The sequence below is a fragment of the Anaerostipes faecis genome (genome assembly GCF_910574135.1).
Classification (GTDB): domain Bacteria; phylum Bacillota; class Clostridia; order Lachnospirales; family Lachnospiraceae; genus Anaerostipes; species Anaerostipes hominis.
On sequence record NZ_CAJSYK010000008.1, the window covers coordinates 5001 to 62671 of the forward strand.

The 57671-nt window shown below is 45.3% G+C and carries 50 protein-coding genes, 1 pseudogene and 1 other annotated feature (2 of these 52 cut by a window edge); of the genes and pseudogenes, 15 read left to right on the forward strand and 36 right to left on the reverse strand.

The window, feature by feature from the left end; genetic code table 11:
- From QGT46_RS07025 to QGT46_RS07035, 3 genes and pseudogenes are all read left to right on the forward strand, one after another.
- Positions 1 to 179, forward strand: the 3' end of a protein-coding gene (locus tag QGT46_RS07025; protein WP_148459925.1) for an ArsB/NhaD family transporter. 1090 nt of this gene lie to the left of the window's left edge; the window shows 179 of its 1269 coding nt (coding positions 1091–1269); its start codon lies off the left edge, out of view; its stop codon occupies positions 177 to 179.
- Positions 180 to 399: 220 nt separating this feature from the next.
- Positions 400 to 1068, forward strand: a pseudogene (locus tag QGT46_RS07030) (SLC13 family permease).
- A 42-nt stretch (positions 1069 to 1110) separates the two neighbouring features.
- Positions 1111 to 1584, forward strand: a complete 474-nt coding sequence (locus QGT46_RS07035; protein ID WP_024727958.1) for a hypothetical protein — start codon at positions 1111 to 1113, stop codon at positions 1582 to 1584.
- Between the two features lie 47 nt (positions 1585 to 1631).
- Here QGT46_RS07035 and QGT46_RS07040 read toward each other — a convergent pair whose 3' ends face one another.
- From QGT46_RS07040 to ylxM, 6 genes are all read right to left on the reverse strand, one after another.
- Positions 1632 to 2681 carry an endonuclease/exonuclease/phosphatase family protein gene (locus QGT46_RS07040; protein ID WP_148459926.1) on the reverse strand — a complete coding sequence of 350 codons (1050 nt, stop codon included), beginning with the start codon at positions 2679 to 2681 and terminating at the stop codon, positions 1632 to 1634.
- Positions 2682 to 2699: 18 nt separating this feature from the next.
- The gene (locus QGT46_RS07045) at positions 2700 to 3455 is read right to left on the reverse strand and encodes an exodeoxyribonuclease III (protein WP_024727960.1); all 756 of its coding nucleotides are present in this window, start codon (positions 3453 to 3455) and stop codon (positions 2700 to 2702) included.
- A gap of 93 nt (positions 3456 to 3548) precedes the next feature.
- Positions 3549 to 3776, reverse strand: coding sequence for a KH domain-containing protein (locus tag QGT46_RS07050; RefSeq protein ID WP_006568928.1), 228 nt, complete (start codon positions 3774 to 3776; stop codon positions 3549 to 3551).
- A 16-nt stretch (positions 3777 to 3792) separates the two neighbouring features.
- Positions 3793 to 4038, reverse strand: coding sequence for a 30S ribosomal protein S16 (rpsP, locus tag QGT46_RS07055; protein WP_024727961.1), 246 nt, complete (start codon positions 4036 to 4038; stop codon positions 3793 to 3795).
- 50 nt (positions 4039 to 4088) lie between these two features.
- Positions 4089 to 5429: a signal recognition particle protein gene (gene ffh, locus QGT46_RS07060; protein ID WP_024727962.1), complete on the reverse strand. Its 1341-nt coding sequence runs from the start codon at positions 5427 to 5429 to the stop codon at positions 4089 to 4091.
- Positions 5430 to 5467: 38 nt separating this feature from the next.
- Positions 5468 to 5824, reverse strand: coding sequence for a YlxM family DNA-binding protein (gene ylxM / locus QGT46_RS07065; protein ID WP_301590124.1), 357 nt, complete (start codon positions 5822 to 5824; stop codon positions 5468 to 5470).
- Positions 5825 to 6012: 188 nt separating this feature from the next.
- Here ylxM and QGT46_RS07070 point away from each other — a divergent pair, with 188 nt between their 5' ends.
- Positions 6013 to 7638, forward strand: a complete 1626-nt coding sequence (locus QGT46_RS07070; protein WP_024727964.1) for an ABC-F family ATP-binding cassette domain-containing protein — start codon at positions 6013 to 6015, stop codon at positions 7636 to 7638.
- Between the two features lie 46 nt (positions 7639 to 7684).
- Here the strand turns inward: QGT46_RS07070 and QGT46_RS07075 are convergent, their stop codons facing one another.
- The 17 genes from QGT46_RS07075 to QGT46_RS07155 form a co-directional block, all read right to left on the reverse strand.
- Positions 7685 to 8482, reverse strand: coding sequence for an SDR family NAD(P)-dependent oxidoreductase (locus QGT46_RS07075; protein WP_024727965.1), 798 nt, complete (start codon positions 8480 to 8482; stop codon positions 7685 to 7687).
- 104 nt (positions 8483 to 8586) lie between these two features.
- The gene (locus tag QGT46_RS07080) at positions 8587 to 9180 is read right to left on the reverse strand and encodes a zinc dependent phospholipase C family protein (RefSeq protein WP_148459928.1); all 594 of its coding nucleotides are present in this window, start codon (positions 9178 to 9180) and stop codon (positions 8587 to 8589) included.
- A 78-nt stretch (positions 9181 to 9258) separates the two neighbouring features.
- Positions 9259 to 9858: a regulatory protein RecX gene (locus QGT46_RS07085; protein WP_148459929.1), complete on the reverse strand. Its 600-nt coding sequence runs from the start codon at positions 9856 to 9858 to the stop codon at positions 9259 to 9261.
- 9 nt (positions 9859 to 9867) lie between these two features.
- Positions 9868 to 10917 (reverse strand): recombinase RecA, encoded by a 1050-nt coding sequence (recA, locus tag QGT46_RS07090; RefSeq protein WP_148459930.1) that lies wholly within the window; start codon positions 10915 to 10917, stop codon positions 9868 to 9870.
- Between the two features lie 135 nt (positions 10918 to 11052).
- Positions 11053 to 12291 (reverse strand): competence/damage-inducible protein A, encoded by a 1239-nt coding sequence (locus tag QGT46_RS07095; protein ID WP_148459931.1) that lies wholly within the window; start codon positions 12289 to 12291, stop codon positions 11053 to 11055.
- A 12-nt stretch (positions 12292 to 12303) separates the two neighbouring features.
- Positions 12304 to 12837, reverse strand: a complete 534-nt coding sequence (gene pgsA, locus QGT46_RS07100) for a CDP-diacylglycerol--glycerol-3-phosphate 3-phosphatidyltransferase (RefSeq protein WP_148459932.1) — start codon at positions 12835 to 12837, stop codon at positions 12304 to 12306.
- Positions 12821 to 14158: a 30S ribosomal protein S12 methylthiotransferase RimO gene (gene rimO, locus QGT46_RS07105; protein ID WP_148459933.1), complete on the reverse strand. Its 1338-nt coding sequence runs from the start codon at positions 14156 to 14158 to the stop codon at positions 12821 to 12823. The genes pgsA and rimO overlap by 17 nt, the downstream gene beginning before the upstream one ends.
- Positions 14159 to 14161: 3 nt before the next feature.
- Positions 14162 to 15010, reverse strand: a complete 849-nt coding sequence (folD, locus tag QGT46_RS07110; RefSeq protein WP_006568916.1) for a bifunctional methylenetetrahydrofolate dehydrogenase/methenyltetrahydrofolate cyclohydrolase FolD — start codon at positions 15008 to 15010, stop codon at positions 14162 to 14164.
- A gap of 23 nt (positions 15011 to 15033) precedes the next feature.
- Positions 15034 to 16707: a formate--tetrahydrofolate ligase gene (locus tag QGT46_RS07115; RefSeq protein WP_148459934.1), complete on the reverse strand. Its 1674-nt coding sequence runs from the start codon at positions 16705 to 16707 to the stop codon at positions 15034 to 15036.
- Between the two features lie 18 nt (positions 16708 to 16725).
- Positions 16726 to 19086, reverse strand: a complete 2361-nt coding sequence (locus tag QGT46_RS07120; RefSeq protein WP_148459935.1) for a DNA translocase FtsK — start codon at positions 19084 to 19086, stop codon at positions 16726 to 16728.
- A 160-nt stretch (positions 19087 to 19246) separates the two neighbouring features.
- Positions 19247 to 20734 carry a 4Fe-4S dicluster domain-containing protein gene (locus QGT46_RS07125; protein WP_024727972.1) on the reverse strand — a complete coding sequence of 496 codons (1488 nt, stop codon included), beginning with the start codon at positions 20732 to 20734 and terminating at the stop codon, positions 19247 to 19249.
- Positions 20735 to 20863: 129 nt separating this feature from the next.
- A complete protein-coding gene (locus QGT46_RS07130) occupies positions 20864 to 21514 on the reverse strand; it encodes a ClpP family protease (RefSeq protein ID WP_024727973.1) in 651 nt (216 codons plus the stop codon).
- 82 nt (positions 21515 to 21596) lie between these two features.
- Positions 21597 to 25058, reverse strand: a complete 3462-nt coding sequence (locus tag QGT46_RS07135) for a pyruvate carboxylase (RefSeq protein WP_148459936.1) — start codon at positions 25056 to 25058, stop codon at positions 21597 to 21599.
- Positions 25059 to 25238: 180 nt separating this feature from the next.
- A complete protein-coding gene (locus tag QGT46_RS07140) occupies positions 25239 to 27140 on the reverse strand; it encodes a bifunctional 4-hydroxy-3-methylbut-2-enyl diphosphate reductase/30S ribosomal protein S1 (RefSeq protein ID WP_148459937.1) in 1902 nt (633 codons plus the stop codon).
- Between the two features lie 3 nt (positions 27141 to 27143).
- Complete coding sequence (gene cmk, locus QGT46_RS07145; RefSeq protein ID WP_148459938.1) at positions 27144 to 27806, reverse strand: (d)CMP kinase; 663 nt, start codon at positions 27804 to 27806, stop codon at positions 27144 to 27146.
- Between the two features lie 13 nt (positions 27807 to 27819).
- Entirely contained in the window at positions 27820 to 29040 is a 1221-nt protein-coding gene (locus QGT46_RS07150) for an NAD(P)/FAD-dependent oxidoreductase (RefSeq protein ID WP_148459939.1), read from the reverse strand.
- A gap of 17 nt (positions 29041 to 29057) precedes the next feature.
- Positions 29058 to 30407, reverse strand: a complete 1350-nt coding sequence (locus QGT46_RS07155) for an MATE family efflux transporter (RefSeq protein WP_301590137.1) — start codon at positions 30405 to 30407, stop codon at positions 29058 to 29060.
- A gap of 251 nt (positions 30408 to 30658) precedes the next feature.
- Between QGT46_RS07155 and queA the strand changes: the two genes are divergently transcribed.
- Positions 30659 to 31684 (forward strand): tRNA preQ1(34) S-adenosylmethionine ribosyltransferase-isomerase QueA, encoded by a 1026-nt coding sequence (gene queA / locus QGT46_RS07160; RefSeq protein ID WP_148459941.1) that lies wholly within the window; start codon positions 30659 to 30661, stop codon positions 31682 to 31684.
- A 66-nt stretch (positions 31685 to 31750) separates the two neighbouring features.
- On the opposite strand, the gene QGT46_RS07165 is transcribed toward queA, so the two are convergent.
- Positions 31751 to 32965, reverse strand: a complete 1215-nt coding sequence (locus QGT46_RS07165; protein ID WP_024727980.1) for an ATP-binding protein — start codon at positions 32963 to 32965, stop codon at positions 31751 to 31753.
- A 201-nt stretch (positions 32966 to 33166) separates the two neighbouring features.
- Between QGT46_RS07165 and QGT46_RS07170 the strand changes: the two genes are divergently transcribed.
- Positions 33167 to 33520 (forward strand): hypothetical protein, encoded by a 354-nt coding sequence (locus QGT46_RS07170; RefSeq protein WP_024727981.1) that lies wholly within the window; start codon positions 33167 to 33169, stop codon positions 33518 to 33520.
- 101 nt (positions 33521 to 33621) lie between these two features.
- Here the strand turns inward: QGT46_RS07170 and QGT46_RS07175 are convergent, their stop codons facing one another.
- The 4 genes from QGT46_RS07175 to QGT46_RS07190 form a co-directional block, all read right to left on the reverse strand.
- A complete protein-coding gene (locus tag QGT46_RS07175; RefSeq protein WP_148459942.1) occupies positions 33622 to 35319 on the reverse strand; it encodes an aryl-sulfate sulfotransferase in 1698 nt (565 codons plus the stop codon).
- Positions 35320 to 35481: 162 nt separating this feature from the next.
- Complete coding sequence (gene pheT / locus QGT46_RS07180; protein WP_148459943.1) at positions 35482 to 37902, reverse strand: phenylalanine--tRNA ligase subunit beta; 2421 nt, start codon at positions 37900 to 37902, stop codon at positions 35482 to 35484.
- A gap of 242 nt (positions 37903 to 38144) precedes the next feature.
- Positions 38145 to 39164, reverse strand: coding sequence for a phenylalanine--tRNA ligase subunit alpha (gene pheS, locus QGT46_RS07185; protein WP_024727983.1), 1020 nt, complete (start codon positions 39162 to 39164; stop codon positions 38145 to 38147).
- A gap of 242 nt (positions 39165 to 39406) precedes the next feature.
- Positions 39407 to 39580, reverse strand: a binding site (T-box leader).
- Positions 39581 to 39645: 65 nt separating this feature from the next.
- Positions 39646 to 41979, reverse strand: coding sequence for a hypothetical protein (locus tag QGT46_RS07190; RefSeq protein ID WP_301590143.1), 2334 nt, complete (start codon positions 41977 to 41979; stop codon positions 39646 to 39648).
- Between the two features lie 261 nt (positions 41980 to 42240).
- Here QGT46_RS07190 and QGT46_RS07195 point away from each other — a divergent pair, with 261 nt between their 5' ends.
- The 7 genes from QGT46_RS07195 to QGT46_RS07225 are packed head-to-tail and all read left to right on the forward strand — an operon-like array spanning position 42241 to position 47123.
- Entirely contained in the window at positions 42241 to 42654 is a 414-nt protein-coding gene (locus QGT46_RS07195) for a PTS sugar transporter subunit IIA (protein ID WP_148459944.1), read from the forward strand.
- On the forward strand, positions 42651 to 43127 hold the full coding sequence (locus QGT46_RS07200) for a PTS sugar transporter subunit IIB (RefSeq protein WP_301590146.1): 477 nt from the start codon (positions 42651 to 42653) through the stop codon (positions 43125 to 43127). The genes QGT46_RS07195 and QGT46_RS07200 overlap by 4 nt, the downstream gene beginning before the upstream one ends.
- Before the next feature lie 14 nt (positions 43128 to 43141).
- Positions 43142 to 43906, forward strand: coding sequence for a PTS mannose/fructose/sorbose/N-acetylgalactosamine transporter subunit IIC (locus tag QGT46_RS07205; RefSeq protein ID WP_006568889.1), 765 nt, complete (start codon positions 43142 to 43144; stop codon positions 43904 to 43906).
- 12 nt (positions 43907 to 43918) lie between these two features.
- On the forward strand, positions 43919 to 44743 hold the full coding sequence (locus QGT46_RS07210; RefSeq protein WP_148459946.1) for a PTS system mannose/fructose/sorbose family transporter subunit IID: 825 nt from the start codon (positions 43919 to 43921) through the stop codon (positions 44741 to 44743).
- A gap of 10 nt (positions 44744 to 44753) precedes the next feature.
- On the forward strand, positions 44754 to 45518 hold the full coding sequence (locus tag QGT46_RS07215; protein ID WP_148459947.1) for a ChbG/HpnK family deacetylase: 765 nt from the start codon (positions 44754 to 44756) through the stop codon (positions 45516 to 45518).
- A gap of 17 nt (positions 45519 to 45535) precedes the next feature.
- Complete coding sequence (locus QGT46_RS07220) at positions 45536 to 46168, forward strand: ketohydroxyglutarate aldolase (protein WP_148459948.1); 633 nt, start codon at positions 45536 to 45538, stop codon at positions 46166 to 46168.
- Positions 46169 to 46172: 4 nt separating this feature from the next.
- Entirely contained in the window at positions 46173 to 47123 is a 951-nt protein-coding gene (locus QGT46_RS07225; RefSeq protein WP_148459949.1) for a phosphoglycerate dehydrogenase, read from the forward strand.
- A gap of 67 nt (positions 47124 to 47190) precedes the next feature.
- On the opposite strand, the gene QGT46_RS07230 is transcribed toward QGT46_RS07225, so the two are convergent.
- From QGT46_RS07230 to licT, 7 genes are all read right to left on the reverse strand, one after another.
- A complete protein-coding gene (locus tag QGT46_RS07230) occupies positions 47191 to 49296 on the reverse strand; it encodes a PTS transporter subunit IIABC (RefSeq protein WP_148459950.1) in 2106 nt (701 codons plus the stop codon).
- Positions 49297 to 49359: 63 nt separating this feature from the next.
- Positions 49360 to 50295 (reverse strand): type I phosphomannose isomerase catalytic subunit, encoded by a 936-nt coding sequence (locus tag QGT46_RS07235; protein WP_148459951.1) that lies wholly within the window; start codon positions 50293 to 50295, stop codon positions 49360 to 49362.
- A 20-nt stretch (positions 50296 to 50315) separates the two neighbouring features.
- Positions 50316 to 50687, reverse strand: coding sequence for a DUF956 family protein (locus QGT46_RS07240; RefSeq protein ID WP_024727993.1), 372 nt, complete (start codon positions 50685 to 50687; stop codon positions 50316 to 50318).
- Positions 50688 to 50823: 136 nt separating this feature from the next.
- Entirely contained in the window at positions 50824 to 51735 is a 912-nt protein-coding gene (locus QGT46_RS07245; RefSeq protein ID WP_024727994.1) for a PTS system mannose/fructose/sorbose family transporter subunit IID, read from the reverse strand.
- An 18-nt stretch (positions 51736 to 51753) separates the two neighbouring features.
- On the reverse strand, positions 51754 to 52554 hold the full coding sequence (locus QGT46_RS07250; protein ID WP_024727995.1) for a PTS mannose/fructose/sorbose transporter subunit IIC: 801 nt from the start codon (positions 52552 to 52554) through the stop codon (positions 51754 to 51756).
- Positions 52555 to 52589: 35 nt separating this feature from the next.
- Positions 52590 to 53576, reverse strand: coding sequence for a mannose/fructose/sorbose PTS transporter subunit IIB (locus QGT46_RS07255; RefSeq protein ID WP_148459952.1), 987 nt, complete (start codon positions 53574 to 53576; stop codon positions 52590 to 52592).
- 271 nt (positions 53577 to 53847) lie between these two features.
- Positions 53848 to 54678, reverse strand: a complete 831-nt coding sequence (gene licT, locus QGT46_RS07260; protein ID WP_148459855.1) for a BglG family transcription antiterminator LicT — start codon at positions 54676 to 54678, stop codon at positions 53848 to 53850.
- A gap of 365 nt (positions 54679 to 55043) precedes the next feature.
- Here licT and QGT46_RS07265 point away from each other — a divergent pair, with 365 nt between their 5' ends.
- Positions 55044 to 55859: a YihY/virulence factor BrkB family protein gene (locus QGT46_RS07265; protein WP_148459854.1), complete on the forward strand. Its 816-nt coding sequence runs from the start codon at positions 55044 to 55046 to the stop codon at positions 55857 to 55859.
- A 253-nt stretch (positions 55860 to 56112) separates the two neighbouring features.
- Here the strand turns inward: QGT46_RS07265 and QGT46_RS07270 are convergent, their stop codons facing one another.
- Positions 56113 to 57333: a 6-phosphofructokinase gene (locus QGT46_RS07270; protein WP_148459853.1), complete on the reverse strand. Its 1221-nt coding sequence runs from the start codon at positions 57331 to 57333 to the stop codon at positions 56113 to 56115.
- 112 nt (positions 57334 to 57445) lie between these two features.
- Between QGT46_RS07270 and QGT46_RS07275 the strand changes: the two genes are divergently transcribed.
- A protein-coding gene (locus QGT46_RS07275; RefSeq protein WP_148459852.1) for an aminopeptidase P family protein crosses the window boundary here: on the forward strand, positions 57446 to 57671 show its 5' portion. Its footprint extends 1556 nt past the window's final position; the window shows 226 of its 1782 coding nt (coding positions 1–226); it begins with the start codon at positions 57446 to 57448; its stop codon lies off the right edge, out of view.

Below are 57671 nucleotides of genomic sequence, written 5' to 3' on the forward strand. Positions count from 1 at the left end.
GAGCCTGCCTTGGCGGCAACGGTACACTGGTCGGAGCCTCAGCCAATGTAGTTCTTTCAGGCATCAGTAAAAATGCAGGATATCCGATTACTTTCGGAAAATACTTTAAAATTGGTTTTCCTATGATGATACTGTCAGTATTTATATGCTCTGTTTTTCTGCTGATCCGGTTTTCATAATTATTTAACTACTGTTTTTATAGGAGGGGTTTTATATCTGCAGATCAAATAGCTGCAATCATTATTTTTGTTGTTACAATGGCTGCCATTATCACGAACAGGGTAAACAATACGCTGGCCGCTTTGGGATGATGCTTATGGTATCTGTCATCAAGACGTCCGCTATTATTGAATACATAGCGATCAAATCTGACAAGCTCGCCAAAGTCCGTGGCCCATCATGGTTGTTTTTATCATCATCACAGTAGTACTGTCCGGCCTGCTTGACAATGTCACTACAATTCTCCTTGTAGGACCTATGACTCTGGCTATTACAAATATATTGTAAGTTGATCCGGTGCCTTACATGCTCACACAAATCATGGCATCCAATGCCGGAGGTACAGCTACTTTGATCGGTTACCCGCCCAATATTATGATCGGTACGGCCACAAATCTAAACTTTATGGATTTTATCCGGAATACCGGGGCAGCGGTTGTTCTTAGCATGATCGTTTCAATTATCTGTTACCGGTTTATTTATAAAAAAAGCCTCACTGTGGATGAAAAGAATGTACAGAAAGTGATGCAGCCGGATGAACACAAATCCATCAAAGATAAACGCCTGATGAATTTAAACGGCGGAAATATGATCTTTACCATGCAGGCCAGTGGGGTCCATGCTGAACCTCTCTGGTGGATGGGCGCCTGTCTCGGAGGAAACAGCACTCTGATCGGTGCCTCTGCAAATGTGGTGCTGGCAGGCATCAGCAAAAATGCAGGCTATCCCATCTCCTTCGGGAAATATTTTATAGTGGGATTTCCAATTATGCTGATCTCCATTGCAGTTTGTTCCGTCTTTTTACTGATCAAATTCACATATTTTTTTAAATTAATTCCGCCGCGCTAAGAAATGCGCTTCACAGTATGTACTTTTTAAGGAGGATTTTTTATGAATGAAAACACAGTAACCAGCGATTTTATTAACATTAATCTGCGTCAGCTGGGCGCCACGTCAATCAAAGAATATAACAGCATAATGCACATAGCAGAATTTGACTTGGGAGACGGTCTGATCGTGTCCTATGTCTTTAATATCACCCGCCACAACAAATACTTTCTGCAGCGTGTTCAGCCCTATGCGATGATCCACGGAAAATTTGCCAGCGATCGTGAGATCCTCGAATTTATCCAGAGTGACTTAAAGCGTTTTGTGAACGCAAAGAACAGCAAGAACTTTGATACCTTCCTGATCATTTCGCATTTGGGACATCATGTCACAGAAAACATAGAAAAACTGTTTTTAAATTACAATGTAGACCCCGATAAACTTGAGGGAATACAGGAAAAAATGGAAGAGTCTTTGACAGATATTATTAACCTGTATCAGGCTTCGAAAAAAATCGACCTGAAAGAAGACGATTAAAAAGGAGGCTCCCTGTATTGTTAAGATACAGGAGAGCCCCTTCTTTTTTATTTGAGTCTTACTTTCAGCCTGACCGGCTGATGGTCCGTATAATGAAAATCATGATCCAAGACTTTCACCTGCTCCACCTGCACATTCGGCGAGACGATAAAGCCATCAATCACATAGACCTGTGAATCTTTCTCATAGGCTTTGTTCAGGAGACGGCATGTAGGGTATGAATCATCTACTGCAAATTTAAAGCCCTCCGGAAGAATCTCATTTCCGATAGCTCCGGGAGACCAGTCTTCTTTATTGCGGATCGGATACTTGGTGATCCCCTCAAAAGTCTGGTTAAAATCTCCTCCTGCGATCACATAGTTCCCTTTCTTATATTCTTCTTCCAATACGTTCAGAAGCATTTTGCTCTGGGCTTCTTTTCCTTCTCCGGAATCATAGGCTTCCAGATGCAGATTGATCAGCACAAGCTCCGCCCCTGATCCTTTGACCGGCAGCCTGGTCTTTAAAAGGCACCGTTTCAGATTGCATGTTTTAAGAGGCCATGAAAAAGATTCCGGCAAAGCAATCCTTTCGGCTTTGTTGACCCTGGTGTCCGTCAGCGTCAGAAGACCACTCTCCACATGTCCGATGGTTGGCCATGGATACGGAGCGTAAGCCACTTTAAAGTTATAGGCAAACATTCCGCCCAGTCCCAGCATAGCCTCATAATACTTTTTCTGGTCAGTGGAATAAGAGCGTTTGGAATCCAGATCCACTTCCTGCAGAAAATAAGCGTCCGCTTTGTGTTCCTTCAGCATGCCCACGATCCCTGCAAGATTTTCCTCCACCTGAATCTTGCTGTCCGGTCTCACTTTTGTACCTCCGTCCATAAAGAAGTCTTCGTCCTTTCCGAGGCCGGCGTATCCGGTATTCAGGCTGACCACGGTAAATGGATCTTCTCTGGAAATCTCTCTGGTTCCCTCTGATTTCTTTATACTTTCTGTCTTTTGGGGCCGGTATTCCATGACCGTGACAAAGATCAGCAATCCTGTAAACACAAAAACGACTGCAGTGATCACCACTGCCATGATTTTAGCTGCTTTTTTCAGCATCTTCATAAGCCTCAGTCCTTTCTATTATTCCAGGTACAGTCCAACCGGGCAGTGGTCAGAACCATAAATATCTGTATGAATGACTGCCTCTGCCAGGCGTTCTTCAAGGTCCCCGGAAACACAGAAGTAATCAATGCGCCATCCCGCATTCTTCTCCCTTGCTCTGAACCGATATGACCACCAGCTGTATGCCTCGGTCACATCCGGGTAAAAATAGCGGAATGTATCAATAAATCCGGCTTCTAAGAGTTTGGTGAATTTTTCCCTCTCTTCATCTGTAAATCCCGCATTTCTCCTGTTTGTCTTTGGATTTTTCAGATCAATCTCCGTGTGCGCCACATTCAGGTCGCCGCAGAGGATAACCGGCTTGTCCTCTTCAAGTTTGAGCAGATACTCTCTGAAATTTTCTTCCCAGTCCATCCGGTATGATAATCTGGCAAGCTCACTCTGGGAATTCGGGGTATAGCAGGTCACCAGGAAATAATCATCGAACTCCAAAGTGATCACTCGCCCCTCGTGGTCAAACCCGTCGACACCGATTCCATTTTTTACAGACAAAGGCCTGATCTTTGTAAATACTGCCGTCCCCGAATATCCTTTTTTTTCTGCGTAATTCCAATATTGGTAATAATCCGGAAGTTCCAGATCGATCTGGCCCTCCTGGAGCTTCGTCTCCTGGATGCAGAAGATATCTGCATCCAACTGCCCCATTACATCTAAAAATCCTTTCTTCACGCAGGCTCTCAGCCCGTTTACATTCCAAGATACCAACTGGATCATAGTCTTTCTCCTTCTGTTACAATATACTGGGATTTATGACACAAAAAAATCCTGTAACCTCAGTATAACACCTTGATTACAGGATTTTAACCTTTATTGTATATCTACAACAATCTTTTTGTCGCCTTTATCAACGGAAGCCTTGACCACAGTCCGGATCGCCTTTGCAATCCTTCCCTGCTTGCCAATGACTTTTCCCATATCACCTGGGGCAACATGTAATTCCAAGATTAAAGCATCTTCAGTCTCACGCTCGATTACTGTTACTTCGTCCGGTTGATCTACGAGGGCTTTTGCAATCACTTCTAACAAATGTTTCATGCGTTTTGCCTCCTAACTATTTTTCAATTCCAGCAACTTTAAGTAATCTTGCAACAGTATCTGTCGGCTGTGCACCCTGAGATAACCATTTCTTTGCAGCGTCTTCGTCGAATTTGATCACACTTGGATCCTGATTCGGATCGTAAGTACCGATTTCTTCGATGAATTTTCCGTCTCTCGGAGATCTGGAATCTGCTACAACCACTCTATAAAAAGGAGACTTTTTCTGTCCCATTCTTTTTAATCTCATCTTTACTGCCATCTGTTTCACCTCCATAAATTTTAATTGTTAAAAATATCTATAACAAAGCGTTAAAAAGGAAATTTAAATCTGCCTTTTTTTCCGCTCTTGCCACCAAACATACCAGACATCTGCTTCATCATCTTCTTCTGGTTCTGGAACTGTTTGCAAAGCTTGTTGACTTCTGAGATCGGCACCCCGGCACCGTCGGCAATCCTTTTCCTTCTGGAAGGATTGATGATCTCCGGCGTGGCCCGCTCTTCCTTCGTCATCGAATAAATGATCGATGCGGTCCGGTCCATCATACTGTCATCCAGGTCTGCACCCTTTAACTGATTCCCAAGTCCCGGGATCATGGACAGCATGTCGGCAAGTCCTCCCATCTTCTTTACCTGCTCCATCTGTTCTAAAAAGTCGTCAAAGGTAAAGGAAGCTTTTCTGAGCTTTTGCTGCATCTCCAGCGCCTTTTCCTCATCCACGGTAGCTTCAGCCTTCTCGATCAGAGTCAGCACATCTCCCATGCCAAGAATCCGGCTCGTCATGCGGTCGGGATAGAACTGCTGAAGATCATCCAGCTTCTCTCCCATACCAATATATAAAATCGGTTTCCCTGTGACAGAACGGATCGATAATGCCGCTCCTCCTCTGGTATCGCCGTCCATCTTTGTAAGGATGACACCGTCGACTCCGACTTTTTCATTGAAATCTTTTGCCACATTGACCGCATCCTGTCCGGTCATGGCATCTACTACGAGAATGGTCTGATGCACATCGACGGCCTGTTTGATGGCAATCAGTTCTGTCATCATGTCCTCATCGATATGTAAGCGGCCCGCTGTATCCAGAATGACAATGTTGTTGCCATTCTTCGCCGCGTGCTCAATGGATGCCTTTGCGATATCCACAGGGTTCATCTTATCTCCCATGGAAAATACCGGGACACCTTGTTTTTCTCCATTGACTTGAAGCTGTTTGATCGCTGCCGGACGGTAGACATCACAGGCCACCAGTAACGGACGTTTTCCCTTCTGCTTATACTTTCCGGCGATCTTAGCCGTGGTAGTCGTTTTACCCGCACCCTGGAGACCTGCCATCAGAATAACTGTGATTTCATTGCCGGGTTTCAACTGAATCTCTGTGGTCGTGGACCCCATCAGGGCCTCCATCTCTTCTTTTACTATCTTAATGACCATCTGTCCCGGATTCAGTCCGTTTAGTACGTCCTGCCCAACAGCACGGTCCTGAACAGCTTTAATAAATGTTTTAACAACTTTAAAGTTGACATCAGCCTCTAAAAGCGCCCGCTTGACTTCTTTCATCGCTGCCTTTACATCGTTCTCTGTCAGTCGTCCCTTGCTTCTCAAATTTTTAAATACGTTTTGAAGTTTCTCAGATAAACTTTCAAATGCCATAACATCCTCCTGAATCCGACGCAGACACCGGCGATCTGTTACAAATCTTCCAGAATCCCGTTGGATACCTGCTCTATCTTTCTGATCTCTGTTTTCATCTGCTGCTGATCCTCTGCATCTAAAATGCTCTTGGCCAGAAGATGAATCTCACTTACTTTTTCTTTCGTCCTCAAAAACTTTTCCACAAGGTGCAGCTTTCTCTCATATCCGGCGAGAATCTTATTGCAGCGCCTGATCATATCATAGGCAGCCTGTCTCGTAATTCCGTGTTCTCCCGCAATCTCGCTGGGAGACAAATCGTTCAGTACATGGTCTTCGTATATTTCCTTTTGATGTTCTGTCAGAAGCTCTCCATAAAAATCGTATAAGAGTGTCTGTTCTACAATCCGTTCCATGCTGCCTCTCCTGTAAAGTGTTTTTCCTTTACCGAGATATAGTGTATCGGATATCTTTCTGTTTGTCAAGTATTTTTCCTTGCACATTTTACTGTTCTGTGGAAATATCACTTGAAAAAGTTTCACTTTCCTGTAAAATAGAAAAAAGACGATCCCAAACGAATTTTAAATAAGAAAGGTTTATTTCTATGATACAAGCAATCAATGTGACACTGCGCCTTGGAAAACGCGCATTATTTGAAGATGTAAACATTAAATTTACAGAGGGCAACTGTTATGGCCTGATCGGAGCCAACGGAGCGGGCAAATCAACTTTTTTAAAAATCCTGTCCGGTGAACTGGAGCCGTCTCAGGGTGAAGTAGCCATCACAGACGGCCAGAGGCTGTCCGTATTAAAACAGGATCACTACCAGTATGATGAATACACGGTGCTGGATGCTGTGATGCTGGGGAATACGCGGCTTTATGAGATTATGAAAGAAAAAGATGCGATCTATGCCAAAGAGGATTTTACAGAGGAAGACGGCATCAAGGCCAGCGAACTGGAAGCTGAATTTGCCGATATGAACGGCTGGGAAGCCGAATCCGATGCTGCAACGCTCCTGAACGGACTCGGTATTGACAATGATCTCCACTATGCAAAGATGTCTGAGTTAAACGGTTCTCAGAAGGTTAAAGTACTCTTGGCCCAGGCTTTGTTCGGCAATCCGGACATCCTGCTGCTGGATGAGCCCACCAACCATTTGGATCTGGAAGCCATCCGCTGGCTGGAAGATTTCCTCATCGACTTTGACAACACCGTTATCGTTGTATCCCATGACCGCTACTTTTTAAATAAGGTATGTACCCATATCGCTGATATCGACTATGCAAAGATCCAGCTCTACACTGGAAACTATGATTTTTGGTATGAGTCCAGCCAGCTGATCTCCAAACAGATGAAAGATGCCAACAAGAAAAAAGAAGAAAAGATCAAAGAACTGCAGGATTTCATTGCAAGATTCAGTGCTAACGCTTCCAAATCCAAGCAGGCCACATCCAGAAAGAAAGCACTGGATAAGATCCAGCTGGACGAGATCAAGCCATCCAGCAGAAAATACCCTTATATCAATTTCAAACCAATCCGCGATATCGGAAACGATGCCCTCTCTGTAGAAGGACTTTCCAAGACAATCGATGGTGTGAAAGTCCTTGATAATGTCTCTTTCACTATGAATCCAGAGGATAAGATCGCTTTTGTAGGCCCGAATACACTGGCTACCACAACCTTCTTCCGTATTATTGCCGGGGAACTGGAGCCAGATAAGGGGACATATAAATGGGGTGTCACGACTTCCCAGTCCTATTTTCCTAAGGACAACACAAAGGATTTCAGTGAAGATATGTCCATCGCAGAGTGGCTCAGCCAGTACTCTGAGGACAAGGATGTCACCTTTGTCCGCGGTTTCCTCGGGCGTATGCTTTTCTCGGGTGAAGAAGCCTTAAAGAAAGTTTCTGTTTTATCCGGAGGAGAAAAGGTCCGCTGTATGCTGTCTAAACTCATGATCAGCGGAGCCAACATCCTCATTTTAGATGAGCCGACCAACCACCTGGATATGGAATCCATTACTGCCCTGAATGAAGGGCTCCACAAGTTTACCGGAGGGCTGTTGTTCAGTTCACAGGATCATCAGTTTGTACAGACCACGGCCAACCGTATCATTGAGTTCACGGACAGCGGCATGATCGACTTCCTCGGAACCTATGATGAATATCTGGAAAATGATGAGTCTGCAAGAAAACGCCAGGTCGCAAACTACGACGAAGAAAACTAAATAAATTCAGAAAGAGCAGGCATCCTTTATTGGTGCCTGCTCTTTTTCAGCGTTTCTGCTTCATCTCGGCCATGTCTCCGAAGATAGGTGTCGCTTTTCCGAATCCGCCGGATATATCCATGATCTGCCCGGTAGTGTAGGCAGACTCATCACCGGCAAAATACACAACTGCCGCAGCGATCTCCTCCGGTTTTCCCATTCTCCGGATCGGCGTGTGTTTTAAGAAGAATTCTCTGAACTCATCGCTCAGATGATCCTGCACTGCATCAGTCGCCGTCATGCCGGGCAGAACAGCATTGCAACGAATATTGTGCCTTGCCTCCTGGACCGCAATCAATTTGGTGAGATAATTGATCGCCGCTTTGCTGGTTCCATAGGCAACCTGAGAGATATCCGGTACCAATCCGCCTACGGAAGAAATATTGATGATACTGCCTCTCCCCTGTGCTTCCATGTGTTTTATGGCTGCCTGGGAAGCCGCAAACACACTGGTCAGATTCGTATTGACGATCTGAAGGAAGTCTATGCAGTCCGTATGGCCGATATCCATGTCTTTCTTCGGATCTGAAGTGCCGAAATTGTTTACAAGCACATCGATACGCCCTTCCTTATTGACCACTTCCTCAATCATACTGTCGTAAGTCTCCGGTTCATAGGCATCATTATACACATACCTTACTCGAAAGCCCTTCTGATTCAGCTCATCCGCTCTCTGCCCCGCTCGTTCCAGGTTTCTGGCCCCCATATATACAATGGCACCTTCTTCGGCACACGCTTTCGTTATCGCCAGACCAATCCCCCTCGTTGAAGCTGTAATCAAGATTACTTTATCTTTTAATCTCATACCTCTGATCTCCTTTCTTATTTATTAATTATTTCCTTCTTCCACAAAAAAATGCCGCAGGATAACTTTTCATAAAAGCTAGCCTGCGGTATAAATTCTTCTGCTTATGCGTACTGTACTTTCAGAGCAACATTCTCGTAGCTGATCTTAATAATATTTAATATGCTCATCACTACTGTGGTGCACACATCCACAATGTACTTGATATCATCTGCCACGCTGTGTTCACCGCGCATATATTCTGCATGGATGTTCTGAATGAATTCAGACAAACCTTTTGTAGAACTCAACGGAACAATCTTGTCTTTGCGCTCCATAGCTTCTTCTGTGGAGAGATACTCTTTGAGTCCGTGTTTTAAATCCCTCTCATAAATACAGTGGTCCTTTACATTGCCCTCGTAGGTGCTGTTGTGGGGATACGTAAAGTAATCAGCAATATAATGAATAATCACTCCCAACTTTGCGCAGCGGCGCATGTTCATCCCCTTCAGTGTATCATAGTCTGATACAAAGTCATCAAGTTGATTCTCTATTTTATCATATGTTATGTCAAAAGTATGCGGTGTTGTCAAAAAGGATGGTCTGCAGTCCGGCCAGATACTCCCGACATAAAACGGTAACTTATAGTCAAAAACTTCTTCCAGTCTCAGTGAATCCATAATTTGTCCAGCCAATGAAATATGTGATTTTTTTCTCATTCGATCTCCTTAAAGAACTTGACATGTAACTCTGATTCTAATCTTATTATATCCAGTTTTCTAGAAAAATCAACTGAATTACTCTTTATATTCCTTAAGAATTTCTAAAATGTCATGAATTGAAAATCCTCTTCTGGCAAAGAAAGCCAGATTCTTCTGGAAATTTTCCTCTGTTACCGGTCCTTTCTGCCGAATCCTTTTTTTAATCTGTGTTCTCAGAACATCTGACTCTGAGGCAGCAGACTCTTCCCAGATCTGTTCAAACAATTCCGGCCTTATGCCCTTCTTGGACAATTCCTGTCTGAGCTTCAGACGGCTCTTTGAAGATCCCCGGTACTCGATATAATTTCTCACATAGGCTTCGTCGTCTATATAGCGGTATCCTTCCACATAGGAGATCGCTCCTTCTATACAGGAATCAGGCAGTTCCAGACGCCTAAGTCGCATCCTGATCTCCTCCTTTGTCCGGTCAGAGACCTTTAAAAGATTTATCGCCTTTAATTTGGCCCGGCTTAGGAGCATGCTGTCCAGTTCATTCTTCTGTACATCGGACAGTTCCATGTCTTCTTTCAGACCAAGTCGCCTGACTTCCCCTGCATACAAAAGACAATATCGTTCATCCTCCAGATAGAGTCTGATCTGCTTTTTCCCTACCGGCTCCAGCATCGTCACTCTCATATCTGATGCTTACTGATGATTTGTCTCCGACTTTTCTTCTGCCGGTGCGTCGTCCTCTGTTCCCGCTTCCAGTCCGTATTCCCTGCGGACTGCCGCCTCCACTTCCTGGGCTACTTCCGGATGTTCTTTTAAGTATGTCTTGGCATTCTCTCTTCCCTGTCCGATCTTTTCTCCCTGATATGCATACCATGCACCGCTCTTTTTGATCACATCTACGCCGGCCGCCAGATCCAGGATATCTCCTTCTTTAGAGATTCCTTCACCGAACATGATATCGAACTCCGCCTGCTTAAACGGCGGTGCAACTTTATTCTTTACGACTTTGATACGGGTGCGGTTTCCGACCATGTCCCCGGCCTGCTTCAGTGTCTCGATACGCCGCACGTCCATACGGATAGAAGAATAAAACTTCAGAGCACGCCCTCCGGTAGTTGTCTCAGGATTCCCGAACATGACTCCTACTTTTTCTCTCAGCTGGTTGATGAAAATAACGGTACAGTTGGACTTGCTGATGATAGCCGTCAGTTTTCTCAAAGCCTGTGACATGAGCCTTGCCTGGAGACCCACATGGGAATCTCCCATATCTCCGTCGATCTCTGCCTTTGGCACCAGTGCTGCGACAGAATCGACGATAATGATATCCACGGCACCGGAACGAACCATGGTCTCGGCGATCTCAAGTCCCTGCTCCCCGGTATCCGGCTGAGAAATATAGAGGTTGTCCACATCCACTCCAATGTTCTGAGCATAGACCGGGTCCAGAGCATGCTCTGCATCTATAAACCCGGCAATGCCTCCTCTCTTCTGTACTTCTGCAACCATATGTAATGCGACCGTTGTCTTACCGCTTGACTCCGGACCATAAATCTCGATCACCCTTCCCTTCGGAATTCCTCCGACTCCGAGAGCGATATCCAGGCTCAGAGATCCTGTCGGTGTAGTCTCGATGCTCATATCCGCCTGGTATTCTCCAAGTTTCATCACGGCTCCTTTGCCGTAATCTTTCTCTATCTTCGTGAGAGCTGCATCCAATGCTTTTAACTTCTCTGTCTGTTGCATCTGTATTCTCCTTTTATCTTATTATGAACTGTTTTTGATTATATCATAGCACAAAGAGAAAAACAAGTGTTCGTCGAATATTTGTTCGTACTTGTTTTTCTCCTTTATTTTAACATATTTTTATATATTTTACAATCACTCTGACAGTGCTTTCCGGATCATTGTCAGTGCCCGGCACACAGAAACTTCTCTGATCTTGGCGCGGTTTCCTCTCAGATCATACTTCTTCACAACTGTGTTGCCGCGTCTGCTGACTCCGATATAGACCAGCCCCGGTTTTTTCGTTTCTGTCTCTCCCCCGGGACCTGCAAGTCCGGTGATCCCCACACCAATATCTGCGCCTGAAGTCTTTAAAACACCTTCTGCCATCTCTCTTGCCGTTTCCTCTGAGACAGCGCCGCAGGCCTTCAAAGTTTCTTCTTTTACACCAAGGTACTTCATTTTAGCCTCATTGGAGTAGGTGATAAAGCTCTCATCCAATACATTTGACGCCCCCGGAACATTGATCAGCCTTCCGGCAAGCAGGCCGCCGGTACAGGACTCGGCACAGGCGATCTTATCACCCTTGCGCTCAAGCATCTTTACGACCACTTCCTCCAGTGTTTCGTCTTCCTCAATGGTATAAATTTTGTTTCCAAATCTTGATTTCAGTTCTTCCACCATAGGCATGACAAGCTCTTTTGCCTCATCCTCAGAGTCAGCCTTGGCCGTCACCCTTAAATGCACTTCCCCTAACTTTGCATACGGTGCCACCGTTGGATTGCTCTGTTCATCAATCAGGTCCATGATCTGGGTTTCCACATAACTTTCTCCCAGACAGTCGATCTTGACAACCTTGGAATATAAAATACCAGGCTGAAGTTCAGAAAGAATCGGTTCTACCTGCTCATGAAACATCGGGATCAGCTCGCTTGGAGGTCCCGGAAGCAGGATGATCTTCTTATCTTCTGGTCCGTTGATCACCATACCGGGCGCAGTACCGTTTTTGTTGTATAAAACAGTACAGTCTTCCGGCACCATGGCCTGTTTTAAATTGTTTTCCGTCATCGGACGTTTGATGCTCGTAAAGTAGGAAGTGAGGCGTTCCTTCGCCTCTGCGTCTTCCACAAGCTCCTGACCGCAGGCTTTTGCCGCGATCTCTTTTGTCAGGTCATCCTTCGTAGGCCCGAGTCCGCCTGACAAGATCAGGATATCCGACCGTTTCATTCCTGTCTGAATCACTTCTTCCACCCGCTTTGGATTGTCACCCACAGTGGTCTCAAAAAAAACGCTTGTCCCAAGGGCGGCTAAGCGTTCTGACAGATAGGCAGCATTGGTGTTGACAATGTTGCCTAATAATATTTCTGTTCCCACACAAATAATTTCTGCTGTCATAATTGTCTCCTTCTATTTCAAGACATTCTTGTTTTTTAATAAATAATCCAATAATGATATAATGGTCAACACAAGCGAAATGTATACTAAAATATTTTCAATAAGCACCGCTGTGCCTGTTCCCAGGTCGATGATCAGCATAATGATCATAAACATCTGAAAATTGGTCTTGAACTTACCCCAATAGCTGGCTGCGATCACCACACCGTTGTCTGATGCGATCAGCCGGAAACCGCTGATAATAAATTCTCTGGCGATAATAATGATCGCGATCCATGATGCCAGGCGGTTCATGCCCACGAGAGCGATCATGGCAGAGCAGACTAGAAGCTTATCTGCCAAAGGGTCCATAAATTTTCCAAAATTAGTCACAAGATTGTACTTCCTCGCGATATGTCCGTCCAGAAAGTCAGTGAGGCTTGCAATGATAAAAATGGCCACGGCAATCCACTTGCTGATCTCACCAAACGGTTCCGACAGCAGTACAAAAATAAAAATCGGTATCATCAATACTCTCAATATCGTTAGTTTATTGGGTAAATTCATAGTCCATCTCTCCTATCAAATCGTACTCATTTCCTTTGGTAATTTTCACATAAACATAGTCTCCGGTCAGCAGTTCTTCCGGTGAAGTCACAAAGACACATCCGTCCACTTTTGGTGCATCCATATAGCTGCGGCCCACATACACATCGTCCTCAAACAGATATCCTTCGATCAGTACCCTGATAGTTTTTCCAACCATCCCTTGAGTATGTTCGCAGGAAATCTGCTGCTGAAGGGCCATCAGTTCATCCCTTCTGGCTTCCTTCACCTCTTCTTCTATCTGCCCTTCAAATTCTGCTGCCTTTGTATCCTCCTCCGGAGAATAAGTAAAGACTCCCAGGCGCTCAAAGCGCTGCTGCCTCACAAACCCCTTCAGTTCTTCGTGCTGTTCTTCTGTCTCGCCCGGAAAACCGGTGATAAGCGTTGTACGAATCGCAATGTCCGGTATTTCATTCCTAAGCTTCTCGATGATCGTTTCGATGTCCTTCTTAGATGTCCTGCGGCCCATCCGCTTTAAAATCCCGTCACTGCAGTGCTGAATCGGCATATCGATATAGTTTGCAATCTTTTCTTCTTCCTTTATCGTCCGGATCAGCTCATCGGTGATCTCCTCGGGATAACAGTACAGCAGGCGTATCCATTTTATTCCCTCGATCTTACAAAGTTCTCTCAGCAGAACGGGAAGCTCCTTTTTACCGGTAAGATCGTTTCCGTACAGCGTCGTCTCCTGAGCTACCAGGACCAGCTCTGTCACACCGGATGCTGCCAGCTCCCGAGCGCTCTTTAACAGTTCCTTCATCGGAACACTCCGAAACCTCCCCCGGATCTTCGGAATGATACAGTAGCTGCACCTCTTGTCACATCCCTCGGCAATCTTTAAATAAGCCATATGACTTCCGGTCGTGACCAGACGCCGGTGTCCGGAATTATCCGGAAGATAATTGATGCTCTCATAATGTACATAGCCATTGCCCGCAAGAGCCTCATCCACTGCCTCGACAATAGAATCGTAACTGGTAGTCCCGAGCACCGCATCGATTTCCGGAATCTCCTCCAGGATTTCGTCTTTATAGCGCTCAGACAGACATCCTGTGACCACGAGTGCTTTCAGATTCCGTTCTTTATAAGCTGCCATCTCAAGGATCGTATTAATGCTCTCTTCTTTGGCGTCATGAATGAAACAGCATGTGTTGATGACGATCACATCCGCCTCTTCCTCGTCGTTCGTTAAAGTGTGTCCTCTCTCTGTGAGCAGTCCCAGCATCACCTCACTGTCTACAAGATTTTTATCACATCCAAGAGAAATAAAAAGTATTTTCATTTGTTATTCTCCAAACAATTTTTTTGACTGTACGCAGTTTTTCATCAGCATAGCGATCGTCATCGGTCCCACGCCTCCCGGCACCGGAGTGATCGCAGATGTCTTTTCCTTCACTGCGTCAAAATCCACGTCCCCGCACAGCTTGTTATTTTCATTTCTGTGGATACCCACATCGATGATGACAGCCCCTTCTTTGACATAGGATGCATCAATGAATTTAGGCCTTCCGACAGCTACTACCAGGATATCCGCGCGGCTGCATACTTCCCGCAGATTCCTCGTCCTGGAATGGCAGACGGTCACTGTGCCGTTTTCTCTGAGCAGAAGCATAGACATAGGTTTTCCCACAATATTGCTCCTGCCCACGACGACACATTCTTTTCCGCCGATCTCCACACCAGAGCGTTTTAAAAGTTCAATGATCCCGGCCGGAGTGCACGGAAGGAATCCGTCATTGCCGATCACCATGTTTCCCACGCTGACCGGATGGAATCCGTCTACATCCTTCTTCGGATCAATGGCATGGATCACCGCATCTTCATCCATATGCGGCGGCAGAGGGAGCTGGACTAAAATTCCGTTGATCTTTGGATCTTTGTTGCACTTTTCCACCAGATCAAGCAATTCCTGCTGGGTGGAATCTTCCGGTATCTCGTAGGATACAGAAGTAATCCCAATATATTCGCATGCTTTTTTCTTATTCCTCACATAGACAGAGGATGCAGGATCTTCTCCTACCTGGATCACCGCCAGGGCAATCTCTTTTCCCTCTGCTTTCATGGCAGCCACTTCCTGCTTTAATTCGTCTTTGATCTCCGCTGAGATCTTTTTTCCATCTATTATCTGTGTCATGTATGTTCTCCCTCTCGTCATTTCTAGAATAAACCGGTGATGGCACCGTCTTCGTTTACGTCAATGCCTTCCGCCGCCGGCTTTTTCGGAAGCCCCGGCATGGTCATGATATCTCCGGTCAGCGCTACAACAAATCCGGCTCCTGCGTTTACATAGATTTCGCGGATCGTAATATCAAAATTCTCCGGACGGCCAAGCTTCTTCGGATCATCAGATAAAGAATACTGGTTTTTCGCCATGCAGACCGGAAGATTTCCGTAGCCAAGTTCCGTAAGCTGCTTTTTCTGTCTGACTGCCGCCGGTGCATAGACGACATGATCCGCGCCGTAAATCTTTGTGGCGATGGTCTCGATCTTTTCTTCGATGGTCGTATCCTCGTATGAATACAGCGGGTGGTACTCGCTTTTTTTCGTCTCTAACGTCCTGAGGACTGCCTTTCCAAGCTCGATGCCGCCGTCTCCGCCTTTTTCCCACACCTCTGACAGGGCAAAATCACAGTCTCTCTCCTGGCAGAAATGTTTGATAAAGTCCAGCTCAGCCTCAGTGTCCGTGACAAACCGGTTCAGTGTGACAACCACAGGGACCCCGTACTGCTTCAGGTTGGAGATATGCTTTTCCAGATTTACGATTCCTCTGCTCAGGGCGTCGATGTCTTCCCTGCCCAGATCTTCTTTGGAAATGCCGCCGTTATATTTAAGAGCCCTGACCGTAGCCACCAGAACAACCGCATCCGGAGCAAGTCCTGCCATCGGACATTTGATATCCAAAAACTTCTCAGCTCCAAGGTCCGCTCCGAAGCCTGCTTCCGTGACAGTGATGTCGGAAAGCTTTAAAGCCATCTTCGTAGCCTGGACGCTGTTGCAGCCGTGAGCGATATTGGCAAAAGGACCGCCGTGTACAAAGGCCGGCGTATGTTCCAGCGTCTGGATCAGGTTCGGCTTTAAGGCATCCTTTAAAAGGGCCGCCATGGCTCCCACAGCGTTTAAATCCGCTGCTGTCACAGGTTCTTTATTCATATTATAGGCAACAATGATCTTGCCTAAACGTTTCTTCAGATCTTCCATGTCGTTTGCAAGACAGAGAATTGCCATGATCTCAGAGGCCACCGTGATCACAAAATGGTCCTCACGGACAACGCCGTCCACTTTTCTTCCCAGTCCCACGACAATATTTCTCAGTGCCCTGTCATTCATGTCCAGGCATCGTTTCCAGACGATGTCTCTCGTATCGATCCTCAGTGCATTTCCCTGCTGGATATGGTTGTCAATCATAGCCGCCAAAAGATTATTTGCGGAAGTGATAGCATGAAAATCACCAGTAAAGTGAAGGTTTAAATCTTCCATAGGCACTACCTGAGCATATCCGCCCCCGGCAGCTCCTCCTTTGATCCCAAAGCACGGTCCAAGAGAAGGTTCTCTTAACGCAGCCACCGTTTTCTTTCCGAGCTTTGTGAGGCCCTGCGCGAGACCGATGCTGGTCGTGGTTTTTCCTTCTCCTGCCGGAGTCGGATTGATAGCCGTCACAAGCACAAGCTTCCCGTCCCCGCGATCCCTGATTTCGTTCATGAATCCGGAAGACAGCTTCGCTTTATATTTGCCGTACAGCTCAAGATCGTCTTCACTGATCCCAAGAGACGCCGCTACTTCCTTGATTGGCTGTAACTCTGCTTCCTGTGCAATCTGAATATCTGTTTTCATTGGTTGAATTCCTTTCTTCTATAAATATTCTTCTTTATATTGTTCAAATTCTTCCTGGCTCATGAGAACCTTGCGGGGCTTTGTACCTTCCTCTTCTCCGACGATCCCGGCTTCACAGAGCTGGTCCATCAGCCTCGCCGCCCTGTTGAAACCGATCTTAAAAATCCTCTGAAGGCCTGCAATGGATGCTTTGTCCTTATCTATGATAAATTTGGCCGCATCTTCAAAATATTCATCTCTGTCTGCCGAAACAGATGCCTTTACACTGGCCGTTTCGATCTTTTCTTTGATCTCACTGCCGTAGTCATCTTCAATGTTCTGGCTCTTTAAGAAGTCTACGACACGTCCCACTTCCTCATCGCTTATAAACGCTCCCTGAACCCGGACCGGCTTCTGGTATCCTGCCGGATAAAAGAGCATATCTCCTTTGCCTAAGAGCTTCTCCGCTCCGTTCATGTCGATGATCGTACGGGAATCCACCCCGGAGGACACAGAAAATGCGATCCTCGAAGGGACATTGGCCTTGATCAGTCCTGTGATGACATTGACAGACGGTCTCTGGGTGGCGATGATCAGATGAATACCTGCGGCTCTGGCAAGCTGGGAAAGCCTTACGATCGCATCCTCTACCTCACCCGGCGCAACCATCATAAGATCCGCAAGCTCGTCCACAATAATGACGATCTGAGGCAGCGGCTGGAAGTCCTCGCCCTCCATTCCCTTTTCCTTCATCTCTTTTACTTTTTCATTATATCCGGTCAGGTTCCTTACATTGACATCCGCAAACTTCTTATAGCGGTCTCCCATCTCCATAACCGCCCAGTTAAGTGCGCTGGATGCCTGCTTCGGATCTGTGACCACTGGGATGAGAAGATGTGGGATTCCCTGATATGTACTTAGCTCCACGACTTTCGGATCGATCATGATCAGCTTCACATCGTTGGGGCTTGCTTTATATAAAATACTCATGATCAGCGTATTGATACACACTGATTTTCCGGAACCTGTGGCACCTGCAATCAAAAGGTGAGGCATCTTTGCAATGTCTGAGATAATCACCTTTCCGGCCAGATTCTTTCCTACCGCAAACGCGATGTTGGAAGAGAACCGTTTAAAGTCATTATTTTCAATCAGATCCCGGAACATGACCACCTGATTGGTCTTATTAGGCACCTCGATGCCCACTGCCGCCTTGCCCGGGATCGGAGCTTCGATCCGTATGTCCGGGGCTGCCAGATTCAGTTTAATATCGTCGGAAAGCCCGACGATCTTGCTGACCTTCACTCCCTGCTCCGGCTGAAGTTCAAACCGGGTAACAGAAGGCCCGCAGCTGATATCTGTAATCGTCACGTTGACGCCGAAGTTTCTCAACGTCTGCTCCAGTTTCAGGGCTGTCTTTTTAAGTTCTGCCTGGCTGTTTCCTCCTGCCTTCTTTCCCTTTTTCAGCAGAGTCACCGGCGGAAACACATAATCCCCCTCCTCAAGCGCAGAAGGATGTATGGAGATCTCCGGCATAGGTTCGGGCTCTGACTTCTCTCTGTTCACAAAAGATCTTTTGCTTGGCTTCAGTTCCGGCTCCTCCGGCAGAACCTCCTCATCGGCCTGTCCGATCATCTCATCTAAATCAAACGGCTTCTCCGGTTCTTTTGCCGGTTCTTCCGGCATCAGGGTCAGGTCATCCAGTACTTGTGACTGTTTCTCCCTCCTTTTCAGCTTTAAGTCGGGGAGTTTTGGAGTCTTGATCCTGGATGTCTGCCTGTCCTCTTTTTCCTTTGTCTTTCTCTTTTCAGCTGTTTTCGTCTTCTTTCCTGAAGTCCGTTCGGGTACGAAAAATGCTGCCACACGCTTTACAAAGGAGAGTAGTGATCTCTCGGTGATCAGTATCATAGAAATTGCTGTCAAAAAAAACACGACAACATAACTGCCTGCCAGTCCCAGCTCCTTATACAGAAAACTAGCGATGACACCTCCGACCACGCCGCCTCCCGCATGATGTTCCGATCCGTACCGATATAGCACTCCTGCATCAGACATACGGATGTCTGTCGCCATCTGCCATATCGCCGCAGTCATGCACAGGAGCAGAACAATAAAAAAAGACTTCTTTACCGAGATGCTGCTGTACTGATTGGAGATCAGCAGAAGGATCATGATCAATATAACAATAGGGGCAGCATAGTGAACACCGCCCAGTACTCCGAACAGCGCGGAACTTACCGTGTTTCCCACTTTCCCGCAGAGTCCGAAATTACTCAAAAATAAAAAAAGACAAACTGCAAAACTTAACAGAACCGCAATTTCCTGATAGAAGCCTGCAAAGTCTTTTTGCTTTTTCTTCTTTCGTGCTGTGTTTCTTCTCTTTCTTTTTTTTGCTGCCATTCTTCTGGAATCTCTTTTCTTCTTATATTTAATGCTCAACAACCCTTTATCAAAAGAGTTATATGCCTATTTTACAATTAACCTAAATAAATGTAAAGAGCCTGGGCAGAACTCTTTGGTTCCGTTCAGACTCTTTTGTATCTCTGAAATATAATGAATATCAGTATTTTGCTGTCTCAGGCGGAATGAACTGCTCTGCTTCATTCACGAACTTTTTAACCTGTACACCCGCTTTGACTACCGGGATATTGGTTCCGGCTCCGGCAACGCACCCTCCCGGGCATCCCATTCCTTCGATCAGGTAGCCGTTCTTCTTGCCGGCTTTTGCCTGAAGGAGCATCTTCTTGCACTCTGCGAGTCCTTCCACGTGGTCAATCTTCACATCTACTCCCGGATGGTATTCTTTCACACATGCTTCGATAGCCGCGGCAACACCGCTTGCAACTGCATATCCGCGTCCTGCACCGAACGCATCGTTCATCTCGACTTCTTTGTCGTAAGTACTGAAATCAATATCCTTGGCGGTAAACATGCCATCCAATTCTTCAAATGTAATGACGAAGTCCACTTCACTTCTGACAGATTTCCTGGAAGCTTCCAGTTTTTTAGCCACACAAGGGCCGACGAACACGATCTTTGCATTCTTGTTGGTCTGTCTTGCAGCTCTGGCTGTTGCCACCATCGGGGTGAGTGAATTTGATATCTGGTCGATCAGTTCAGGGAAGTACTTTTTCCCGAGCATAGACCAGGACGGACAGCAGGAGGTCAAAAGGAACGGCACCTCTCCTGTGACAACTCCATGTGCATAGTGATCCGCTTCTTCCAGAGCACCTGCATCCGCTCCCACTGCCACTTCCCATACATCGGCAAATCCGATGTCCAGCAGTGCGGCCTTCACCTTGGCAGGTGTTGCCTTCGGTCCAAACTGACCAACAAAAGCAGGGGCCAGGATGGCGATGACTTCGTTGCCCTCATTCATGGCTTTGATCAGCTGATAGATCTGTGACTTGTCTGCGATGGCTCCAAACGGACAGTTGACCATGCACATACCGCAGGATACACACTTGTCCGGATTGATGGTAGCGCGTCCGGCATAGTCGGTTTCGATCGCTCCCACGCCACAGGCAACTTCACACGGTCTTTTTCTCTCATGGATCGCACTGTATGGGCAAACCTTCTGGCACTGTCCGCACTTAATGCACTTTTCCTGATCGATGTAGGAATATCCGTCCACAAAGCTGATGGCATTTTTCGGACATACTTCCATACATGGATGTGCCATACATCCCTGACACTCTCCTCCTACGATGAATGCTCTGTCCTTGCAGGCGTTGCACGCTGCCGGGATCACCTGCAAAAGCGGCGGCTCGTAGTATTTTTCCGCAATGTTGCTCTGTTTGATTCCTTTTGTTATTCTTGCAGGCTTATCAGCAGGTCTTAAAGACATCCCCATGGCAAGACGGATTCTCTCTCCTACCACTGCCCTTTCACGATAAATACTGTCGCGGTATGTCGGCAGCTCACCTTTCACTAATTCGTACGGCAGATCCTCAATTTCTTCAAGGTCTCTTTGTTCATAGGCAAATTTAGCAATCTCTGTAAATACCTTTTTTCTGATCTCTCGGACCGGGGTCTCAATTCCTCTCATAGCTCCTCCTTTAATGTTCGTTAAAATAAAAACAATCTATTATCATTCTACACTACTTTTATCCGAAATTAAAGGATTTTTTTGCTTTTTTTGTACTTTATTCTGTACACCGAAACCCCCGGTTTTCTCTCAGTTTTCCGAGGTATTTTGTACGAGTTCCTGAAGCTTTGCAAAGGCTTCGCTCATGCCTCCGATTTCATTGATGAGACCCAGCTCCACCGCCTGTTCTCCCTCCAATATGGTCCCTGCGTCCTTCACCTGCTCTCCGATGTGGAGCATCAGCTCTTCTACCTTGTCTTTTGTGATATCAGAGTGGTCGCTGATAAACCTTGTAATGCGGTCCTGGATCTTCTCAATATTGCGGTAGCTCTGAAGCACACCGATAAAAGTACCGCCGGACCGCACTGGGTGGATCATCATTGTTGCACTTTTAACAATAAAAGAATAGTCGGAAGAGACTGCAAGGGGCACACCGATGGAATGGCTTCCTCCCAATACAAGAGTTACTGTGGGTTTGCTCAGGGAAGCGATCATCTCTGCGAGCGCCAGACCGCATTCCACATCGCCTCCGACCGTATTGATCAGGATCAGGATTCCTTTGATATCATCAGAATACTCTGCTCTTGCCAGCGCCGGGATCATATGCTCATATTTGGTTGTCTTGGAATTCTGGGCTGACAGCTGGTGCCCCTCGATCTCTCCAATGACCGTCATCACGTGGATACCGCCCAAATCCAATTCTCCGATATCTTTTATTTCATTTCTTTGATCTTCATTCATATCGACATCCTCACTTTGATTTAATAAAAAAAGGAAGAAGCGCAGTGCTTCTCCCTTTTATTGTCTGTCATAATGAGAAAGATTATTCTTCTTCGATTTCAAAAGATACAAGCAGATCTTCCTGATTAACCTGTTCGCCTTCTTTGACGTAGATCTTATCTACCTTGCCGTTGACCTTGGATACGACAGTTGTTTCCATCTTCATCGCTTCCACGGTAAGCAGCGGCATGTTCACAGTTACCGGATCTCCCTCTTTTACGAGGACTTTTCCGACGGTTCCCGGGATTGTTGAGCCTAAATGTGCCGAATTGCTCTTATCCGCCTTGATCCTGTGGTCTGCCTTGACTTCCAGGTTGCGGTCTAAGATCTTCACCTCACGCATGGAACCGTTGACCTCGAATTCCAGCAGACGGTATCCGTTCTCATCCGGTTCTGACATATCCACAAATTTGATGATCAGGTCTTTTCCTTCTCCGATGGTCAGTGTCGTCTCCTCACCCTTTCTCAGCCCGTAGAAATACACATGGCTTTCCAGCCTTGTGACATCATTGTATGCCTCAAAATGTCTGCAGTAATCCTCATATACTTTCGGATACATAGCATAACTGATGGCTTTGCGGTGGAGCGTCTTTTCGTCTTCCATTGTATCAACATAGAAGAACTCCTTGAGCCCTTTCTTGATCTGGTCGAAGTCTTCCGGAGGAATCAGGCTTCCCGGACGGACGGTGATCGGTTCTTTGCCTTTCAGCACAATATCCTGAAGTTCCTTCGGGAATCCGCCTTCCGGCTGTCCGATCATACCTTCAAAATATTCGACCACTGAATCAGGATAAGATAAGCCTTTGCCCTCTGTCAGGATATTTTCTTTGGTCAGGCCGTTTTTAAACATAAAGATGGCAAAGTCTCCCACGACTTTAGAAGAAGGCGTAACCTTCACGATATTTCCAAGCAGATCATTGGCGTCTTTGTACAGACTCTTGATCTCTTCAAAATCCTCCGCGGCTCCCATCTCTTTTACCTGAGCCAGCAGATTGGAGTACTGTCCTCCCGGAATCTCATACTTGTAGATCTCTGTATTCGGAGCGTCCATGCCGCTTTCAAACTGTTTATAAACCGGTCTCAGTCTCTCATAGTACTGGCTTAATTCTGTGAGTTCATCCGGAACTAATCCTGTATCCCTCTCACTTCCCCTGAGAGCCTCTGCGAGAGAGTTCATGGACGGGTTGCTTGTCATGGAGCTCATAGAACCGATGGCACAGTCAACAATATCCACTCCCGCTTCCGCAGCTTTCAGCAGAGTACTGACTCCGTTTCCGGTAGAATCATGGGTGTGCAGGTTGACCGGTATGTTCAGTTCTTCTTTCAGCGTTCTGATCAGCTTTTCGGCCGCATACGGCTTCACAAGTCCGGCCATATCCTTGATGGTAAAGATGTGGCATCCCAGGCTTTCCAGTTCTTTCGCCTTTTTCACATAGTAGTCCAGCGTATATTTTGTCTCATCCGGATTCAGAATATCCCCGGTATAACAGATAGCTCCTTCCACGATCTTTCCGGTCTTTAATGCCGTCTCGATCGGAAGCTTCATATTCTCGACCCAGTTTAAGCTGTCAAAAATACGGAATACATCGACTCCGCGGGATGCTGCCTCTTCGATAAAAGTCGTCACTACATTGTCCGGATAATTCTTGTATCCGACCGCATTGGACGCCCGAAGAAGCATCTGGATCAGGGTATTCGGCATTCTTTCTCTTAAGAGTGCCAGCCTTACCCACGGAGATTCCTTTAAGAAGCGGTAAGAAGTATCGTATGTGGCTCCTCCCCACGCTTCCATGGAAAATGCGTTTGCCATGTACTGGTTGGACGCCTTGGCAGCACCTGCAAGATCCTTTGTTCTCATACGGGTTGCCATCAGAGACTGCTGGGCATCTCTCATCGTTGTATCAGTCACATAAAGTTTTTTATCGTTTAAGATCTTCTGAGTATAACCTTCGGCTCCGAGTTTTAAGAATTCATCGCGGGCGCCGTAAATCTCTTTCTTCTTGTCATATTTGGGAAGCACGCGGTCTTCGAAGAACGGTTTTTCTTCTGCCTTCTGTTCATTGACCATTTTATTTCCGAGGAACTCCAGGATCTTTGTGGCACGGTCCTGGGATGCAGCGAAAAGAAACAGCTCAGGAGTATCTTCTATAAATGTCGTATAGCACTCTCCTGATTTAAAGGTCTCATGGTTAAGGACATTAATCAGGAACGGGATATTTGTCTTGATGCCCCGGATTCTCGTCTCTTTCAGCACACGGGTAGACTTCATCACAGCCCCTAAGAACGTACGGTCATGAGAACATGCCTTTACGAGGAGGCTGTCATAATATGGAGTGATCTCTGCCCCTGCATAAGCATTTCCTCCGTCCAGACGGATTCCATTTCCTGCTCCGGAACGGTATACCGTGATCTTTCCTGTATCCGGCAGGAAGTTGTTTGACGGATCTTCGGTGGTAATACGCGTCTGAATAGCATAGCCCGTAGTTTCCACACTTTCCTGAGAAGGAATCTGGATCTCATCAGAGTCAAGGGTGTACCCCTGAGCAACGAGGATCTGTGTCTGTACAATATCGATCCCTGTCACCATTTCTGTCACCGTGTGTTCTACCTGGATCCTCGGATTCATCTCGATGAAGTAAGGATTGTTGTCGGCGTCCACAAGGAACTCTAACGTTCCGGCGTTGCGGTACCCGACCGTCTTTGCCAGCCTTAAAGAACTGTCAAATATAACCTGCCTTGTCTCTTCCGGAATACTGAAGGCCGGTGCATACTCTACCACCTTCTGGTGACGCCGCTGCACAGAACAGTCACGGTCATACAGGTGGACTACATTGCCGTAGTTATCTCCGATGATCTGTACTTCAATATGTTTCGGGCTTTTAAGATACTTTTCAATAAAAATCTGGTCGTCTCCGAATGCCTTTTTGGATTCATCCCTTGCTTCCGCATATTCCTTCGGCATATCTTCTGCCGTGTGAACGATGCGCATGCCGCGTCCGCCGCCTCCGTTGGATGCTTTCAGCATCACAGGGTATCCGACCTTCTCTGCGATCTCAATGACTTCTTTTTCACTATGTACCGCATGGTCCACACCCGGAATGATCGGCACATCCGCTTGGATTGCCATCTGCTTGGAAGAGATTTTATCTCCCATCGCCCTCATAATGTCAGATGTCGGTCCAATAAAGGTAATACCGTGTCTCTCACAGGCATCTACAAATTCCGGATTTTCAGACAGGAATCCGTATCCCGGATGGATCGCATCAACATTTTTCTCTTTAGCAATCCGGATGATGGTCTTGATATCCAGATACGCATCGATCGGTCCTTTATCCGGATTCAGCTGATATGACTCATCCGCCTTGGAGCGGAACAATGCATAGCGGTCTTCTTTTGAAAATACGCCAACAGTGGTAATACCTAACTCATTGAGAGCACGGAATATACGGATCGCAATCTCACCGCGGTTGGCTACTAATACTTTTTTAAATTTCTTTATTTGCATTGGTAAACTACTCCTTATATAAAATTTGTCTTTCCTGGCAGGACAATGATCCGCCACAGCAAGACGTATTAGAAAACATTATAGCTTAAAATCAGCCATATTACAATAGCGGATTGACGGGAACCCCTGGCAGGTCAAAAAAAGACGGTTTCCTGCATCGGAAACCGCCCCGTCAATCTCTTATTCTGCATCATCTGCATTGTCAGTGATCAATGCTTTCATGCTCAAGCTGATCTTCTTTTCATCCTTTTTGAAGTCAACGACTTTGGCTGTGATTTCCTGTCCAACGGATAAAACATCAGATGGCTTGTCAATATGTTCCTTGGCAATCTGAGATACGTGAAGCAGAGCATCAATGCCTGATTCTAACTCAACAAATGCTCCGAAATCAGTCATACGCGCAACTTTTCCGTCCACAACGTTGCCAACTTTATATTTCTCTTCTGCCTTTAACCATGGATTCTCTTCAGGGAATTTCAGGCTTAACGCGATCTTCTCACCCTGGATATCCTTGATCAGTACCGTAACCTTATCTCCGATAGAAAATACCTTTTTAGGATTCTCTACACGTCCCCAGGACATCTCAGAGATATGAAGCAGTCCGTCTGCACCGCCTAAATCGATGAACGCACCGAAGTCTGTCACGTTCTTGACAACTCCGTCGATCTTCATTCCAGGCTCGATCTTTTCAAATAATTCTTTCTGTTTTTCTTTCTTTGCAGCCACTAACAACTGCTTGCGGTCTCCGATGACTCTTCTCTTTCTCGGGTTAAACTCACTGATGACAAACTCGATTTCCTGTCCGTCATATTTCTTTAAGTCTCTCTCGTAAGAATCAGATACAAGGCTTGCAGGGATGAAGACTCTCGCCTCATCGATAATCACACTTAAACCACCATCTAAAACCTGAGCCACAGGCGCTTTGAGCACTTCCTTGTTTTCGTAAGCTTCTTCCAGACGCTTGTTGCCTTTTTCTGCTGCCAGTCTCTTATATGTCAACAACACTTGTCCTTCTCCGTCGTTCACTTTAAGGACTTTTGTCTCCATCGTATCCCCTACTTTGGCGATCGTTGTTAAATCTAAGTTAGCCGCATCATTAGAGTACTCACTGCGTGTCAGAATACCGTCAGCTTTGTAACCGATGTTTAAGATGATCTCATCTGGTTTTACGTCAATGACTGTTCCTTCCACTACCTCTCCGTTACGAATCGTAACTAAACTTTCCTCTAATAATTGTTCAAAACTCTTTTCCGTCATGCTAGCATGAACCTCCTTGATAATTTTCTCTGGGGTGGATGCCCCCGCTGTAATACCTACCTTACCAGTCGATTCAAAAAGTTTCAAATCCAGGTCTTTAAGTGTCTGCACAAAAAAGGTGTTCCCACACTCTTTCTTGCTGATCTCATATAATTTCTGGCTGTTAGAACTTTGTCTGTCGCCAATGACAATCATTGCATCTACATCGTGTGCTATAGATTTTGCTTCCAGTTGACGCTCTTCTGTGGCATTACAAATTGTATTACATACTTCTATATGATAACTCTTTTCCTTGATAATTTCAACTATATCTTGAAATTTATTGTAATTAAATGTCGTCTGTGAAACAACGCAGGTCGGTTTGCAGCCGAGATCGATCTCCGAAAGCCCCTCTGCATCGGAGATCACATGGACATCTTTGCTGCACCAGCCCCTGATTCCTTCTACCTCGGGATGTTCCGCACTGCCGATGATCAGGATCTGTTTTCCCTCGGCACTGGCCTTCTCCACGATCCTGTGGATCTTTAAGACAAAGGGACAGGTGGCGTCTACCAGATGCAGCCCCTTCTGACGGATCAGCTCATAAATGTCCTTTGCCACGCCGTGGGACCGGATGATCACAGTGCCCTCTGAAATCTTCTCCAGTTCTTCTCTGGAATGGAGAACTTTTACGCCTCTTTGTTCCAGATCGGAGACTACCTCCGAGTTGTGGATGATCGGTCCGTATGTATAGACCTGTTCTTTCCCTGCTTCCTCATAGACTTTATCCACCGCGCGTCTGACACCGAAACAAAATCCTGCAGTTTTCGCCAAGTTTACTTCCATCTCTTATTTCACCTTTTCAAATTCCCGGATCACCGTATCGACCACTTCTTCGATCGTCATCCCGGAAGAATCCACAAGAACCGCATCCTCCGCCTGTTTAAGCGGTGCGATATCTCTGGTCATATCCTGGTGATCCCTTTTCTTAATGTCTTCTTCAATGACAGCAAGATCTGCCTCCTGCCCTTTTTCGATCAGTTCATCATAGCGGCGCTTTGCCCTGACCTCCACGGAAGCCGTCAAATATATTTTTAAATCCGCATCCGGAAGCACATTGGTCCCGATATCCCTTCCGTCCATGAGGATATCCGCAGTCTTTGCAAGGTCTCTCTGGAGATCTAAAAGCGCAGCCCTCACAGACGGATATGCGGATGTCTTTGACGCCATATTCCCTACTTCTTCCGCCCGGATCTGGCCGGTAACATTCTCTCCGTTTAAAATAACCTGCTGCATCCCGTCCTCATAGGCAATGCTGACTTTGATATTTTTGCATGCAGCGTCGATGACCGCTTCATCCGTATCATCGATCTTGCTGCGGATGAAAAACAAAGCCATAGCCCGGTACATGGCCCCCGTATCCACATAGATAAACTCTAATTTTTTTGCGATGGTTTTTGCGATCGTGCTTTTTCCGGCTCCCGCCGGCCCGTCAATAGCAATGCTGTACATATGATATTTCCTCCTAATTCATTCCTGCCAGGTATCCTGTGGACCATGCGATCTGGAGATTGTATCCTCCGGTCAGCGCGTCCAAATCCAAAACTTCTCCTGCAAAATATAATCCCCGCACCTTCCTGGATTCCATGGTGCTCGGGTTAATCTCTTTTACGTCCACTCCGCCGTGGGTGATGATGGCTTCTTTAAAGCCTCTCGTGCCTGTGACAATAAGCGGCACGGCCTTCAGCAGCGCAGTAAGCTTCCTCCGCTCATTCTTTGTGATCTCATGGACCTTTTTTTCCTCCGGAATTCCGGATAGTTCTAGGATAACCGGGATCATTTTTTTTGGCAACAGCTTTCCGAGAGAATTTTTGAATTCTTTATTGATATTTTCCTGAAAATCTTTCAGAATTCTCTGATCCAGCTGTTCTTCCGACAATGCCGGCTTCAGATCGATACAAAATTTTAACTGTTTTCCTCTGTATCTCACTGCATAGCTGCTGGCGCTTATGATGATCGGTCCGCTGATGCCAAAATGAGTAAACAGCATCTCCCCGAACTCCTTATAAATACGTTTTCCGTCTGCATAAAGCGATGCTTCCACATTTTTAAGGGAAAGCCCCTGAAGCCTTGAACAGACTGTCCCGTCTATATTAAACGGAACCAGCGCCGGATCTAAATGCATCACCTTGTGTCCGGCTTTCTTTGCAAATCTATATCCGTCTCCTGTGGAACCCGTGGAAGGGTAGGACATGCCTCCGGTGGCAATGACCACCTTATCCGCTTTCAGGGTTCCTGAGCCTTTCAGTTCAACGCCGCTGGCTCTTCCGCCCTCTGTCAGGATACGGCGTACCTCCGTATTCAGTTCTACAGTGACCTTCTGTCTGCGAAGCTCTCTCTCCATAGCGCGGATCACATCTGAGGACTTGTCGGACACGGGGAATACGCGGTTTCCCCGCTCCACCTTTACCGGACATCCCCAATGCTCCATCCATTCCATCATCTGTTCATTGGTGAAGGAATAAAACGCACTGTATAAAAACTCCCGGTTTGTGACCACATGGCCCATCAGATCTTCGATATCACCGGCATTGGTCAGGTTGCATCTTCCTTTTCCTGTGATAAAGAGCTTTTTCCCCAGCTTTTCATTTTTTTCTAATAAGACAACCTGATTGCCTTCTTTCGCGGAGCAGATGGCAGCCATCATTCCTGCCGCCCCTCCTCCTACTACAATTACTTGACTCATAAAACTCCTTTATATCTTTAAGATTGTTTACATTCCAACAAAAGCCGTTTCTTCCGGCAGCCAAAATACAAAAGCCCGAACACATCCGCTAAAGCCCATCCGATGGGAACCGCCCACCAGATCCCAATCAGGCCTATGGCAGGCACAGCTGACAAAGCGTAGGCTAACAGAACTCTGCTCCCCAGGGAGATGACCGTCAGCCAGATGGAAACCGCAGAACGGCCCAGGCCCCGGTAAAGTCCGTAGAGCAGAAATAAAATCCCGATGCCCGCATAAAAACAGCCGACGATATGAAGATACTTTACCCCGATGGCAATGATCTCTGTCTCCTGTGGTTTGATGAAGATCAGCATAAGCTGCCTGGCAAACGCCACCACGATCACAGATGCGGCGGCACAAAAACAGACAGAGATCCCCACTGCCAAACGTAGGCCGTTTTTGATCCTGTCAGGTTTTCCCGCTCCGTAATTCTGCGCAATATACGTGGTAAACGCATTGCCGAAATCCTGTGCCGGCATATAGGCAAAGGCATCGATCTTTACTACTGCTGCAAAGGCTGCAGAGGTTAAGAATCCAAAGCTGTTGACCAATCCCTGCACCATCAAAATTCCAAGATTCATGATGGACTGTTGTATGGCTGTCAAAGTGGAGTTATTGATGATCATTCCCAAAAGCTCCCGGCTGTAGTACATATGACAGCGCTTGGGGCACAATTCCCCTTCTTTTACAAAAAAATAGACCGTAATCAGGGCTGCGGATACCCCCTGGGCAATGACGGTAGCCCATGCCGCCCCTGCAATCCCCATTCCGAATTTTAAGATAAATACCATGTCCAATATGATATTCAGGACTGCGGAAACAGCAAGAAACATCAGAGGCGCCACTGTATTTCCGATACTGCGCAGTACACTGCTAAAAAAGTTATAGATGCTGACAAAAAATATACCGAAAAAAATGATGAACAAATATTCTCGGGTGAACGGAGCCGCCTCCGGAGGAATATGAAGCCAAAGAATGATCTTATTCAGAAGCAGAAACGCAAGCCCCGTGATTACAGCGGCCACTGCAAAAATAAAGACAAAAGCATTGACCACCGCTGTCTTCATCCGATCTTCCTCCCTGCGCCCGTACAACTGGGCAAACACCACCCCGCTGCCCATGCAGAGTCCCAAAAGGATCGACGTCAGCAGCACCATCAGCGCATAAGCCGATCCCACCGCTGCCAGAGCCGCAGCCCCGATCGTCCTTCCGACAATGAGCGTATCGGCAACATTATACAGCTGCTGAAGCAGATTGCCCAGAATCATAGGAAGACTGAATAAAATGATGGAACGGCCAATCCTGCCATTCGTCAAGTCTACTCGCATTGATACCTCCATTTTACACTGAATGCTGCCGCATATTCCTGACATTTATTTATATATAATCTCTAAATAAGGCATAATAAGAATCTTATTTATACTGCCTGGCAGCCTTGTTTTATTATATAGTATAGGAATATTTTAAGCAATTAAAGATCTTTTAAATGTTATCCTTAATTCCACTGACCTGGGGCATTGCCGGACTTTATCATTAATGCTATACTGTTTGAAAGAATTATAAGAAAGCAGGAGCATTTATGAAAACATCAGATTTTACGTTTGAACTGCCGGAGGAACTGATCGCACAGGATCCTCTGGCTGACCGTTCAAGCTCAAGATTATTAGTATTGGACAAAGAGACCGGGGAGATCAGACATGAGGTCTTTAAAAACGTGGTCAGTTACCTGAAAAAAGGGGACTGTCTCGTATTAAATGACACCAAGGTCCTCCCGGCCCGCCTGATCGGAGAAAAAGAGGGGACTGGGGCTAAAATCGAGGTCTTGCTGCTAAAACGAAGACAGGACAATGTCTGGGAAACTCTTGTAAAGCCGGGGCGAAAAGCAAAACCCGGAACCAGGATCTTGTTCGGCGGCGGAAGGCTTGTAGGAGAAGTCACTGACATTGTAGATGAAGGAAACCGGCTGGTTCGTTTTGAGTTTGAGGGAATCTTTGAAGAGGTGCTGGACGAGCTCGGACAGATGCCTCTCCCTCCATACATTACACATCAGCTTGAGGATAAAAACCGCTACCAGACAGTCTATGCCAAGCACGAGGGATCCGCGGCCGCACCCACAGCCGGCCTGCATTTTACAAAGGAACTTCTGAAAGAGATCGAGGAAAAAGGCGTAAGGCTTGCCTATGTCACCCTGCATGTGGGACTGGGTACATTCCGTCCGGTAAAGGTAGAGGACGTGACGGATCATCACATGCACTCAGAATTCTATTCTGTGGATGAAACAGCTGCCCAGGCGATCAACCAGACCCGGAAGGAAGGCAGACGGATCATCTCCGTTGGAACTACCAGCACCAGGACGCTAGAGTCCGTGGCGGATGTGGACGGGCATATCGAGCCCAAGAGTGGATGGACCGATATCTTTATCTATCCGGGGTATGAGTTTAAAGTGATTGATGCCCTGATCACCAACTTCCATCTTCCGGAATCTACACTTCTGATGCTTGTTTCTGCATTGGCAGGCAAAGAACATATTCTTGCCGCCTACGAAGAAGCCGTTAGAGAACGGTACCGCTTTTTCAGCTTTGGAGATGCCATGTTTATTCAATAGGAATTATATAAAATAGTAAAACAGGATATATCTTAGTTTTTGATACATCCTGTTTTTTATTCCTAGTCAATTCCATTCCTCAGCGGTTAGGAAATCCCGGATATTTTTATGGTTGATCCCATTCCGACTCATGTTGAACTCGTCCATGGAAACCACATATTTAGGAAAATTGTCCCGGATACTGTCGTAAGCACCAAATTCTCTCTGGATCGTATCCTCAGAAGCCAAAAGATAGCATACCTGAACATAGAGTTTCTGTCCGCGCTTTTCACAGACAAAATCAATCTCTTTGTCTCCCGCCTTGCCAACTGTGGCTTTGTAACCGCGGCGCAGCAGCTCCATATAGACAATGTTCTCCAAAATCAGATTAATATCCCGCATATTTCCGCCAAAAACAGCCTCTCTGATACCATGGTCCGCGATATAGTATTTTTCGTTGGTGGACAGAATCTGTTTCCCCTGCAGGTCCTGCCGCTTCACTTGGTAAAAAAGATATGCGTCCACACAATATCTAATGTAATTCAGAATAGTTTCTGCAGCGACAGTACGTTGCTCGTTTTTAAAAAACTTTACCAGCGAGGAGGCAGAGAAGGTGTTTCCCACATTTGCCATTATATAGGCGATGATGCGTTCCAGCAAGTCCACATCCCTCACCTTGTTCCGTTTCACTATGTCCTTGAGCTGGACAGAGTTAAATAAGTCCATCAGGTATTGGCGGGACGGCTCATCCTCGTAGCGAAGATTACTGAGATATGGCATCCCGCCGGATAGTAAATAATTCTGAAATCCCTGGGCAACAGAGTTCTCAGGCTTGACGGTACGATACAGTTCCATAAATTCAGAGAAAGAAAATGGATAAATGACAAATTCCACATACCGTCCTCCAAGATAAGTGGCAAGCTCGCCAGATAAAAGCTTTGCGTTAGAACCGGTGATATAAATGTCGCAGTCCAGCGCAACGCGGAATGAGTTAATGCACTTTTCCCAGTCCTTGACTTCTTGAATCTCATCAAAGAATAAATAGACTTTTCCGTCGATATCCTCCGTTCTTCTGATAATTTCATCGTGCAGGGTTTTTGCAGTCAGTAGATGAGTATACCGCAAATCTTCAAAGTTAATGGAGATGAATTGTTCCGGCTTTACGCCTGAAACCAGCAGCTCATGCTGAATTAATTCCAGCATAACCGACTTTCCACTGCGCCGCATACCAGTCATTACCTTAATGAGTTCACCACCAATAAAAGGCCTGATGCGACTCATATATAGTTCTCGTTTAATCATTATGGTTTTGCCCCCCTTCTTACTTTATTATGAATAGTATATTCTATTTATAACTAAAAAACAACTGGCTTTAATTATTTATATTAGTTATAACTGAATCTTTATACTGCCATATGAAGTCGACAATTTAAAAGCCATTGCAAATACCACGAGACAAGAGTAAAATAAAGACAAAACCAGACGGAAGAGGAGGCTCCCATTATGAAAAAAGATGTATTAGATTTTGTTGTTGCAAAAACCCACGAACTGATTGATTCTCCTACCTGCAGCCCCGAAACCAGGGAGGCTGCCAATGCCTGGCTGAATGCTGTGGATACCGAAAATGAAGCCGAAGAGACAAAAAAATACATTGCCGAGTTGGAAGAAGACATTATGCCCATTGACACTTTGATCGGTTTTGCAGAGTCCGAAGCAGGAGCTCAGGTTTTTGGGACAGACAAAGCGAAAGATGTTGCGGCACACGCCAAAGAGATCAAGTCAAACGGAGCTAAATACTGCGACTGCCCTGCCTGCGCAGCTGTAGCCGCCATCCTGGAAAAGAAAGACCAGCTCTAGGAAAGCAACAAATACATAACCTCAATAAACCCCGGATGTGCAGCATAACCTCTGCATATCCGGGGTTTTCTTTTAATCTGTAGTTTTGTGTATGTCTTAGTTTAGTCCCGGAATAAATATCCTTCGAAATTATACTTCATCACTCTGTAGGAATACTTATCCGCATCATAGCCGAAGGAATAGATCAGCTTTCCGTCCTTATCATATTCCCCGAAGGTTTTGCTTGTTCCGCTTCCGAAAGAAATGTTGTTCTTCATGTGTTCCACGCTGCTGACGATCGGAGAGTAAGGGATCGCAAAGGACTGCACCAGCTTATACGTTCTTTTGTTTTCGTCCACAAGATACTTGTAGTACATAGACTTTTCCCCTTCCTTCATTGTTCCGGTCCCCGGAAACATACTCCAGTCAAAGCTTTTGATTGTTGCGGAATAACCATAGTTGTTATTGAACATATACAGGTAATACTGTCCTTTTGGAAGAGATTTATCATGCTCCACTGAAATGGTATGCTGCCCTGCCTGTCCCACAAAGCTTCCTTCTTTTTTCAGCATGTATTTCTGGTAGTCTGTTCCATTGTAGACCGTACCTCCATGGATCAGATAATCTACTTCCGGTTTCTCAAACACATTTTTCATCTTAATGAGTGTGCTCTGCTCTCTGCTGCTGAATATCATGCTGTCGTCGTCAATCATATTCATAGAGTTTAAATGGAGCCAATCAAGGCCTGTTCCGCCGTAAGTATTTTTCTTTGGACGGTAGGCCAGATTCCTCATGGTCTTAAAGTAATCCTCAAAGTCGATCAGCTCTTTTACCTCTCCTGTCTTTACATCTACGGACACTACAACATCTTCGATCGTATCCTGTTCCTTGTCGTTTACCAGACAGATGAATTTATTCTGCTTTTCCGCGTACAGAAAGTCATGATGAAATTCATATCTATCTCCCAGATCATAGGTTTTTGTGACCTTGCCCAGTCGGTTCACCATGGCGATCTTGTTAAAATCATAGGAATATGCCATGTCATCTCCGACAAAGAGCAGACGGTCTGTACGATATTTATTCAAAGGCATCCGGCCCCGGTTCACTCCATTGTTGTCATAGAGATAAATATTGGCGTCTTGCGCCTTGTCATGCCCGAGCAGCGCAAACAGGCCGTCTTCCATCTTTTGTGCAGAACTTCCCCTGGTCTTTTTCAGAATTCTGGGTATCACATCATCTTCCGGGATATCCACATAAAAATATTGCTTTTCAATGGCTCTTTTGTCCTCATTAAAAAATTCCATGGTCACCTTATTTCTTGTGCCCGCTGAAAGTCCCACGATCTGGTACTCATGGGTTGTGCTGTATTTCTTTTTAGCTTTCAAAGTATGCTTGTACACGGCAGCCCCTGCATCGGGAGCCTCCACGGTGCACACGGCATAAGATGCGCGATCCGTCTTTCCATAATAATATAGAGCTGTAGTGTTGGTCCCATAAGCATTCTGAACCACCAAAGGTTTTTGGATGGTATAATTTTTCTTCTTTTGTTGATCAATCTGGTCCTGTGATTCTTGTTGGTAAGCTTCTGTAAACACATCCTTTTCCTTGTGCTCCAGTACCTTTGGCGTAACCTTGATCTCTCTTAATTTTACACTCTTTAAAAATTGTTCTTCCTTATAATCTGCGTAGATACGGTATCCGAAGAAACCCGCTGCCATAAGAATCAGAATCGCCAGAATGGATATGATGATGTTTTTCTTTTTCTTTTTTTTAGTCTCTGATTCCTGCATTTCTTCAATCATTCCTTTCAAATAGCTCATTTCTTTCTTATCCTCCTGTGACATTTTCAACGGTATTATATCATATTTTCACAATATATGTAACTATTTTGTAATATTTTTAATACAAATGCAAAGAAGAGCAGAAAAACTGCAGTGATCGCACTTCCTCTACTCCTCTTATTGTTTCCCCTAATGACTTACTTATGCCCTAAGCTCAATTCCCAATGTTTTTAATTCATCCAGAATCTTATCGACAATCTTGTTGACCTCCGCTTCCTCCAGTGTTCTGTCCTGGGCACGGAAGGTCAGCGAATATGCCACAGATTTATATCCCTTGTCAATCTGGTCGCCCTCATAGACGTCAAACAGTTCAAAGCCTTCCAGAAGCTTTCCGCCTTTCTCCCTGAAAATCTTCTCAATCTGTCCTACAAAGATTTCTTTTCTCACAACCATGCTGAGATCCCTCTTCATAGCCGGGAACTTGGCCACGCCTGTATATTTGCGGTCAAAGGTTGCCTGCTCACAGATCACCGGCATATCGATGACTGCCACATAGACTTCCCCCTTCATATCATAATTTTCAACAGCCTGAGGATGCATCTGTCCGATATATGCGGCTTTTTCTCCGCCAATCAGCACATCAGCCTGGCGTCCCGGATGCATGAATGAATGGTCTTTGACCGGAACATATTCAGCCTGTCCGCCAAGTCCCAGGTCTCCGAACAAATCCTCCAGTGCCCCTTTCAGTGTAAAGAAGTCACAGTCGCCGTACATTCCCAGAGTGAGCTGCATCCGTTCCTCCGGAAGCTCAGTGAGCGGCAGCTCCTTCGGCAGATAGATATTTCCGAACTCATACAGGCGCACATTTTGATTTCTGTGGCTGTAATTGTTAGCCAAAGATGTCATCATGCCGTTTAACGAAACAGTACGCATGATGCTGAAATCCTCTCCCAGCGGATTGGAAATCTTAATGGCTTTCCTCTCCCCGGCGTCCTCCGGCAGCAGGAGCAGGTCAAAAACCTTCGGGCTTTCAAAGGAATAACACATGCCGCCGCTGAATCCGTTTTTCTCAACAGAGTCGCGGGCAATATCCTCCACACGGATTTTAAACGGCTTTTTACCCGCGGTGGCCTCTCCTCTCGGAAGAGTGACCGGAATGTTATCATATCCGTAGAATCTTGCCACTTCCTCTGCCAGATCCGCCATGCAGTTTAAATCCTGGCGGAAAGACGGGATCAGCAGTTTGTTGGAATCCACATCATATTTTACGTCAATCCGTCTGAAGTACTCGATCATATCTTCCATGGAGATCTTTGTGCCGAGAAGGGCATTGATCTTGTCCGTCTCTAGCGGAAGAGACACCGGCTGTTTTGGGTTTGGATATACGTCCACGGCTCCCCCAACCACTTCTCCTGCTCCCAGTTCTTCGATCAGCTGGCATGCACGGTCCATGGCAGCCATGGCATTTTCCGGGTCAAGCCCTTTTTCAAACTTGCTGGAAGCGTCCGTCCTAAGCCCGATTCTCTTGGAGGAAAGACGGATATTGGTGCCATTGAAGCAGGCAGCCTCAAATAATAATGTCTTAATATCATCCGTTACCATGGAGTTCTCGCCTCCCATGATACCGGCAATTCCGACTTCCTTTTCCCCGTCGCAGATCATGAGCACATCGCTGTCCAGATTTCTCTCCTCGCCGTCCAAGGTGGTGAACTTGTCACCGTCCTTGGCCCTGCGCACAATAATCTCATTTCCCGCTATGGTATCTAAGTCGTAGGCATGCATAGGCTGTCCATACTCTTCCATCACATAGTTCGTGATATCCACCAGGTTGTTGATCGGACGAATGCCCATGGCCGCAAGCCTTCTCTGCATCCATTCCGGAGACGGGGCAAGCTTGATATTCTTTACTACTCTGGCTGTATATCTTGGACAAAGATCTGTATCGTTTACGGTCACTTTGATAAAATCATTGACGTCCTCATCGTTGCCTGTCTCTTTTACTACCGGCGGATGGAACTCTTTGTGAAATGTAGCTGCCACCTCTCTTGCCATGCCGATCATACTGAAGCAGTCCACACGGTTTGAGGTGATCTCAAATTCCACTACCTGGTCACGAAGTCCCATGGCCTCCACAGCGTCATCTCCCGGTTTTACATCCTTCTTAAATATATAAATGCCGTCTTCCGGTGCCTCCGGATACATATCTTTGGTTGTTCCCAGTTCTTCCACTGAACACATCATACCGAAAGATGCCACGCCCCTTAATTTTCCTTTTTTGATCTTGATGCCGTTTTCCGGGTTCGGGCTTCCGTCATGGCCTCCGGCCACTCTTCCTCCCACTAAAACCACTGGGACCAGATCACCCTCTGATACATTGCTGGCACCTGTGACGATCTGGATGGTCTCTGTTCCCACATCCACCTGGCAGACGATCAGCTTGTCTGCATCCGGATGCTTTTCAATGGAAAGAATTTTTCCTACCACGATCTTTTCCAGGTTTTTATCTAATTCCTCATAACATTCCACATTTGATCCGGAAAGTGTCATCTTGTCCACATACTCCTGAATCGTACAGTCAAGATCCGGCACATATGCCTTGATCCATGAAATTGGTGTATTCATTCTCTATTCTCCTTCAATCATTATAAGTTATTTACCACTATTTCCGTCACGCTTTTGAAATGCGCTCCTCCAATAGTGGTAAATAACTTTCGAAAAGCAGCACATTTTTTTGACAGAGGCCCTCCTCCAGCAGACATTACGTCCATTTTCTACATGATTGGAGTGAAGCATTCTAAGAGCCGAACGGAAATCATGTGGAAAATGTCATACTATATTCACTGAAATCTTCCCAAACTTCCGCTTTAAAACTGGCTTAAGAACCTCTTGTCATTTTCATAAAGCAGGCGCATATCATCGATCTCATATTTCAGGAGCGCCACACGTTCCAGACCGATTCCAAAGGCAAAACCTGAGTAGATCTCCGGGTCGATCCCGCATGCCCTGAGCACATTCGGATGCACCATACCACAGCCTAAGATCTCGATCCAGCCGCTTCCCTTGCACATACGGCAGCCCTTTCCTCCACATTTAAAGCAGGTGATGTCCACCTCCGCGCTTGGCTCTGTGAATGGGAAATGATGAGGGCGGAATTTGACTTTTGTCTCCGGTCCAAAAAATTCAGTGGCAAACTGTTCAAGTGTCCCTTTCAGATCCGCAAAGGTGATTCCTTTGTCCACGACCAGTCCTTCTACCTGATGGAAGGACGGAGAGTGGGTAGCATCCACTTCGTCAGAGCGGAATACCCTTCCAGGCGCGATCATACGGATCGGCATTTTCCCTGTCTCCATCACACGGGCCTGTACCGGTGATGTCTGTGTCCGTAATAAAATATCTTTTGATATAAAGAAGGTATCCTGTTCATCCTTCGCCGGATGATTCTCCGGGATATTCAGCATCTCAAAGTTATACTTATCGTATTCCACCTCCGGACCTTCCACAACCTCATAGCCCATTCCGATAAATACCCTCTCCAGGTCTTCCAGGGCGATCTGGTTCGGATGGCGGTGGCCCTTTTCATGCACCTTTCCCGGAAGCGTCACGTCAATGACTTCCTTTTTGAGCTTTTCTTCCATGATCTTTTTCTTAAGCACAGACATTTCCTGCTCCAGTGCCTGTTCGATGACCGCACGTGTGTCGTTGACCATTTGTCCTACGATAGGACGTTCCTCTTTGGCAACATCCTTCATGCCCTTTAATACCTGGGTCAATTCTCCCTTTTTGCCTAGGACCGCTACTCTGATATCATTCAGAGCGTCCATGGCATCTGCTGTGTTGATCTTCTCCAAGGCTTCTTTTTTAATCGCCTCAAGTTTCTCCTTCATAATCACTTCTCCTTGTTTTATAATCTGATCTAATAGAAGAACAAAGTGGGCAAGCCCACTTCAACGCCCCAACCCCTCACTCTTTGAGGGGCTTGACAACTTTGCGTGCCAGATGCAATTTGCCGCAGGCAAATAATTTCCTTACGCATCTGTGCACAACCCGCGGAGCGTCTTTATTTCATAGGGAAGGTCGTAGAACTTTCCTATGAAATAAAAAAAATCCCATCCCTTATATAAAATATATAAGGGACGGGAATCATCTCGCGGTACCACCCTAATTCCAGGAAAAAACGACCTGGCTCTTAGTCTCCTGCGTAACGTGCAGATAACGTTATCCCCTACTGCTCTTTCAGGGATACGACTCCGGTGTGAAATTCGGGAAAGACTTCCTTACTGTGCACCTTCTCTGTCTTTATCATTCCTTATTTTATCACACAAAAGCGGAATGTCAAGACGGAAAACCGACTCTTTATCTCTCCCATCAGCCCTGCAGCGCACTGTGGAAAACCGCCTCATACAAAATCTGATAATCCTTCATGGTAAATGCAGATACATGAAAATCAGGTGAGGACAGCTCCTGTATCTTCTCCTGGATGACTTCTAAGACAGCATAATCAATATCCATGTGATCCATGACATTTTTATAAAAATCAAAATCATGTTTCTTCTGAAATAAGATACAATTTGCATGAAATAGGAATTCAAAGATCAGGCTGTTATTTAACTTGATATCAAGCTTCTTTGCAATTGCTCTCAGAGCACGGAAAAACAGTTCATTCGTTGTAAACGTATTGATTCCGGGGGTAAGCTTGGACGCAAACAAGAGATGTTTATCCGCGGATCTTAAAGTATAACTCTTTAGCTGGTTGTCTTTTAATATCTTCATCTCATCATTCTGGCTTATTAACAGGTTTGGGATGATGGAAATAATGCTGGCATTTTTCTTCACAGACAGCTTTAAAATCTCTTTCACCAGAATAAAGGAATGAAACTGGACATTATAAGACAATACCTTAGTCTTAGGAAAAAAGTAATTGGTAATGGTTTGTTTCATATCCGCGTCTGATAAGATCAGGACCCCCTGTCCCCGATTAATACTGACCGCAAATTCATATAAGTTCTCAAGGTTCGTTCGTGTCTCATTTCTTTTTCCGGATAAAACAGCAGGAAAGGTATGTATGATTCTCCGGTCAAAGAATAAATTGAAGATATTTGCGTAATTGCTTGCCAACAAATGATATTTTGAGGTAATAATCACAGGAATATGGATATCACTCATGATGAAGTGGGCATATGCCAGTATAGATTGAATCATTTTTTCTTGGGTTTTTGACAGTTTGCAGTGATTTGTCTGTGCTAATTGAAGTAGATTGTTGAACAGTGATTTCATCTGCGGTGTTTGAATATCCATAGAAGGGGTTTCCTTCACAATATCCAGACTTTTATCTTTCCGGAATACAGATAGAATCATATGTTCCACTTTTTCTTTTAAAAATGGGTCCTGGCAGAATACACTTTTATTGAATGCCTTTGTGATGCCTGAAATAAGCCTATCGCCGGAATAACTGTTCTCAGATACAACGCCAGTCACCCTGGAACAGATCAGCAGCTGCTTTGTAAAATAATCTGAAACTATATTTTTTGTTTCAGCCAAAGGCTCATTGGAGTTAAGAAACAATTTATCAAAATCAATTTCTCCGTTTGGTCTGATCTGTATCTTGTCAGGGATCTCTGCCTTTAGTTCAGGAATGGATTTTATAAAATCATCCCTTTCATTATCAAGCAGGACCGATGCATCTAACATAAGTTCATTGTTTTTGCCTGCAGTACTTGATGTATAGAGAATCCTTGAAATTGTATATAAAATCTCATTTTCTAATTGATGCAGGTTGCTGCACTTATGTAAAACCAGCTGAATGAACTGGGAAGATACAAACATTGTTTTATCTAAACGGTTGCTCTCTTTTTGGATCATACTCAATAGAATCGAAATCAACTCTGATTGCGGCCGGTCTTTTGCGGAAGGAAAGTTCAGGATGACAGGACTTATGGAATGAAGCAGGTCTGACTGTAATTCTGATGCCCCAATAAAGGCGATCATCGGCGCGTCTTTTTTATTTTTATATTGAATTTCAAGAGAATGTACAAAACCGCTTAAGATTTCAGAGTCTACGTTTTTTTGAACAAACTCGATTGCCAGGATAAAAATATTATGATCCTTTTCCATCATCTCTATGGTCTGCCTTAGATTGACGTAGATATCGCTGAATTCAATGTAATAAACCGATGATTCCCGGGAAGCCAATCCCAACGTTTTTGCACGGTTTAACATTTCTTCTAAGAAAAACTTCTTCCCCGTCCCAGCTTCCCCCTGCATAAAAAAGATCTTAAAGAAATATTTAGGGAGATAAAACACAGGCAGGATTCTGGTTACAGCTTCATATAAGGACCCATTTTGCTGACTTCCGACCATAGAAAACGACTGGACGATGGTCTGTTCTTTTGCAGGTACGTCATATCGGATGAAGTCTGAAATGGTTTCATTTTTATTCAATGTATCAGGGATGGATACAAAAGGAAAAGAGTTCCGGATGATCTCTCTTGAAATAAAAGTGGTGGGGCGTCCTGCCTTCTTGATTAATTTTCCTTCTTTATGCAGATCATTTAGGATACGTGACACATTTGTCCTGTCAATATATAACTCCATGGACAGAATAAGCGCATTGCATTTTTCAAAGGTAAAATTATGATGATTGATGCATTGCAAGGTTTCTTCTTTTAAATAGGATAAAATCTTCTCTTTGTTCGTAGACATGGCCATATCTCCTGCGTATATTTGGTGCTGATTACGGTGTTTCTATAACACACACAAATTGAATCAGACGTAATTAATATACACTTATCATACACGAAACTTAAAATTTATGCAAAATCCACAGTAAAAAGCTCAAATAGAGTGTAAATCAAGTGTGTATATAAAAAATTTGCGTATATAAAGATTGTGGGTTAGGATATGCCCAAGTGATGTAAGCGCATACAGAACGAATTACCATTTAACGGATAAAGGAGGATGTAGATGACAGACATTATAGTGGCGACACACGGGAGACTTGCAGAAGGTATGATCGATGCATTGGAACTTATGATAGGGAAGCAGGAAAATATATGGTTTCTTGGATTGCGGCATGAGGACAGTATTGATTCTTTTATCAAAAGGGTCGATTCTTTCGCCGCGGACACAGATCACGATATCTTATTCATGACAGACTTATTAGGAGCCAGCCCATACAATGCCGCAGCCCAGGCGATTCATCATAACAGGGACAAACATGTTATCTGTGTGTCGGGAATTAATTTATCTATGCTGGTGGAAGCAGCTTTGAAAAGAAACGATATGAAACTGGATGAGCTGGCAGATTATCTTGTTGAGACCGGAAAACAGGGAATTGCTAAATTATCATTAAATATGGAGAAAGGAGGGACATTATGAGCAAAATAGTATTATCACGGATTGATGACCGTTTGATTCACGGCCAAGTCATGACAGCATGGGTCCAGCATATGGGAGGGAATGAAATTGTGATCGTAGACGACAAAGTCGCAAAGGATCCATTTTTAAGCGCAGTCATTACAGGTGCAGTACCAAAGCACCTAAACGCTCACGCAATGACCGTTGACGACGCCGCAGAGTATTTAGAAAAGATAAAAGATGAGGATAAAAACATCATTATTTTAGCAAAGGGACCCAAGGTTTTTCTGGATTTGCTTGAAAAAGGTGTCCAAGTAAAAGAAATCAATTTAGGCGGAATGGGTTCTACTCAAGAGCGAAAAAAATTATATAAAAATATTTCAGCAAGTGATAAAGAAAGAGATATGTTGAAGCAATTGTCAGCACAGCATGTACATGTCTATATTCAGGTCGTGCCAAATATGGAAACTGTAGAGATAAATAAAATACTTTAAACGGAGGGAGAAACATGCATATTTCAATTTTACAGGCAGTTTTGATTGGCCTGGTCTACTATTTGGGAGCAAATGGGACACCATGGCTTACTGTTAACATGAGCTGGGCGTTGAGAAGGCCTTTAATATCCGGGATCCTGGTTGGTCTTATCTTAGGCGATCCTGTCAAAGGCTGTATGGTCGGTGCGGCGATCAATGTAACCTATCTTGCACAGATTACGGCAGGCGGCGCCCAGACCATGGATGAGGGCCTGGCGGGAACTGTCGGAACAGCACTGGCAATCATTTCAAATGCGTCCACAGGAGTCGCAGTGACACTTGCAGTACCGATTTCCTTACTGGGCAACTTATTATGGATGATTTATATGACAGGGGATATTTTCATTGTCCATAGAACCGATAAAATCGCGGAGACAGGAGATGTAAAGAAAATTATTTTCTATAACATCGTTCCTTCCCAGATTTTTAAGTGCATCATTTATACCATTCCGGTAGCAATTGCCGTATACAGCGGGTCAGGTGTTATTACAAGCATGCTGCAGGCATTAAAGGGAACACCGGTGATTGATGTATTGACTACGATCGGGACAATTCTTCCTGCCCTTGGTATTGCAATGAATTTTAAAGCCATCTTATCTAACGCTGGGGCAAAAGCATACTTATATCTGCTGTTAGGTTTTATTTTATCTATTTATATCAACCTGCCGTTGGTGGTTATCGGTATTTTAGCAGTGATTATAGCACTTTTACAGAACAGCGAAAGTTCAGCTTTAAGTTAGGGAGGAATCAACATGGAAACCATAGAAAAAAAGAGATTAAGTAAAAAAGATATCATCAAGTCCTATCTGATCTGGACATTCTTCAGCCATTCAACCTACAACTATGAACGAATGCAGGCTTCCGGGGTGCTGCATACCCTGGCGCCGAGCCTGGAAAAATTATACGGAAAAGAGACACAGGAATTAAAAGACGCATGTAAACGGCACATGGAGTTCTTTAATACAGAACCTAATGTAGGAGGCTGTATCTTAGGGATTACTCTTGCCTTAGAAGAGCAAAAAGCAAACGGTGAAGATGTAGACGAAGAAATGATTTCAAGCATCAAAACAGGTTTGATGGGACCTCTGGCAGGCATCGGCGACACAATCTGGCAGGGAACGTTATCCCCCATAGCATTGGGTATTATCCTTGGAATGGCAAAGGCCGGAAACTTCTTAGGACCGATCATCTACCTAATAATCATTGGTGTTGTGCTATTCGGCCTTGGTTACTTATCCTATACCAAAGGTTACTACATGGGACGCGAAGGTATCGGAAAGATCATCGGAAGCGGTTTACTAAATAAAGTAACCGAAAAAGCAACCATCGTCGGGGCAACTGTACTGGGAGGACTGGTGGCATCTTATGTAACTGTATCCTGCGGATTAAAGTTAAATTTAAGCACAGGTACACTGGACGTGCAGACTGCGGTATTTGACAGTATCTTAAAAGGTATCCTGCCGTTGGGAATCACTCTATTAACTGTATTTATGTTGAGAAAGAAAGTCAATGTCAACGTCATATTGCTGGTGCTGATCCTAATTGGCACAGTGGGAACACTGATCGGATTCTTTTAGAGGATAAACCATGAAGATTATACTAAATGCTGACGATTTTGGATTGACTCATGAAGCAAATCTGGGAATTGCAAAAGCCTTCGATGAAGGTTTCTGCTCCCAGGCTTCTGTCGTAACCAACACGAATTATTTTGATGAGGCAGTGTCCATCGCAGAAAAAAATAACTTTAAACACAAGGTCGGCTTACATATCAATCTGTCCGACGGGACCCCGTTAACCTCCGGGATCAAGAAACTGAAACAATATGCCAGATCAGATATGTTTGATTATCATCCGGACTTTCTTCACAGAGTGACTCCAATCTACGCAGATGTCATCGCAGAGGAATTAGAAGCACAGATCCAAAAGTATCTAAGCGGAGGTTTTTCTCTGATGAATATCGACTCCCACCACTGTGCATTTTATGATATTCCGGTTCTTTACGGATTGATGCCCTTGTTAAAAAAATATAAATTTGAATCTGTCCGTTACATTGGAAACAGTTTTTTTAACGGGAGTAAATGGCGGCATTTCTACGGCGCCCAGTGGAAGAAAAAAATGGATCAGCTGCATCTTCGTCATGCAGATTATTCCAGCAGTGTGGCCACCTTTGATAAAAACCGCAAAAGCCGGAATCCTCAGCTTATGAAGGAAAAGAAGGCAGAGGTATACGTTCATCCTGTCTTAGTTGAGGGATATTTTATTGATAACTACACAGGCGGTACGCATCTTAAGGATAGTTTCAAAAAGACCAAATTAGACAAAATGAAATTTATTACATCCAGAGACTTATAAAGAAAGAAGAGATAAGAATGAAAAAGGAAGAAATTATTTTGGGAATCAAAAAAACCGGCTTAATGGCAATCGTCCGGGCAGAAACCGTGGAACGTGGTTATGAGATTGCCCAGGGATGCCTGGATGGCGGAGTCAACGTGCTTGAAATCAGCTATACCAACAACAACGCCGGAGAAGTGATCTCTGCTTTAAAAAAGAAATATAAAGATGATCTGCTTGTTGGTGCGGGTACCGTCCTAGACGGAACAACGGCCCGCCTTGCAATTATGAGCGGGGCACAATTTATCATTGCCCCCTGTTATGACGAAGGTGTCGCGCAAATTTGCAACTTATACCAGATTCCATATGCTCCGGGATGTACTTCTTATACGGAAATGCTGACGGCACTAAAGGCAGGCGCATCCTTCATAAAGGCATTTCCAATCTCCAATTACTACGGCCCCAGCTTAGCTAAAGTGGTGAAAGTCCCATGCCCCCAGGTGCCGGTTATGGCATCAGGCGGAGCTGACTTCGACAACCTTGCAGAGTGGTTTGAAAACGGAGCTGACTGCGTTGGCCTGGGCGGATTACTTACCAAAGGTTCCACAGAGGAAATTGCGGCAAACGCAAAAAAGCTGCGTGATATTGTAACAGACATAAGAAAAGGGTGAGCCTATGAAGACGATTCTAGTAACACCGAGAGGGTATGCAAAATACGGCAGTAAAGCAGGAAAACGTTTAGAAGCACTTGGCTATGAAATGGACGTCAATCATACAGGCAGACCACTTCCAAAAGACGTGTTTGCAGAAAAAGCAAAGCGGGCGTACGGGATCATCGCGGGCGTTGACGAACTGAATGAAGAACTCCTCCGGGAATGCAGGCACCTGAAAGCCATTGTGAAATTCGGGGTTGGGACCGATAACATCGATCTTTCTGTCTGTGAAGAACTTGGGATTAAAGTCGGCCGCTGTATCGGAACGAATTCCAATGCAGTCGCAGAACTCACCATCGGAATGATGTTTGCGGCGGCAAGACATATTGTGAGCAATGCTATGAATGTCAAAAGTCACGGATGGAACAAACCAACGGGACTGGAACTCTTTCATAAGAAAATCGGTATTATCGGGTTTGGCAATATCGGAAAACATGTCGCGAGAATAGCAAACGGGATTGGAATGGAAGTTCTTATCTATGATGTGTTTGACGCTGCCCAAGATGTACTGGCTGAATACAACGCAAAACAAACATCTGTGGAACAAATCCTGAAGGAATGTGATTTTATCTCCATCCACGTGCCGCTTACACAAGAGACAAAGGACATGATCTCAATCAAAGAATTTAAAATGATGAAGGACACGGCTGTTTTAGTAAATGCAGCCCGGGGTGGAATTGTAAACGAATATGCACTTTACGAAGCATTAAAAAACAAGGAAATCTACGCCTGTGCATCCGACGTCTTCACCTCAGAACCTCCCCAGAGGGAACCTTGGATTGATGAGCTGCTCAAGATGGATCACTTTATCCAGACGGCCCACATCGCATCCCGTTCAGTAGAGTCTGAAATCAATACTGTGAATGCAGCAACTGATACGATGATCCAGCTTTTACAGGATCAAAGTAAATAATTCTCCAGAAAAAAGATCTTCCTGCAGACATCTGCAGAAAGATCTTTTTTACATATAAGTCCTATTTCTATTTTTTTAATGTCAGCACTTTTGTTCCGGCTTCCAGTTGCCCGGTATTTTCTATGGTGATGCTTGTATACTCTTCACTGTTGCTCACCACCACCGGTGTTGTGACAAAATAACCCTCCTGTTTGATCTCTTCAAGATCAAACTCAGCGATCCGGTCCCCTTTTCTCACTCTCATGCCTGGCTCTACCTTCACATGATGATATTTCCCGGCAAGTTTCACCGTATCAATTCCCATATGGACCAGGACCTCAGCACCGCCCCCGGACGTGATGCAGATGGCGTGCTTTGTATTAAACACCGCAGTGACCGTGCCGTCTACAGGCGAAATCAGGTTTCCGTCAGAAGGTCTTACGGCAAATCCCTGCCCGAGCATCGCTTCTGCAAAGACCTCATCTTCCACTTCATCCAGTTCTACTACTTCTCCATTGACCGGCATACAGACAGTTTCCACTGCCACCTCCGGCACCTCTTCTGCCACAGGGACTCTCGGTGCTTCCGCCGCTCTGTCAGACAAGCTGCTTGCCAGATAATCTTCCAGATTGGACTTTATCACAGTGACCATTGGTCCATAAATGATCTGAACCCCGTCGCCTTTCTTTACGATGCCCCGGGAGCCGCTTTCTCTCAAGATTCTGTCGTTTACCCTGCCAGGATCCGAGATCGTACACCTAAGACGCGTCACACAGCAGTCCACATCTTTCACATTTGATTTACCGCCCAGGCCGGCAACGATCAGAGCCGATATATCAGACCCGTCAATTTCAGGGCTGCCCTCCAAAGGTTTCTCAGCCACATCAGCTCTGGTATATAATTTTATATTCTGGTCTTCCTTTTCCCGCCCCGGAGTCTTCAGATCCAGCTTCCTGATCAGAAAACTGAATAAAAAATAATATACTGTAAAATATACAATCCCCACCGGAATGAACATGAGCCAGTTTGTCTTCGACTGACCCTGCAGGGTACCGAACAGGAACATATCAATGATGCCTCCGGAAAATGTCAGGCCCACACAGATCTTCAGCATATGCATGAGCATATATGCAGCTCCCGCGAAAACGCAGTGGATCGCATACAATCCAGGCGCCACAAATAAAAAGGTAAACTCAAGGGGTTCCGTGATGCCTGTGAGCATCGACGTCAGCGCCGCAGAGGCCAGCAGGCCGGCCACCGCTTTTCTCTTCTCCGGCCTTGCACACCTGTACATCGCAAATGCGGCACCCGGCAGTCCAAAGATCATCAGCGGAAATTTGCCCGTCATAAATCTAGTAGCCGAAACCGCAAAATGAGTTGTCCCAGGATCCGCCAGCTGGGCAAAAAAGATATTCTGGGCGCCTTCGACCATCTTTCCGCCGATCTCCATTGTGCCGCCTAACGAAGTCTGCCAGAACGGCAGATAAAATACATGGTGCAGGCCGAACGGGATCAGTGCCCGCTCCATGACCCCGTAGATAAACGTACCGAAATACCCGGAAGCGCTGACCATGCCCCCTGCCGCGTACATTGCATCCTGGATGGGAGGCCAGATAAAATACATCAGAATTCCCACAAATACAAATACGACCGTACAGATCACAGGCACAAATCTTGTCCCGCCGAAAAAGGACAATACTTCCGGAAGCTTGATCTTATAAAATTTATTATGCAGCGCAGAAACTCCAAGTCCAACGATAATACCGCCGAACACTCCCATCTGCAGGGAAGTGATCCCCAGAACAGACGCCGTTGCACCCTCACGCATGGCTTCTGCTCCTCCGTTTAAAGAGATCATGGCCGATATGGACGTGTGCATGATAAAGAACGCGATAGCCCCTGCCAGCGCAGCTACTTCTTTTTCAGCTCTTGCCATGCCCACGGCTACCCCGATGGCAAAGATCAGCGGCAGGTTCCCAAACACAGCATTCCCGCAGTCCCCGCAGACTTTCAAGATTGCGTACGGAATCGTATCCGGTCCCATAATCCCCATCAGGCCATAGGCGTTGAGCATTGTTTCATTTGTCAGTGATTGTCCGATTCCCAGCAGCAGCCCGGCCACAGGCAGGATTGCGATCGGAAGCATGAAGGACCGTCCCACACGCTGTAATACACCGAATATTTTGTCTTTCACATTTTCCCTCCTAAAATACCTCATATCAAAGACATACCTGATTTTTCGGCTTTATAATTCAGGTCACAGCGTTGCGATCATAACATCCATTGTCCCGCCGAAAACAGTTTCCTTCTGATCCGAACAGATAAGGAAATGATCTCCCTTTTTAACACCCTGTCCATCGATCATCCCTTCTCCTTCTATCACGCTGACCATCTGGAACGGCGCATCGTTTTCTACTGTATTTTTACCGTTTAACCGATAGCAGTCCACTTTAAAAAATTCGCTCTCAACATATCTTACTTTCGTTCCGTTTTCCAGCTGAGTTTCACAGAAGGATTTGCTGCTGCCAATCTGTGCAGGCACATTGGTAACGTCTATGGACTGCTGTACATGCAGCTGTCTTTCGTTGCCGTCCTGATCCTTGCGGTGATAATCATAAACGCGGTAAGTGATATCGGAGGACTGCTGGGCTTCATAGATCAGAGATCCGCTGCAGATGGCATGCAGTGTCCCGGAAGGGATGTAAAAGAAATCCCCCTTCTCGATGGCAAAGGAATTCAGGAGATTGTCATAGTCGTCTTCCTCGATTGCTTTGATAAACTCATCCTTTGTTTTCGCGTGATGGCCCATGACCATCTTAGTGCCCTCATCTGCCTGAAGCACATACCAGCATTCTGTCTTTCCCAGAGAGTCTTCGTGAACCCTTGCATACTCATCGTTGGGATGAACCTGCACGGATAAGTCATCTCTGGCGTCAATGATCTTTACCAGCAGAGGGAATTCCTCTCCCTCTATATTGCCGAACAGTTCCCGGTGGTGTTCAAAAAGCCATGACAGTGTCTTACCGGCAAACTCACTGTTTTCAATCGTACAGTCACCGTTTTTATGGGCAGAGACCGCCCAGCACTCCCCCGTATGGTCGCTGGGGATCTCGTATCCATACACATCCTTAAGCTTATGTCCGCCCCAGATCATTTCTTTAAACACCGGTTTCATTTTTAGAATATGTCCCATAATCTTATCCCTCCTAAGACTTATTTGTTAAACTTGGCTTTTAACTTCTTTTTGATCACTCCAAAAAAGCTTAAAGAGCGGACCATATGGTCTGGCGCAACATACTTGCTGACCGCACGCAGCACTTTCTTCGGCTCTTTTGAGGCAAAAGAATAGGTTCCGTTTTCTTTTGTCTGGATCGCATAGCGCGGAATGTGTTTTCCCTTAAACATGACTGAGGCAATCACGTAATCAACTTCCTTCCATGGAATCTGAATATAATCATTTACATTCCGGTCATTATAAAATTCAAATCCTTTATCGCCGATCATGATCTTTCCATAACTGTTCAGACCGTGATAAGAAGTTCCGCTGATCACCAAATCTACTTTTGTATTTATTGACTGAGCCATAGCAACTCTCCATTTCTAATTTATTCTTATACAGTATCCTAAACATTATATCACGATATTGTTCAGTAAACAAAGTGGGAAAGTCCACTTCAAAGAATAAAAAAAGTTCGGATTGCTCCGAACTTTTTTCATTAGCTTATAACAATCCGATAAGGTGTCCGCCAATACCAACTAAGAATAATGCGATGATAATGATGATCGGTGAAACATTTTTCTTCAGCAGCCACATACAGAATAATGTTAATAATAATGGAACTAATCCAGGAATCAAAGAATCCAGGTTGTTCTGTAAAGTTGTGATCTTGGTAGGGGTCAGTGACAGGCCTGATGCATACTGCTCAAATGCCTGCTGGATCCCCTTTGCTCCCTCAGGAAGCTTGCCCCAGTCAATGTACGCTCCCTCACTTAATGTAACTTTAGATACTACCGGCTGGAAACTGATGGATACCCATCGCTGAACCAGTGATCCAAGGATAAACATACCGAGGATAGATGCACCTTTTGTGACTTTCTGCAGTAATCCGCCGGAAAGGTCTTCTGTGATCTTTGCGCCGGCTTTGTATCCGAATTCCTGTGTGTACCACATGAACCCCCAACGGATCACGTTCCACAGTACGAAGAATAAGATCGGTCCTAAGATGTTTCCTGTCATTGCGAGGGATGCACCGAGAGCTCCGAGGATCGGACGTACGGTAAACCAGAATACCGGATCTCCGACACCGGCCAAAGGTCCCATCATACCGACTTTCACACCCTGGATCGCTGCGTCATCGACCTCTGCCCCATTTGCACGCTCTTCCTCTAATGCCAGTGTAACACCGATAACCGGAGAAGCAACATACGGATGCGTGTTGAAGAATTCCAAGTGACGTTTTAATGCCGCTGAGCGTTCTTCTTCTGTCTTATATAACTTTTTGATCGCCGGGATAATTGAAAATGCCCAGCCACCGTTCTGCATACGTTCATAGTTCCAAGAACCCTGAAGGAAGGTAGAGCGCAATGCAACGGACAATCGTTCCTTCTTACTTAATGTAACTTTTTCTGCCATTTTTCATACCTCCTTCAATTAATAATTATTCAGAATATCGCCGAGCGGATCACCAGTATTGCTTCCTCCGCCGCCTGAAGAACCGCCGCTCTCAGACAGTGTAAGGTAAATCAATGCCAGAGATACACCGATAGCTCCCAATGCGATCAATGTCAGATCTGAAAGTGCAGCAACACAGAAACCGATTGCAAAGAACGGCCAAACTTCTTTTGTTGCCATCATGTTGATAACCATCGCATAACCAACGGCTACGACCATTCCACCGCCGATTGCCATACCGTCTGTAAGCCATGCCGGCATAGATGTCAGGAATTTCTGAACGGTTGTTGCCGGGATAAACAGAAGCGCTCCCGCCGGAATCGCAATACGGAGTCCCTGCATAGCGATGGCAATGATATGCCACAGTTCAACACCTTTGAAATTTGCTTTTTCAGCAGCTGCATCCATACGGTGAACACATGCCACGGAAAGTGTACGTACAACCATTGTTAAGAATAAACCTGCAACTGCCAAAGGAATCGCAACTGCGATGGCAGTGCTGACACCTGAGGTGCCCTGTCCTCCAAGGACTAAGATGATAGCGGAAGCTACAGAAGCTAACGCGGCATCCGGTGCAACAGCGGCGCCGATGTTTGCCCATCCCAAAGCGATCATCTGTAATGTACCGCCCAAAATAATACCTGCTTCTAACTGACCGGTCACAAGTCCAATTAATGTACACGCAACCAACGGCTGATGGAACTGGAATTCATCCAGAACTCCTTCCATACCAGCTAGAAAGGCAACTATAATAACTAATACGATTGAAATTGCTGACATTATAATTCCTCCTCTATTTTCTGAATGTGTGAAGCCTAAGCTAACTCGGCTTCTGCTTTTTTAATGATCTCATCCATGTTTTCTTTAGAATCGCTCGGCACCTTGCGGACATCAAAGCCGATTCCATGTTCCTTTAATTTTGCAAAAGTCTTGATGTCTTCTTTTCCGAGAGATACAACTTTGCTCACGGCTACTTTTCCGACAGAATGAGCCATGGAGCCGATGTTGAGTTCCTTGATGTCCACTCCGCCTTCGATGGCACGGAGAGCATCCTGAGGCGTCTCAAAAAGCAGCAGTGCTTTTGTGTTTCCAAAGCGGGGGTCTTTTGAGACCTCGATCATTTTGTTCACAGGAACAACATTGGCGCGTACCCCTGGAGGTGCAGCCTCCTGAATCAGTTTTTTACGCAGATCGTCATGCGCTACCGAATCGGATACGACGATGATCCTGTTCGGCTGTGTTGTCTTTGTCCATGCAGTTGCCACCTGTCCGTGAAGCAGACGGGAATCAATGCGGGCAAGCACAAATTTGATATGTCCGTCTCCTAATACGGTTCCTTCCGGGATTGCTCCCTGAGGCTGTGCTTCTGCCTGCTGTCCGGCTGCCGGTTCCTCCTTCGGTTCCAGAGACTCCGGATAGATGCGCACCCCTTCTTTTCCGCTTCCGGCGATCTGAACCGCAACTTCGTGAGCTGTCTCCATCGTCATGCGTGAGCCATAGGCATCGATCAGCATCGGCAAGTTTAAGCCGGCTACAATCGCCCATTTGTCCTCATGTTCTGATACAAGTCCGTTTGCCTGATTGAATGGAGTTCCTCCCCAAAGATCGACTAAGAATAATACTTCGTCCTGACTTTCAAAAGAAGCGATTGCATCTTCCATCTTCTTTCTGATGTCATTTGGCCCTTCGCTCGGCTGCAGTGTTACAGCTGCCACATCGGGCTGGTCACCGAAGATCATGGATCCGGACTGCATAATACCATCCGCAAATCCGCCATGCGTAGCAAGAATAATTCCTACCATTTAAACATTCCTCCTTTTCTAATTATCTTTCGGAATCTTTATTCTTTTATATTAACCAAGAATTCAGGTTCCTATTTATAAAATCCCCCGCTGGGGGTGATTTTGCGTGAAACATTAATGAAATAAAAAAACCTGACTCAAACACCGGATCTTTTCAATCCACACAGCTCAACAAATTTTGCAAAACATATGGATTCAAAAATCCTTCGGTTTGAATCAGGTTTAGCCTGCATTACCAGTAACAATCCTTATTCTAAATCAATATGAACTTTTATCTTGTAATCACTCTCTTGATATGGACGGTGAGATACATCATTTCCTCATCCGTTATATCATGGTTGCATGTATTCTTTATATAAACTCTGATCTTTTCCACACAGTCAAGACATTCCTGATACTTGTTTCGGATAATCTCCTGGAACTCTGTGTCGTCACTCTCCACTTCATTGCCCGTAAAGATCCTCTGTGCAAAAAACTTCAAGTGGGTGATAAATCTTTCGTAAAAAACGGATTCTTTATCCATCTGGTCAGGAAAACACTCGTCAACGATCTTTAAGATATTCTGCGTAAGCTTGGTCATGGAAACCATCTCCGTCATATCCAAATCCAGTTCTGCATTGACAATATGCAGTGCGATAAACGCCGCTTCATCCTGCGGCAGAGTGACCTTTAGCTTCCGCTCGATCATGCGGATGGCAGCCTGCCCGATCAGATATTCCTGGTAGTAGAACTTCTTAATCTCCCATAAAAAGGGATTCTGGAAGGGAACACCCATCTCTACCCGTTCAATGGCAAAATTAATATGGTCTGTGAGAGAAATATAAATATTGTCATTGATATTCTTTTGCAAAGTGTCTTTTGCATATTGAATAATTTCATTACATATTTCCAATCGTTCTATGGGGATGTCTGCTACCATCTGCTGAAAGCGATGTGTCATCCCATGGTCTTTCATTATGTAAGTCTTCTCGACTTTATCTGAGTCGATCACATCTCCGGGATGTCTCCGAAAGCCCAGTCCTCTTCCCATTAGCACCACTTCACGATGGCTGTTATCTTCTGAAATTACAATATTATTATTTATAATTCTTGTAATTTGCACAGTTCCACTCCGTATTGTAAAATATTCAGTTAAGAAAAAAAATAAACCACACCTATCGAAATCTATCTGTATAAATCTCATAAGTTGGTTTAGCCTGCATTACCAGTAACAATCCTTCTTTCGTATTCCTTAACTTATTTCCAATTTTATCAAACCCTGCCCCCTATGTCAACCACTTTCTTTATAATCTGTTTATAAATTTTTAAGATTTATTCTATATAAAACAAAGCTTCCTCTCCTGCTGTCCCGGTATTCCTATGGCGTTCAGCTTTTTCTTGAGTATTTCAAACGCTTATGATAGAATATATAAACTATTTGTATAAAATAAAATTTTGCTATATTAATATGATCTGAGAGGTATTTATATGTTAAAGTTAATCGCCCTTCTGAATTCCGTGATCGCGAAAGCTCAGAAGGATCATATCACTGCCTTTTCCGCTCAGGCAGCATTCTTTACGGTGCTTTCTTTTTTCCCGTTCCTGATCGTTGTGCTGAGCCTGATGCGCTTTGTTCCCGTGACGCCGAAAGACCTGATCGACCTTGTAAACTACTATCTGCCGGAACAGTACAGTGTCAGCCTGGTTGCCGTCATCAATTCTTTATATGGAAAAATCACGACAACATACATGTCATTCACGATCATCACACTGCTGTGGTCCGCATCAAAAGGTATCCTTTCCATGATGACCGGTCTGAACACGATCCACGAGATCCCGGAAAAACGGAATTACTTTGTGCTCCGGTTTATCTCCACTATGTATATTGCGTTCATTGCGGTAGCTGTCCTGATCGGGATTATTGTGCTCTTATTCGGAAACACACTGCTGAACCAGCTGTATCAGTTTTATCCGTTTCTGTCCAACCAGCATATTATATTTTTGCTGATCCGTTTCGGCATTGCATTTTTAATATTTTTCCTGGTATTTTTCATCATGTACCGCTTTCTTCCAAGTGAACACTTCAAAGCCAAGCAAGTGATGCCGGGAGTGATATTCAGCTCTGCGGGATGGATCATTTTATCCTCCCTGTTTTCAATCTATTTTGATAACTTTAAATTTTTCAGCATTATGTACGGAGGGCTTACCGGTATTCTGCTCACCCTGTTCTGGCTGTATTTTTGTATGATGATTCTGTTCATCGGAGCCGAACTAAACCAATATATTATGAAAAACCGCAAATAAAAAAGAGGAACTTTTCTTCCAGGACACTGACAGAAAAGTTCCTCTTTTTTCGCTACTAGAACAAAGTGGGCAAGCCCACTTCAACGCCCCAACCCCTCACTCTTTGAGGGGCTTGACAACTTTGCGTGACAGATGCAATTTGCCGCAGGCAAATAATTTCCTTACGCATCTGTGCACAACCCGCGGAGCGTTTTTATTTCATAGGGAAGGTCGTAGAACTTTCCTATGAAATAAGAAATTCCTACGGAATCCCCTAGAGAATGAAATGTTCCGGGACTCCGTCTTTATACGGAATCCGCACTTCCCCCTGAATCAGAGGTCTTAAATAATCCACCAGCTCCTCCTTGATGTCGTGTCCGTCCTCTGTAATCCATTCAAGAGGCACTGTCTTTTCAACATTTGCAATCTTGGACAGATCGGCCAGTACGATCTCCACCTGGTAGTTATCTCCCGGCATTCGTTTTAAAGCGGACATCTTGCCGGTCTCGCCCCGGATGGCGCTGACGGCGGCAAAGGCCCCCAGATTTCTGGATTCGATGATGTCTGTTTCACTCAGCATGTATCCGGCGCAGCGCTGAAGGATATTGAGTTCCACAGAGCGGACCTTGCAGCCGATCTTATCCGTTATCACCTGCTCCAGGTATTTTCCGATGCCCGACAGGTATTTATGTCCAAAAGCATCTTCTTTCCCGGACTTCATTTCTTCTCCGACGTAATTTCCCCGGGCATCCTTTAATCCTTCGCTGACTGCAATGATGATGTTATTTTCCCGATCCAGCGCTTCCTTTACATCTTCCACAAAACGTTCCGTATCAAATGCCCTCTCACACAGGTAGATCAGCTGGGGCACATTTCTCGCTTCATTTCTTGCGAGGGCCGCACTGGCCGTCAGCCATCCTGCATTGCGCCCCATGACTTCCACAACCGTCACAGACGGAATATCATAGACATAGCAGTCGCATGCAATCTCTGTAAAAGCGGTGGCAATGAATTTGGCCGCAGAGCCAAAACCCGGACAATGGTCTGTCTCTCCAAGATCGTTGTCGATGGTCTTCGGAGCTCCCATGATCTTGATATCATCCACTCCGTGTTCCCGACAGTACACGGAAAGCTTATAGACGGTATCCATAGAATCGTTTCCGCCGGTGTAAATAAAATATCCGATATTATTTTTCCTTAAGATCCGGATGATCTCCTCAAACTCTCTCTTATCTTCTTCCGGATTTTTCAGCTTCCAGCGGCAGGACCCCAGCGCAGCTGCCGGAGTCATGGCCAGCAGATCTCTTGTTTCAGTTTTTTTGCATATGTCATCCAGTATCACAAAATTCTCGTTTAATACTCCTTTGATCCCATTCAGTGCACCGTATACATGTTCTACCCGGCTGCTCGCAAGCCCTGCGTCGATCACGCCGGTAATGGTGGCATTGATCGCCGCCGACGGTCCTCCTGACTGTGCCACTAGCATGTTTTTCATCCTTAATGTCCTCCTCATTCAGCTGCAAAATTTCTGCACATATTCTAAAATTCTATTTTTTATTATATCGTGTTATAATAAAAATCACAACAATAAAAGGAGGTTCTGAATTATGACTACACCGCTGGCTAGACTTCAGAAATCTATGATTGAAAAGAATCTTACGTATTATTTGATTCCCAGTGAAGATCCCCACCAGTCCGAATATGTGGACGATCACTATAAGTGCCGCCAATTCATCTCCGGATTTACCGGATCATCCGGAGCAGTCCTGGCAGAGCAGGCCGAAAGCCGGCTCTGGACGGATGGGAGATATTTTACCCAGGCGGAAGCACAGA

Coding starts and splice junctions, on each gene's coding strand:
- QGT46_RS07170 (WP_024727981.1), top strand. CDS start 33,167: ATGAAAAAAGATGTATTAGATTTTGTTGTTGCAAAAACCCACGAACTG.
- folD (WP_006568916.1), bottom strand. CDS start 15,010: ATGACACAGATAATAGATGGAAAAAAGATCTCAGCGGAGATCAAAGAC.
- QGT46_RS07045 (WP_024727960.1), bottom strand. CDS start 3,455: ATGATCCAGTTGGTATCTTGGAATGTAAACGGGCTGAGAGCCTGCGTG.
- QGT46_RS07040 (WP_148459926.1), bottom strand. CDS start 2,681: ATGAAGATGCTGAAAAAAGCAGCTAAAATCATGGCAGTGGTGATCACT.
- QGT46_RS07205 (WP_006568889.1), top strand. CDS start 43,142: ATGCATATTTCAATTTTACAGGCAGTTTTGATTGGCCTGGTCTACTAT.
- QGT46_RS07220 (WP_148459948.1), top strand. CDS start 45,536: ATGAAAAAGGAAGAAATTATTTTGGGAATCAAAAAAACCGGCTTAATG.
- QGT46_RS07120 (WP_148459935.1), bottom strand. CDS start 19,086: ATGGCAGCAAAAAAAAGAAAGAGAAGAAACACAGCACGAAAGAAGAAA.
- QGT46_RS07245 (WP_024727994.1), bottom strand. CDS start 51,735: ATGGCAGAAAAAGTTACATTAAGTAAGAAGGAACGATTGTCCGTTGCA.
- QGT46_RS07140 (WP_148459937.1), bottom strand. CDS start 27,140: ATGGAAGTAAACTTGGCGAAAACTGCAGGATTTTGTTTCGGTGTCAGA.
- QGT46_RS07155 (WP_301590137.1), bottom strand. CDS start 30,407: ATGCGAGTAGACTTGACGAATGGCAGGATTGGCCGTTCCATCATTTTA.
- QGT46_RS07265 (WP_148459854.1), top strand. CDS start 55,044: ATGTTAAAGTTAATCGCCCTTCTGAATTCCGTGATCGCGAAAGCTCAG.
- QGT46_RS07085 (WP_148459929.1), bottom strand. CDS start 9,858: ATGAGAGTGACGATGCTGGAGCCGGTAGGGAAAAAGCAGATCAGACTC.
- QGT46_RS07250 (WP_024727995.1), bottom strand. CDS start 52,554: ATGTCAGCAATTTCAATCGTATTAGTTATTATAGTTGCCTTTCTAGCT.
- queA (WP_148459941.1), top strand. CDS start 30,659: ATGAAAACATCAGATTTTACGTTTGAACTGCCGGAGGAACTGATCGCA.
- QGT46_RS07225 (WP_148459949.1), top strand. CDS start 46,173: ATGAAGACGATTCTAGTAACACCGAGAGGGTATGCAAAATACGGCAGT.
- QGT46_RS07190 (WP_301590143.1), bottom strand. CDS start 41,979: ATGTCTACGAACAAAGAGAAGATTTTATCCTATTTAAAAGAAGAAACC.
- QGT46_RS07270 (WP_148459853.1), bottom strand. CDS start 57,333: ATGAAAAACATGCTAGTGGCACAGTCAGGAGGACCGTCGGCGGCGATC.
- QGT46_RS07150 (WP_148459939.1), bottom strand. CDS start 29,040: ATGAGTCAAGTAATTGTAGTAGGAGGAGGGGCGGCAGGAATGATGGCT.
- QGT46_RS07130 (WP_024727973.1), bottom strand. CDS start 21,514: ATGAATGAAGATCAAAGAAATGAAATAAAAGATATCGGAGAATTGGAT.
- QGT46_RS07165 (WP_024727980.1), bottom strand. CDS start 32,965: ATGATTAAACGAGAACTATATATGAGTCGCATCAGGCCTTTTATTGGT.
- QGT46_RS07175 (WP_148459942.1), bottom strand. CDS start 35,319: ATGAGCTATTTGAAAGGAATGATTGAAGAAATGCAGGAATCAGAGACT.
- QGT46_RS07195 (WP_148459944.1), top strand. CDS start 42,241: ATGACAGACATTATAGTGGCGACACACGGGAGACTTGCAGAAGGTATG.
- ffh (WP_024727962.1), bottom strand. CDS start 5,429: ATGGCATTTGAAAGTTTATCTGAGAAACTTCAAAACGTATTTAAAAAT.
- QGT46_RS07235 (WP_148459951.1), bottom strand. CDS start 50,295: ATGGGACATATTCTAAAAATGAAACCGGTGTTTAAAGAAATGATCTGG.
- rimO (WP_148459933.1), bottom strand. CDS start 14,158: ATGAAAATACTTTTTATTTCTCTTGGATGTGATAAAAATCTTGTAGAC.
- cmk (WP_148459938.1), bottom strand. CDS start 27,806: ATGTACAGCATTGCTATTGACGGGCCGGCGGGAGCCGGAAAAAGCACG.
- recA (WP_148459930.1), bottom strand. CDS start 10,917: ATGCAACAGACAGAGAAGTTAAAAGCATTGGATGCAGCTCTCACGAAG.
- QGT46_RS07035 (WP_024727958.1), top strand. CDS start 1,111: ATGAATGAAAACACAGTAACCAGCGATTTTATTAACATTAATCTGCGT.
- QGT46_RS07255 (WP_148459952.1), bottom strand. CDS start 53,576: ATGGTAGGAATTATTCTTGCTACGCATGGCGGATTTGCGGATGGTATT.
- QGT46_RS07115 (WP_148459934.1), bottom strand. CDS start 16,707: ATGAAAACAGATATTCAGATTGCACAGGAAGCAGAGTTACAGCCAATC.
- QGT46_RS07240 (WP_024727993.1), bottom strand. CDS start 50,687: ATGGCTCAGTCAATAAATACAAAAGTAGATTTGGTGATCAGCGGAACT.
- QGT46_RS07200 (WP_301590146.1), top strand. CDS start 42,651: ATGAGCAAAATAGTATTATCACGGATTGATGACCGTTTGATTCACGGC.
- QGT46_RS07135 (WP_148459936.1), bottom strand. CDS start 25,058: ATGCAAATAAAGAAATTTAAAAAAGTATTAGTAGCCAACCGCGGTGAG.
- ylxM (WP_301590124.1), bottom strand. CDS start 5,824: ATGGAACGGATTGTAGAACAGACACTCTTATACGATTTTTATGGAGAG.
- QGT46_RS07080 (WP_148459928.1), bottom strand. CDS start 9,180: ATGAGAAAAAAATCACATATTTCATTGGCTGGACAAATTATGGATTCA.
- QGT46_RS07095 (WP_148459931.1), bottom strand. CDS start 12,291: ATGACAGCAGAAATTATTTGTGTGGGAACAGAAATATTATTAGGCAAC.
- pheS (WP_024727983.1), bottom strand. CDS start 39,164: ATGAAGGAGAAACTTGAGGCGATTAAAAAAGAAGCCTTGGAGAAGATC.
- pgsA (WP_148459932.1), bottom strand. CDS start 12,837: ATGAATTTACCCAATAAACTAACGATATTGAGAGTATTGATGATACCG.
- QGT46_RS07210 (WP_148459946.1), top strand. CDS start 43,919: ATGGAAACCATAGAAAAAAAGAGATTAAGTAAAAAAGATATCATCAAG.
- QGT46_RS07070 (WP_024727964.1), top strand. CDS start 6,013: ATGATACAAGCAATCAATGTGACACTGCGCCTTGGAAAACGCGCATTA.
- QGT46_RS07215 (WP_148459947.1), top strand. CDS start 44,754: ATGAAGATTATACTAAATGCTGACGATTTTGGATTGACTCATGAAGCA.
- QGT46_RS07050 (WP_006568928.1), bottom strand. CDS start 3,776: ATGAAACATTTGTTAGAAGTGATTGCAAAAGCCCTCGTAGATCAACCG.
- rpsP (WP_024727961.1), bottom strand. CDS start 4,038: ATGGCAGTAAAGATGAGATTAAAAAGAATGGGACAGAAAAAGTCTCCT.
- QGT46_RS07125 (WP_024727972.1), bottom strand. CDS start 20,734: ATGAGAGGAATTGAGACCCCGGTCCGAGAGATCAGAAAAAAGGTATTT.
- pheT (WP_148459943.1), bottom strand. CDS start 37,902: ATGAATACACCAATTTCATGGATCAAGGCATATGTGCCGGATCTTGAC.
- QGT46_RS07075 (WP_024727965.1), bottom strand. CDS start 8,482: ATGAGATTAAAAGATAAAGTAATCTTGATTACAGCTTCAACGAGGGGG.